The 57671-nt window shown below is 60.2% G+C and carries 48 protein-coding genes and 2 tRNA genes (1 of these 50 running past the window's edge); 14 read left to right on the top strand and 36 right to left on the bottom strand.

Annotated elements, in window-relative coordinates; translation table 11 throughout:
• On the bottom strand, positions 1–14 hold part of the coding region annotated (locus tag LJ737_RS15625; RefSeq protein WP_227767352.1) for a hypothetical protein (this coding region is incomplete at its 3' end). The annotated region extends 969 nt beyond the left edge of the window; 14 of 983 annotated nt are visible.
• Between the two features lie 783 nt (positions 15–797).
• Between LJ737_RS15625 and LJ737_RS15620 the strand changes: the two genes are divergently transcribed.
• The gene (locus LJ737_RS15620; protein ID WP_227767350.1) at positions 798–2942 is read left to right on the top strand and encodes a TonB-dependent receptor family protein; all 2145 of its coding nucleotides are present in this window, start codon (positions 798–800) and stop codon (positions 2940–2942) included.
• Between the two features lie 84 nt (positions 2943–3026).
• Here LJ737_RS15620 and LJ737_RS15615 read toward each other — a convergent pair whose 3' ends face one another.
• The 11 genes from LJ737_RS15615 to LJ737_RS15565 all read right to left on the bottom strand — a co-directional run bounded on the left by LJ737_RS15615 (position 3027) and on the right by LJ737_RS15565 (position 9912).
• Entirely contained in the window at positions 3027–3728 is a 702-nt protein-coding gene (locus LJ737_RS15615) for a hypothetical protein (protein ID WP_227767348.1), read from the bottom strand.
• Positions 3729–3958: 230 nt separating this feature from the next.
• Positions 3959–4762, bottom strand: coding sequence for a phosphatase PAP2 family protein (locus LJ737_RS15610; protein WP_227767347.1), 804 nt, complete (start codon positions 4760–4762; stop codon positions 3959–3961).
• A gap of 79 nt (positions 4763–4841) precedes the next feature.
• On the bottom strand, positions 4842–5657 hold the full coding sequence (locus LJ737_RS15605) for a universal stress protein (protein WP_227767345.1): 816 nt from the start codon (positions 5655–5657) through the stop codon (positions 4842–4844).
• Between the two features lie 76 nt (positions 5658–5733).
• Positions 5734–6474, bottom strand: coding sequence for an MIP/aquaporin family protein (locus LJ737_RS15600; RefSeq protein WP_227767343.1), 741 nt, complete (start codon positions 6472–6474; stop codon positions 5734–5736).
• Positions 6458–6991: a GNAT family N-acetyltransferase gene (locus tag LJ737_RS15595; protein WP_227767342.1), complete on the bottom strand. Its 534-nt coding sequence runs from the start codon at positions 6989–6991 to the stop codon at positions 6458–6460. Before LJ737_RS15595 ends, LJ737_RS15600 begins: the two co-directional genes overlap by 17 nt.
• Positions 6992–7085: 94 nt before the next feature.
• Positions 7086–7850: a metallophosphoesterase family protein gene (locus LJ737_RS15590; RefSeq protein WP_227767340.1), complete on the bottom strand. Its 765-nt coding sequence runs from the start codon at positions 7848–7850 to the stop codon at positions 7086–7088.
• Positions 7851–7924: 74 nt separating this feature from the next.
• Positions 7925–8497: an ArsI/CadI family heavy metal resistance metalloenzyme gene (locus tag LJ737_RS15585; RefSeq protein ID WP_227767338.1), complete on the bottom strand. Its 573-nt coding sequence runs from the start codon at positions 8495–8497 to the stop codon at positions 7925–7927.
• A 59-nt stretch (positions 8498–8556) separates the two neighbouring features.
• Entirely contained in the window at positions 8557–8901 is a 345-nt protein-coding gene (locus LJ737_RS15580; RefSeq protein WP_227767337.1) for an ArsR/SmtB family transcription factor, read from the bottom strand.
• 120 nt (positions 8902–9021) lie between these two features.
• Positions 9022–9318 (bottom strand): hypothetical protein, encoded by a 297-nt coding sequence (locus LJ737_RS15575; protein ID WP_227767333.1) that lies wholly within the window; start codon positions 9316–9318, stop codon positions 9022–9024.
• 132 nt (positions 9319–9450) lie between these two features.
• Positions 9451–9708, bottom strand: coding sequence for a hypothetical protein (locus LJ737_RS15570; RefSeq protein ID WP_227767332.1), 258 nt, complete (start codon positions 9706–9708; stop codon positions 9451–9453).
• A 12-nt stretch (positions 9709–9720) separates the two neighbouring features.
• On the bottom strand, positions 9721–9912 hold the full coding sequence (locus tag LJ737_RS15565; protein WP_227767330.1) for a hypothetical protein: 192 nt from the start codon (positions 9910–9912) through the stop codon (positions 9721–9723).
• Between the two features lie 159 nt (positions 9913–10071).
• On the opposite strand from LJ737_RS15565, the gene LJ737_RS15560 reads away from it, so the two are divergent.
• On the top strand, positions 10072–10353 hold the full coding sequence (locus tag LJ737_RS15560; protein WP_227767329.1) for a GNAT family N-acetyltransferase: 282 nt from the start codon (positions 10072–10074) through the stop codon (positions 10351–10353).
• Between the two features lie 85 nt (positions 10354–10438).
• On the opposite strand, the gene LJ737_RS15555 is transcribed toward LJ737_RS15560, so the two are convergent.
• The 4 genes from LJ737_RS15555 to LJ737_RS15535 form a co-directional block, all read right to left on the bottom strand.
• The gene (locus LJ737_RS15555; protein WP_227767327.1) at positions 10439–14095 is read right to left on the bottom strand and encodes an alpha-amylase family glycosyl hydrolase; all 3657 of its coding nucleotides are present in this window, start codon (positions 14093–14095) and stop codon (positions 10439–10441) included.
• A gap of 283 nt (positions 14096–14378) precedes the next feature.
• Complete coding sequence (locus tag LJ737_RS15545; protein WP_262907946.1) at positions 14379–16703, bottom strand: endonuclease; 2325 nt, start codon at positions 16701–16703, stop codon at positions 14379–14381.
• A gap of 143 nt (positions 16704–16846) precedes the next feature.
• Entirely contained in the window at positions 16847–17590 is a 744-nt protein-coding gene (locus LJ737_RS15540; protein WP_227767325.1) for a hypothetical protein, read from the bottom strand.
• A 160-nt stretch (positions 17591–17750) separates the two neighbouring features.
• The gene (locus LJ737_RS15535) at positions 17751–18248 is read right to left on the bottom strand and encodes a fasciclin domain-containing protein (protein WP_227767364.1); all 498 of its coding nucleotides are present in this window, start codon (positions 18246–18248) and stop codon (positions 17751–17753) included.
• A gap of 536 nt (positions 18249–18784) precedes the next feature.
• On the opposite strand from LJ737_RS15535, the gene LJ737_RS15530 reads away from it, so the two are divergent.
• From LJ737_RS15530 to LJ737_RS15510, 6 genes are all read left to right on the top strand, one after another.
• A complete protein-coding gene (locus LJ737_RS15530) occupies positions 18785–20008 on the top strand; it encodes a site-specific integrase (protein WP_227767323.1) in 1224 nt (407 codons plus the stop codon).
• A 173-nt stretch (positions 20009–20181) separates the two neighbouring features.
• Positions 20182–20373: a transposase-like zinc-binding domain-containing protein gene (locus LJ737_RS27310; protein ID WP_501993664.1), complete on the top strand. Its 192-nt coding sequence runs from the start codon at positions 20182–20184 to the stop codon at positions 20371–20373.
• A 230-nt stretch (positions 20374–20603) separates the two neighbouring features.
• Positions 20604–20864 carry an IS1 family transposase gene (locus LJ737_RS15525; RefSeq protein ID WP_227767320.1) on the top strand — a complete coding sequence of 87 codons (261 nt, stop codon included), beginning with the start codon at positions 20604–20606 and terminating at the stop codon, positions 20862–20864.
• Positions 20865–21249: 385 nt separating this feature from the next.
• Positions 21250–24645, top strand: coding sequence for a helicase-related protein (locus tag LJ737_RS15520; protein WP_227767319.1), 3396 nt, complete (start codon positions 21250–21252; stop codon positions 24643–24645).
• Between the two features lie 37 nt (positions 24646–24682).
• Positions 24683–28444: an Eco57I restriction-modification methylase domain-containing protein gene (locus LJ737_RS15515; RefSeq protein ID WP_227767317.1), complete on the top strand. Its 3762-nt coding sequence runs from the start codon at positions 24683–24685 to the stop codon at positions 28442–28444.
• 2 nt (positions 28445–28446) lie between these two features.
• On the top strand, positions 28447–30306 hold the full coding sequence (locus LJ737_RS15510) for an AAA family ATPase (protein ID WP_227767315.1): 1860 nt from the start codon (positions 28447–28449) through the stop codon (positions 30304–30306).
• Positions 30307–30370: 64 nt separating this feature from the next.
• Here the strand turns inward: LJ737_RS15510 and LJ737_RS15505 are convergent, their stop codons facing one another.
• The 9 genes from LJ737_RS15505 to LJ737_RS15460 all read right to left on the bottom strand — a co-directional run bounded on the left by LJ737_RS15505 (position 30371) and on the right by LJ737_RS15460 (position 38644).
• Positions 30371–31348, bottom strand: a complete 978-nt coding sequence (locus LJ737_RS15505; RefSeq protein WP_227767313.1) for a protein NO VEIN domain-containing protein — start codon at positions 31346–31348, stop codon at positions 30371–30373.
• A gap of 1 nt (position 31349) precedes the next feature.
• Entirely contained in the window at positions 31350–31823 is a 474-nt protein-coding gene (locus tag LJ737_RS15500) for a DUF6998 domain-containing protein (protein ID WP_227767311.1), read from the bottom strand.
• Positions 31824–31850: 27 nt separating this feature from the next.
• A complete protein-coding gene (locus tag LJ737_RS15495) occupies positions 31851–33146 on the bottom strand; it encodes an agmatine deiminase family protein (protein WP_227767309.1) in 1296 nt (431 codons plus the stop codon).
• Between the two features lie 268 nt (positions 33147–33414).
• Complete coding sequence (locus LJ737_RS15490) at positions 33415–34023, bottom strand: hypothetical protein (RefSeq protein ID WP_227767308.1); 609 nt, start codon at positions 34021–34023, stop codon at positions 33415–33417.
• Between the two features lie 171 nt (positions 34024–34194).
• Positions 34195–35571 carry a DUF3987 domain-containing protein gene (locus tag LJ737_RS15480; protein ID WP_262907945.1) on the bottom strand — a complete coding sequence of 459 codons (1377 nt, stop codon included), beginning with the start codon at positions 35569–35571 and terminating at the stop codon, positions 34195–34197.
• Positions 35572–35994: 423 nt separating this feature from the next.
• Positions 35995–36831 carry a BT4734/BF3469 family protein gene (locus LJ737_RS15475; protein WP_227767306.1) on the bottom strand — a complete coding sequence of 279 codons (837 nt, stop codon included), beginning with the start codon at positions 36829–36831 and terminating at the stop codon, positions 35995–35997.
• A 139-nt stretch (positions 36832–36970) separates the two neighbouring features.
• Positions 36971–37381, bottom strand: a complete 411-nt coding sequence (locus tag LJ737_RS15470) for a helix-turn-helix domain-containing protein (protein WP_227767302.1) — start codon at positions 37379–37381, stop codon at positions 36971–36973.
• A gap of 425 nt (positions 37382–37806) precedes the next feature.
• Positions 37807–38421, bottom strand: coding sequence for a DivIVA domain-containing protein (locus tag LJ737_RS15465; RefSeq protein WP_227767300.1), 615 nt, complete (start codon positions 38419–38421; stop codon positions 37807–37809).
• Between the two features lie 148 nt (positions 38422–38569).
• A tRNA-Arg gene (locus LJ737_RS15460) sits at positions 38570–38644 on the bottom strand.
• A 137-nt stretch (positions 38645–38781) separates the two neighbouring features.
• Between LJ737_RS15460 and LJ737_RS15455 the strand changes: the two genes are divergently transcribed.
• On the top strand, positions 38782–39264 hold the full coding sequence (locus LJ737_RS15455) for an Ohr family peroxiredoxin (RefSeq protein ID WP_227767298.1): 483 nt from the start codon (positions 38782–38784) through the stop codon (positions 39262–39264).
• A gap of 82 nt (positions 39265–39346) precedes the next feature.
• Here LJ737_RS15455 and LJ737_RS15450 read toward each other — a convergent pair whose 3' ends face one another.
• The 3 genes from LJ737_RS15450 to LJ737_RS15440 all read right to left on the bottom strand — a co-directional run bounded on the left by LJ737_RS15450 (position 39347) and on the right by LJ737_RS15440 (position 43016).
• Entirely contained in the window at positions 39347–40231 is an 885-nt protein-coding gene (locus LJ737_RS15450) for a transglutaminase-like domain-containing protein (protein WP_227767295.1), read from the bottom strand.
• Positions 40232–40537: 306 nt separating this feature from the next.
• Positions 40538–41746, bottom strand: coding sequence for an ADP-forming succinate--CoA ligase subunit beta (gene sucC, locus LJ737_RS15445; RefSeq protein WP_227767293.1), 1209 nt, complete (start codon positions 41744–41746; stop codon positions 40538–40540).
• 172 nt (positions 41747–41918) lie between these two features.
• The gene (locus LJ737_RS15440) at positions 41919–43016 is read right to left on the bottom strand and encodes a glycoside hydrolase family 113 (RefSeq protein WP_227767291.1); all 1098 of its coding nucleotides are present in this window, start codon (positions 43014–43016) and stop codon (positions 41919–41921) included.
• A gap of 88 nt (positions 43017–43104) precedes the next feature.
• Here LJ737_RS15440 and LJ737_RS15435 point away from each other — a divergent pair, with 88 nt between their 5' ends.
• From LJ737_RS15435 to LJ737_RS15425, 3 genes are all read left to right on the top strand, one after another.
• A complete protein-coding gene (locus LJ737_RS15435) occupies positions 43105–43758 on the top strand; it encodes an ABC transporter ATP-binding protein (RefSeq protein WP_227767289.1) in 654 nt (217 codons plus the stop codon).
• Positions 43759–44078: 320 nt separating this feature from the next.
• Entirely contained in the window at positions 44079–44870 is a 792-nt protein-coding gene (locus tag LJ737_RS15430) for a hypothetical protein (protein ID WP_227767288.1), read from the top strand.
• 213 nt (positions 44871–45083) lie between these two features.
• A complete protein-coding gene (locus LJ737_RS15425) occupies positions 45084–47009 on the top strand; it encodes a RecQ family ATP-dependent DNA helicase (RefSeq protein WP_227767286.1) in 1926 nt (641 codons plus the stop codon).
• Positions 47010–47083: 74 nt separating this feature from the next.
• Here the strand turns inward: LJ737_RS15425 and LJ737_RS15420 are convergent, their stop codons facing one another.
• From LJ737_RS15420 to LJ737_RS15400, 5 genes are all read right to left on the bottom strand, one after another.
• On the bottom strand, positions 47084–47383 hold the full coding sequence (locus tag LJ737_RS15420) for a rhodanese-like domain-containing protein (protein WP_227767284.1): 300 nt from the start codon (positions 47381–47383) through the stop codon (positions 47084–47086).
• Positions 47384–47481: 98 nt separating this feature from the next.
• Positions 47482–49380 carry a T9SS type A sorting domain-containing protein gene (locus LJ737_RS26940; RefSeq protein WP_262907944.1) on the bottom strand — a complete coding sequence of 633 codons (1899 nt, stop codon included), beginning with the start codon at positions 49378–49380 and terminating at the stop codon, positions 47482–47484.
• Between the two features lie 137 nt (positions 49381–49517).
• The gene (locus tag LJ737_RS15410) at positions 49518–50303 is read right to left on the bottom strand and encodes a PASTA domain-containing protein (protein ID WP_227767282.1); all 786 of its coding nucleotides are present in this window, start codon (positions 50301–50303) and stop codon (positions 49518–49520) included.
• 101 nt (positions 50304–50404) lie between these two features.
• Positions 50405–53098 carry a D-alanine--D-alanine ligase family protein gene (locus LJ737_RS15405; protein ID WP_227767280.1) on the bottom strand — a complete coding sequence of 898 codons (2694 nt, stop codon included), beginning with the start codon at positions 53096–53098 and terminating at the stop codon, positions 50405–50407.
• Positions 53099–53182: 84 nt separating this feature from the next.
• Positions 53183–53794 carry a porin family protein gene (locus tag LJ737_RS15400; RefSeq protein ID WP_227767278.1) on the bottom strand — a complete coding sequence of 204 codons (612 nt, stop codon included), beginning with the start codon at positions 53792–53794 and terminating at the stop codon, positions 53183–53185.
• Positions 53795–53985: 191 nt separating this feature from the next.
• On the opposite strand from LJ737_RS15400, the gene LJ737_RS15395 reads away from it, so the two are divergent.
• Positions 53986–55173, top strand: a complete 1188-nt coding sequence (locus LJ737_RS15395; RefSeq protein WP_227767275.1) for a phosphoglycerate kinase — start codon at positions 53986–53988, stop codon at positions 55171–55173.
• A 69-nt stretch (positions 55174–55242) separates the two neighbouring features.
• On the opposite strand, the gene LJ737_RS15390 is transcribed toward LJ737_RS15395, so the two are convergent.
• Genes LJ737_RS15390 through LJ737_RS15380 form a run of 3 tightly spaced genes read right to left on the bottom strand, consistent with a single transcriptional unit; the run spans position 55243 to position 57489 of the window.
• Positions 55243–55596 carry a hypothetical protein gene (locus tag LJ737_RS15390; RefSeq protein WP_227767272.1) on the bottom strand — a complete coding sequence of 118 codons (354 nt, stop codon included), beginning with the start codon at positions 55594–55596 and terminating at the stop codon, positions 55243–55245.
• Positions 55597–55634: 38 nt separating this feature from the next.
• Positions 55635–56849, bottom strand: a complete 1215-nt coding sequence (locus LJ737_RS15385) for a site-2 protease family protein (RefSeq protein WP_227767270.1) — start codon at positions 56847–56849, stop codon at positions 55635–55637.
• Positions 56824–57489, bottom strand: coding sequence for an HAD family hydrolase (locus tag LJ737_RS15380; RefSeq protein WP_227767268.1), 666 nt, complete (start codon positions 57487–57489; stop codon positions 56824–56826). The genes LJ737_RS15385 and LJ737_RS15380 overlap by 26 nt, the downstream gene beginning before the upstream one ends.
• Positions 57490–57577: 88 nt before the next feature.
• On the opposite strand from LJ737_RS15380, the gene LJ737_RS15375 reads away from it, so the two are divergent.
• Positions 57578–57651: transfer RNA gene (locus LJ737_RS15375), tRNA-Ile, on the top strand.
• Positions 57652–57671: the final 20 nt, after the last annotated feature.

Below are 57671 nucleotides of genomic sequence, written 5' to 3'. Positions count from 1 at the left end.
GTGTACGGGTGCATGATAGGTGCAGAAGTAGGAGGCAATAGGCGGAGCGAGCAAGTCAAAAAGGCTGGCACAAGGCAGCCTGCCAGGGCCCGCAGGCACGGGGCCGCGGGGCCTGGAGAGGAAGGAGTATCGTTGGGGTCCGGCACGAGGTGGCCGTGGCCGGTCCGCCGGGACCGGCAAAAGCAACGAGTAAAATGGCGTGGGCTGAACTGCCGCCGCGGGCAGCATTAGCGAGGCATGAGCTTGCGGAAGGCACAATGGAAACCAGGCCGGGCACCGCAGTGCTGAAACTGCCGTTACGGCAGGGCCGAAAAGACGGGACTACCAGCCCCCAAACGCTGAGTGGCCTGCGTACAGGCTTGGTTACTGCTACCCCCAATCAGTAGCATGCGTCGGCACAAATCCCAGTGCACACGTCGCGGCCAGCGGCTGCCTAAGCCCGGCGCCAGCGGCGTTGCATTCAATACCATGAATATACTGCGGCGTGCTGCGGATACCTAATTTATATGCAATTATTTTAATAAATATTTGTATATAATATATTAATTGACTCGTAAACTGTACGCAATTAAGGGAATGGCGCAGGCGAATCATGGTCAGTAGCAGTTGCATCACATGCCAAGCTCCGCGAAGACCCGGAGCTACCGAGCTCCTGGTGCGCGCAGAGGGTGCCACGCATGCCCCAGCTTGCCCAAACAACGGGCCCGGCGGCGGGTTGTACTGCTTCTGTCACCGGCGCCGGCCAACCCCGCGCGGCGCTTTCGCGTTGGCAACAACGCTTTTCCTGCCGCTACTGCATGCCCGACCGTTTTATTCCCGCCTGCTGCCTGGCGCTGCTACCCGTGGCGGGGCTGCATGCCCAATCCGTCCCCGACACGCTTCGCCCCCGCGTTCTGCCCGAAGCCACCGTCGTCGGGTACGGGCAGCGGCTGCCGCTGCGCCGCACCGCCGCGGCCGTGGGCGTGGTCGAGGCCGCCACCGTCGGGCGCTTCAGCGAGGCCAGCCTGGCGCAGGCCGTCAATACCCTGCCCGGGGTGCGGCTGGAGGAGCGGGCCACGGCCAGCTACCGGCTCAGCGTGCGCGGCAGCACGCTCCGCTCGCCCTTTGGAGTGCGCAACGTGAAAGTGTACTACCACGACATTCCCTTCACCGAGGCCAGCGGCAGCACCCCGCTCAACCTGCTCGATGCGGCCCAACTCGGCCGCATCGAAGTGATTAAGGGGCCGGCGGGCAGCGCCTACGGGGCGGGCACCGGCGGGGTGGCGCTGCTCAGCAACCGCCGCCCCGAGCCCGGCCAAACCCGTACCGGCGCGGGTTTCACCGCCGGCTCCTTCGGCCTGCGCCGCTACCAGGCCACGGCCGAAACGGCTACCGACCGCGGCTTCGTCCGCGTCCAGTACCTGCGGCAAGAGCTCAGCGGCTACCGCGAGCAAAGCGCCCAGCGCCGCGACGTGCTGGCCCTCGACGGCGAGCTGGCCGCCACCGACCGGCAGACGCTCGGCCTGCACCTGCTCTACTCCGATTTGCGCTACCAACTGCCCGGCGGCCTCACCCGCGCGCAGTTCGCGCAAGACCCGCGACAAGCCCGGCCCGGCACGGCCGCCGCACCCGGCACCGTGGCCCAGCGCACGTTTTACGCCTCGCGCACCGCCCTGCTCGGCATCACCCACGCATACCGCTTCGGCGAGCGGCTGACTAGCAAAACCACTGTTTACGGCTCGGGCAGCGTGATTCGCACGCCCTACTTGGTCGACTTCGAGCGGAACACGCCGCTGGGCACCGGCGGGCGTACCCGCTTCGACTACCGCACGCGGCTGGCCGGGCAGGTGCTGCGCCTCGCGGCCGGGGCCGAGCTGCAAACCTCCTTCGAAAGCAGCCGCAACTACCAGAACCTGGCCGGCACGCCCGGCCCGCTGCGCTACGACGACGAAATCGGCACGCTCACCGGCTTCGCGTTCGGGCAGGCCGACTGGGAGCTGCCCCGCGGCTGGCTGCTCACGGCCGGGGCCAGCTACAACCGCCTGCGCTACCGCCTGCGCCGCCTGCAGGATGCCTTGCACACGCCCGCGCAGACCTACAACGTAACGCGTACGTTTCGGCCCGAGGTGTCGCCGCGGCTGGCCGTGCTCAAGGAGCTGAGCCCGCTGATTTCGGCCTACGCCAGCGTCAGCACGGGCTTTTCGCCGCCGACGGAGGAGGAAATCCGCCCCTCCGACGGCTCGCTGAACCAAGCCCTGCAGGCCGAGCGCGGCACCAGCTACGAAGTGGGCACGCGCGGGGCCGTGCTACACCAGCGCCTGCGCTTCGACGTAGCGGCCTACGACTTCCGCCTGCGCAACACCATCGTCACGCGCTCGAACGCGCAGGGCACCCAGCTTTTCTACAACGCCGGCAATACCCGGCAGCGCGGCGTGGAAGTGGCCCTGAGCGGCTGGCTATGGCAGCAGCTGCGGGCGGGTTCCGAAAGCACGACGCGCGGACCAGCTAGCAGCGCCATGCCGGCCGTGACGCCGGCCGGGGGGCTACGCGCCTTCGTCAGCTACGCCTACAACCACTACCGCTTCGGCCGCTACGAGTCGGGCGGCAACGACTTCAGCGGCAACCGCCTCACCGGCACTGCCCCGCACACGCTCACCGCCGGGCTCGACGCGACGCAGCGCCTGGGTTTCTACCTCAGCCCGACCACCAGCCACCAGGCCCGCCTGCCGCTCAACGACGCCAACACCGACTACGCCGCCGGCTACTGGGTGTTCGGCGCCCGCGGCGGCTGGCGCCGCACCCTGCGGGGCCGGCTGGAAGCCGAGCTGTACGCCGGCGTCGACAACGCCACCAACCGCCGCTATTCCCTCGGCAACGACCTGAACGCCTTTGGGGGACGCTATTTTCAGCCCGCGCCGGGGCGCAACTACTACGGCGGAGCCGCCCTAGGTTGGCGCTGGTAGCCCAAGGCGGCCACCGGCGCCCGTCCAGGGCGGCTCCGGATTGTTGCAGCTTGCTTAGCAGGGCAGCTGGCGCAGGGTGCCCGGCTAGGGGCAGCGCAGGAAACCGTTATTAGCGGTGCCGTCCTCGAAGTTCTCGTTGATGGCCGTGGCCGCGTCGTTGAGCTGGGCCAGCGTAAACGTGACGGAGCGCCCGTCGATGCTCACGGAGCGGGCCGGGTCGCCGCCCACGGCGCGCTCCACCAGGGCCAGGAAACTGCCCACCGAGAGGCCCGCAAACGGCCCGCGGCTGATGGTCAGGTCGTAGAGGAGCGCGGCCGAGGTGCCGCTCTTCTCGGCGCTGTCGTAGTACACGTTGAGCTTCAGGGCTACCGCCTGCCCCAGCAGCACCGACTGCCGCATGGGCGTGAGAAACGGGTATTCGTAGTTGCCGGTCAGCGCCGCCGGGGTACCGCCCTGGGGCAGAAAATCCTCGATGGCGCCCGGCGTTTCGAAGCGCATGTAGTAGCGGCCCACCTGACCGGGCAGGCCCACCACCAAGCCGTTGACGTAGCCGTTCATCAGCACGGCCGCAAAGCGGGCGTCGCGGTAGGCGCCGGGGTTGTTGCCGCGGGCTTTGCTGCCCCAGCCGCCCTGCGAATACGTGCGGAACGAGCCGCAGGCCAGGCTGACCGTGGCGTCGGCGCTGGCCGCGGCACTCATGGAAGCAGAGGCAGCGGGCTCCACGGATTGCTTCTGGCAACCAGCCAGCGCGAGTAGCGCGGCCACGGGAAATACGAGCTGTTTCATCGGATAAGAGAGGTTGGTACAGCTCTAAGGAAATATATAATTATTTATTGTTTACGTTAAATATTTTTAATGGTGAAACTGCTCTTCTCAAAATGCAAACCGCCCCGGCTGCCCGCAGTCACACGGACGCAGGCAGCCGGGGCGGCGGAGACGTTTCCAGAGCTAAATGAATACGCAAACCCGGCGCGGTGCTACTACAGCGGGCCCACGCAGCCGAGCTAGCGGAGCCCCTATTGCGGCCGCCACACTACCGTGAGCCCGGTGGCGCCGGGGTACAGCAGCGGGCCGACGCCGTACTTGCCCGGCAGCGGCTTGCGGCCCCACCGGTTGCGGTGCGCGAGGTAGCCCAAGTGCGCCGACAGGATGCCAATGCCCGCACCGGCAAACACGTCGCTTTGCCAGTGGCGGTTGTTGAGCATGCGCAGCGCGCCCACGCCGGTGGCAATGGTGTAGGCCCCGATGCCGTACCACTGGCTTTTGTCGCGGAACTCGGTGTGCACGATGCTGGCCGCCAGAAAGGCCTGCGCCGTGTGGCCCGACGGAAACGAGTTGCGGGTGCTGCCGTCGGGGCGCAGCACCTTAGTGGTGTTCTTGATGATGTAGGTACTGGCCCCGAAAATGGCCTCCGACTTCAGAATAACCAGCAAGGTGTTGAGCCGGTCGTTGCGGCCTTCCACGCCGGCGAGTTCCACCAGGGCCAGCTCCGCGTAGGGCGCGAAGATGAGGTAGTTGTCGACGGTGGTGTGGAAGTTGGGAAACTGCCGCCGGATGTCGCGCCGCGCGTCGTAGCTGCTGTAGAAGCCGTGGTTGTTGATGGTGCTGGCCCCGTAGCCGATGAGCAGCACCGGAATGGCCGTGGCCCGCACGATTTTACTGCGGTACCAGGGCTGCTGCACCGGGGCGGGCACCCCGCCCGGGTTAGCGTATTTTTTGGTCGTGTCGGCCGGCGCGGCGCCGGTAGCTTGTGGAACTTGGGCGTGGGCGGTGCCGGCCGCGAGGCTCAAGGCAAGCAGTAGGGGAGAAACAATGCGCATAGCAGCCGGACTACGCCGGAAAAGGCCACCGCGTTTCTACGGCGGAGTTGATACGTAACTTTTCGGTAAAGCTAGCCAATCAATCGGCGTGCTCGGGCAGCACCAGCACCGGCACCGTGGCTTCGCGCACCACGGCCGCCGTCACGCTCTGGTGAAACAAGCGGCCAAGCAAGCTGCGCCGGCGGGCCACCAGCACCAGCAAGTCGGGCTGCACCAGCGCCGTAGCGTCGGCAATGCCGGCGGCCGGGGCGGTGGCGGCAAAGCCGCGCTCCTGCGTCGGCCCGAAGCCCCCCAGCAGCCCCGCCTGCTGGGCGTTGGCGAAGGCGCGGGCCGGATCGGCTGCCACCTCTTCGTCGGCCACGAAAGCCACCGTGAGGGCCGTGTGGCCCAGCAGGGGGTGCAGGCCGGCGGTGCCCGGCGTGCGCGGCAGCGGCTGGTCGTCGACGGCGAGCAGGGCGCGCCGGGGCGGCACGGTCGCAGCGGTGCGCAAGGGCACCACTAGCAGCGCGCAGGGCAAGTGGCGCAGCAGCCCCAGCGAGGTGGTGTGCACCAGCTCGTCGGGCACCGAGCCCAGCTCGGGCCGGCCCACCACCACTACGGCGGCTTCGCGTTGGCGCACGGCGGCGGCCACCTCGGCGCCCACTTCGCCACTGACCACGGCGGCGCTGGCGGGCAGCGTGGGGGGCAGCGTCAGTAGCCGTTGGCGCAGCAGGGCGTAGGCATCCTCCTCGGTTTCGGCTACGGAGCTAGTCGTCAAGGCGTTGGCGCTAAGCAGCGAGGGCCGCACGTGCAGCAGCACCAAGTGCGCCCCGCCCGGGGCAGCCAGCGCGGCGGCGTACTGCAGGGCATAATCGGCAGCTGGCGAAAAATCGGTGAGAACAAGCAGGGTCAGCATAGCAGGAGGGGTTCGGGGCCGCAGCGGCGGGGCCTTTCAGGCCGCAGTTTACGAGTTCCGCCGCAGTCCCGCGCCCCTAGCCGGGCTGATTTTCGACAGCTGGCCCGCCGCCGTTGCCGACTTCCGCCGCCGGGGCTAGAGGGGCTTCGGCAACGGGCTGTACGGCCCGGGCCAGCGGCACGGCCAGCAGGGCGCCCAGCGTGGGCGCCAGCAAGTACACCCACAGGTGCTGCAGCTGGCCACCCACCAGGGCCGGGGCCAGGGAGCGGGCCGGGTTCATCGAGGCGCCGCAAATCGGGCCGGCCACCAGGGCCTCCAGGGCCACCAAGCCGCCGACCACCAGCCCGGCCGTCAGGCCCTTTTCCTTCGCCCCGGTCGACACGCGCAGCACCACCAGCATGAGCAGCAGCGTCAGAATTACTTCCAGCCCGAACGACTGCCCCACCGGCCCGGCCGGCAAGGTGGGGCCCAGGGTGCGGACCGTGGGAAAGAGCAGGCGCAGCAGCCCGCTGCCCGCCAGCGCCCCGAGCGTTTGGGCCAGGACGTAGCCCGGCACCCGGCGCCACGGAAAGCGGCCGGCGGCGGCAAACGCCAACGTCACGGCCGGGTTCATGTGCGCCCCTGATACGTCGCCGAAGGTGTAAATCAGCACCGTCACCACCAGCCCGAAGGCCGCGGCCACGCCCCCGTGCCCGATGGCGCCGCCGGACAGTGCGTCGACGACCGGAGCGCCGGTGCCCAGAAACAGCAGAAACGCAGTGGCCAGAAACTCGGCTAGCAAAACCGCGCGCGGCGTGGGCTCAGTGGTAGCGCCCATCCGTCGCAGCCGAGGCGGTTTCGGGGTCGGCGCCGACCAGGGCGCTGCGGCGCTCCAGCAGCAGCGTGTCGCGCCAGCGGTTGCCCATGCGCCCGATTCGCTCCCGCCGGCCCACCAAACGGAAGCCGGCGGCCTCGTGCAGGCGCACGCTCGGCTCGTTTTCGGGGAAGATGCCCGCCTGCAGGGTCCACATGCCCTGCGCCTCCGATTCGGCAATCAAAGCCAGCAGCAGGGCCCGCCCCACGCCCTGCCCGCGCGCCGCGGCCGCCACGTACACGCTCACTTCGGCCACGCCCCCGTACACGCAGCGCCCCGAAACGGGCGACAGCGCCGCCCAGCCCAGCACCCGCCCGGCGTCGTCGAGGGCCACAAGGCGGCTGTGAGCCAGGTGGCCGCGGTGCCACTCGTCCCAGCTGGGGGCTTCGGTGGTAAAAGTGGCGTTGCCGGTGGCAATGCCGGCTTCGTAAATGGCGCGGACGTCGGGCCAGTGGGCCTCGGTGAGCGGCGAAATGGTCATGGTAGCGCGGAAATAAAGCCGAAACCAGGCGCCTAGGAGCGGACTGGCGCGGCAAGTTACGCGACGGTTCGGTTGGTGGGCCGCTCCAACCTGCTCAGTAGGCCCGGCGGAGCATGTCGGCGTATTCGTTGGGTAGGGGCGAGGCTTCCACGGCCCGGGCCGCCCGCTCCACGTCGTAGGGCACGCGCACCAGCTCCGCGCGCAGCCCAGCCGGCTCGGCGAGGGTGGTGTGCGCGTCGAGGTGCAGTAGCAGGTAGGCGGCCCGCGGGTCGCCGTCCTTGGGCTTGCCCACCGAGCCCACGTTCAGGGCGTGGCGGTAGCGAAGCGGCCCGGCCGGCAACGCCCGGTGAAAGGGCTTGTGGGTGTGGCCAAACAGCAGCACATCGGCCCCGGCGTCCTCCAGCACCCGCCGGAAGCTGGCCTCGGGGCGGTCCTCGAACAGGTACTCGTTGATGCGCCGCGGCGAGCCGTGCACCAGCAGCAGGTCGAGCGGGCAGGGCTCGTCTTGAAACGTGAGCCGCAGGTGCTTGGGCAAGTAACGCAGGTAGCGCCGTTCCGCCTCGCCCACCGCGGCGTTGGTGTAGGCAATGCTTTGGGCGCCGAGGACGCGGTCGAGGTCGGTTTTGTAGGCGCAGCCGCAGTTGTCGCTGCCCAGCCCGATGCCTTGGTCGTAGTTGCCGGCAATGGTGGCAATGCCGCGCCGGCGCACCGCGTCGATGACCTCGTTGGGCCAGGGCGCGTAGCCCACCAGGTCGCCCAGGCAATACACCGTGTCGGGCCGGCGGTGGTCTATGTCGGCCAGCACGGCCTCCAGGGCCGGCAGGTTGCCGTGCACGTCGGAAAAGAAAGCAAGCGTCATCGCAGTACGAAAGCCGTTTGGCGGCCGGCGCTCCGTTCCCAGCGTGAGGACGGGCCGCCGGCCGCCGTAACTGGTTAGCAGCAGCCGCTACCCGGGGCGCAGCAGGCTTCCGCCGCTGGTGCGGCCGCGGTGTCGAGCAGCGTAAAAGCCATGGGGGCGGTGGTCAGCACCTCAGCAGGCGCGGCCTGGGCGGCCGGCGCAATGCAGCACTGCGCGCTGCCGCCCTCAGTCTGGTACTCGTCGGCGTAGCGCGGGTCGTTGAACTCGGCGTCTTCGTGGAAGTAGTACACTTCCCATTCCGTGCCGTCCGGGTCGTTGACCCAGAACTTGTCCTGCTTGGCGTAGCAGCAGGCCGTCCCGATTTCCTCGCGCTGCACCAGTCCGGCCGCCTTGGCCGCCGCCAGCCGCTCGTGCAGCTGCGCCACGGTCTCGACCTGGAAGCCTAAGTGGCCAAAATTGCTGGCCACCCGCGCCGGGTTCTGCACGAAGGAGATGATCAGCGAGGGCGCGTCAAGCACGTATTTGGCGTAACCGGGCTTGATCTTGGCGGCCGGCTGCCCAAAAAAAGCGTCGTAGAAGCCGACGGTGGCGGCCAGGTCAGTCACGTACAGGCTGACGTGCATGCGGGGGAACGGGTTGGTGTTCATAGCGCAGAAAGGGTTGGAAAAGGTGAAAAACAAAGGCCCGGAAACGGGCAACGTGGGCGTTAGCAGGTGGCGCAGCCGGCCGGACCGTCGCAGCAGGTGGCTTGCTCGAAGAAGCCGGCAAACTGCCGCTGCACCCGGGCCAGCAACTCCGTATCGAGGCAGTAGCACACGGTCAGGCCGTCGATGTCGCCGCGGATGAGGCCGGCCGCCTTCAGCTCCTGCAGGTGCTGCGACACGGTGGTGCGCGAGAGCGGCAGCTCGGCCGCGATGTCGCCCGAAATGCAAGTTTTGCGCGCCGCCAGCAGCTCAATGATGGCCACCCGGGCCGGATGGCTCAGGGCTTTGGCCACCCGCGCCAGCTGCTGCTGGGCCTCGGTAAACTCGGTGAGCTTGGCGTAAGTCATGGTTGTTATTATGAAGTATGACGTAAACATACGTCATAGAATCGAAAAAGAAACCCGTCCAAGCAGCTTTATTTTCGATGAGCCGGATGCTGCCGGGGCGGGTTTCTGAAAATCAGGTGTTTAATGCGTGCGGTTCGTGGGGTCGAAGCCGGCGGTGTCGTCGCTGAGTGTGGGCGGGCGCGGGGTTTCGGTGTCGTCGCTGCCGTCGGAGTAAATGCGGTCCGGCGTATTGCGCGACATAATCTGCCCGTGGGTTTCGCGGTTGAGCATGGCGGTGCTGCCGCCTTCGGTGTTGTTATTTTCCTGAGCCGCGGTGGGGCGGTCCGAGGTGTCGCGCCGCTGCTGCTCCTGCTGCGCTTCGCGGCCCTGCCGGTCGTCGGCGTCGCTGCTCTGCGGCTGTTGGGAATTCGCTGCCATGGTTGTGGAAAGTAGTTGGGTGTAGTGGTCTGTACGCAGCGCGGGCCGGGGCGGACGAATCCGCCGCGTCGGCCCCCGGCCGCCGACCACAAAAAAGCCCCGGCGCGGGGCCGGGGCGGCAAGGGGCCGGGCTTAGTCGGCGCGCACGTTGCGGTTTTCCTCGCCCGGCACGCGCTCCTCGTTGCCGAGGTGCTGGGAGGCGGGTTGGTTCATAGCCGAGGTCAGGTCCGAGGTGTCCGCGTCGGGTGCGGGCTGGTCGAGGATCTGCCCGTAGGTTTCGCGGTCCAGCATGGACTGCGAGCTGCCTTCAGAGTCGGTTTGCGGCGCCGGGGCGCTGGCCGATTGCGGGCGTTGGGCGTCCGGGGCCGCTTGGGGCTTATCGTGGTTCATGGCGCGGGGCGGTTAGTCGACGGGATACAGGCTGTGGCTGGCCGGGTCGAGCTGCTCCCAGTAGCGCACGCGCCGGGTAGCGGGGCGGGCAGGGGCGGGAGCCGCCAGGGCCGGGGCCGAAACGGTGGTGGGCGCCGGGGAGGCGGGGCGCTGAGCTGTCAGGGGCAATTGCTCAGCGGGGGAGGGAGTAGTGGCTTGGCTCATAGTCGGTTAAAGAACAGTGCGCCGGCTGTGGGACGCCGGCGTAAGCCTTCTACGCAAAAGCCGGGCAAACGGTCGGGCCGCGGCCCGCGTAGAGCAGCTACCGGCGCCGCGGTACCCCCGCGGCACCGGGCAGCCATTCATTTCCGAACCCCCGCGGCTATGCACGTCGAGCACCAATCCGAAGACCAGACGTTTTACCTGACCTCCCACGGCTACGAGGGCGAGCTGGCCTACAGCCGCCCCAGCGCCGAGGTCGTGGACTTTCAGCACACCTACGTCGACGACAACCTGCGCGGGCAGGGGGCCGGCGAGGCCTTGGCCAAAGCCGCCCTCGACTGGGCCCGGCAGCAGCACCTGCGCGTGCGCGCCAGCTGCCCCTACGTGGCCAAGTTTGTCAAGCAGCACGCCGAGTATCAGGACCTACTGGAAGAGAGCAACTAGGGAGTGAGGTAAAGCGGGTGGGCGTTTAGGAGTTATCAGTCCGACAACTCCTAAACGCCCACCCGCTTCCACTTCTGAACTCGCCTTACTGCTTCACTACCTTCAGGTGCTGAGGCTGCCCGTCGATTACCACCGTGAGCACGTAGAGCCCGGGCGCGGCCTGGAGCAGCGCAGCGCTCAGGCGGGCCGCGGCGGCGCCCGGGGCCAGCAGCGGCGTGCTGAGTACGGCGCGGCCGGGAGCGGTGCGCAGCGTCAGTTGCAGCTGCGCGGAGGCGGGCAGCCCGTCGATGCGCACCTCGCCGGTGGTGGGGTTGGGGTAGAGCGTCAGTGCCGTGGCGGCCGAGGCGGCCACGTACTGCGGCGCGCTGTAGGTGGCCGTGCCGTTGGCATCGAGCTGGCGCAGGCGGTAGTAGGCCGCGCCGGCCGCATCGGCGTCGGCAAAGGCGTAGTGCTGGCGCTGGGTGCTGGTGCCGTGGCCCGCCACCCGCCCGAGGCGGCGGAACGCAGTGCCGTCGGCTGACTTTTCGACGTCGAAGCCGGCGTTGTCCTGTTCCTGAGCCGTGGCCCAGCGCAGCTGCACGGTGGCCGGCCCGAGGCGCTGGGCGCTGAAATCAAGCAGCGTGACGGGCAGCACCACCCCGCCCGTGCCGACGCTGAACGGGGAGAAGCTGCTCACCCCGGTGGCCGTGACGGTGTAGGGTCCCGCGCCGCTCACTGCCGAGGTCGAGTAAGAGCCCCAACTGCCGTTGCCGTTGTAGTGCAGGACGGCGGCGCGGCTGCGGTCGAAACCGGCGTTTTCATCCGCGGCATTCCACTGGAACGTGAGGGTGGCCGTCAGCGCCGCGCTGGGGCTCACGTCCCAGGTGCGGTCGACGAAGGCCGTGGCCTGGGCGTGGGCCGCGCCGCTGGTGCCGTTCTGCAGCACCCCGCCGAACACGCGCACCGGCACCGTAACCGCGCTGCCGCCGGTATTTTGCAGGCTGAGCGGGGTGTAGCTGGCGCTGGTGCCCACCGGGTAGAGCAGGGTGGCGCCGGCCGCGGCCGGGCGCACCAGCGCGCCGCCGCCGGCCGGGTCGTTTTTGGTGATGAGGTAGCGGCTGGCGTCGGCCCCGCTGATGGAGGCCGTGCTTGCCAAGGTCAGGTTCTGGTCACCGAGCACGAGGTGGCCGCTGCTGAGCGCGAGCGTGCCGCTGAGGCTGGCGGGGGCGAGCAGCTGCACGTCGGCGGGGTTGTTGACGGTCAAATTGGTGAAACTCAGCGCACCGCTGCCGCCCAGGGTTTGGGTGCCAGTGCCGACAAGCTCCACGGTGCCGCCCGCCGTCAGCGTGCCGTTGTTGGTTAGGTTACCGGTCAGGCGCAGGGTGCTGCCGGCAGCCAGTGTGAGCGAGGCGCCGGTTTCCACGGTAAGGCTGCGCGCCAGCAGGGTGCCGCTGCCGAGGGCGGGCATAAAGCTGCTGCCGGCCGGAACGAGTACGTCGGTGCTGGCCGAGGGCTGCAGACCGCCTTCCCAGTTGCGGCAGCTGGTGGCGTCCGTGCTGTTGTCGTTGCCGGTCCAGATGGCCACCGCGTTGGCGGCCAGAGCCGTGCGCGCGTCGAGCGTGGCCGGGGCGGTGTAGGTCACTTTCACGTAGCAGCGTTGGCCGGCGTAGGTGCTGCTGGTGTTGCGCAGCTTCAGCGCCAGCCAGCCGGTGTTGCTCGGGGTGTAGTTGCCTAGGATGGTGCCCGCGCCGGTGGCGGCCTGCAGGCGGTTGCCGCGCAGGTCGTAGAGGCCGAAAGTCAGGTCGCGGCCGGTGCCGGGCAGCTCGGGGTAGAGCTCATAGCTCACCGATTGGCCGGCCTGCACGTAGATTTTGCCCACCACGCGCTGGTTGGTGGAGTTGTCGGGCAGGCGGCCGCCCTGGCCCAGGCTCTGGCAGTTCCGGTCGCCGAGGTCATCGGCCAGCTCCCACTCCTGGGTGGTGGCGGCGGCGCGGGCCGGGCTGAACGAGCTGCCCTGGCCTTCGGGGGCCCACACCGAGTAACCGCGGCGCCCGCCCAGGGCCGATCCGTTGCAGGGCGGGGTGTTGATGCGCACGCGCTGGTCTTGGGGCACCACGTACACGTAGCTGCCGTTGGCGCCGGAGTAGTCGACGAGGCGGGTGCCGGGGGCGAAGTCCGAGTCGACGTAGGTTTCCTGCCAGGTGTCCCAGTTGTCGTTGATGCCGACGAGGGCCTTGGTGCTGCGCTCGATGACGAGGTGGTCGGCCGCCTGCCAGCGCACTTTGTAGGCCCCGTCCTTGAAGTGCAGGTTTTGGTGGCACCAGATCAGGTTCACTAGGTCGTCACGCACCGGCAAATCGGTCGAGGAAGTCGGCAGGTGCGAGTAACGCTTATTGGTGCCCCCGACGTTGAAAAGGTCCTCGAAGAAGATTTGCGGGTTGCCGTCGACGGCGAAGGCCACGGCATAGGCGGCCGAGAGGCGCGGGTCAAACGGGTCGATGTGCGGGGCCAGTTCGTCGCCGGTGTTCCAGCCGGTGTAGTTGCCGCTGCTGCTCACCTGCGGGCGGAAGGTGTCGTGGTTGTTGACGAAGGGCGCCGTGCGGTGCACGTACACCGCGCTGCTGCCCGCACCGTACTGGGCCACGCGCTGGCCCTGCTGGTAGCCCGGCAGCGTGCCGATGTCGAAGCCGCCGCCGTTGGACACCATCTGGTACAGCCCGTCGCGCAGGCCGAAGTCGAAGGTGCCCATCAGGAATTCCGAGCCGCCGTTCTGGCCCTTCACGCTGCTGACGTAGCCGTCGAGCGTGCTGCCGCCGCCCACAAACTCGCCCACGTTGTACATGGCCTCGCCGCCGTTGGCCCAGCCGGCCAAATACTTCAGGTTGTAGCTCCAGTCCTGCTGGGCGGCGTAGCTAAAGTGCTTCACCGCGTCCCAGCGGAAGCCGTCGACGCCGGTTTGCTTTTTAAGCCAGAGCAGCCAGCTGCGGGCCTGGTCGCGGGAATAGCCGGCGCTCTGGGGCGGGTTGTAGCTGCTGGTGGTGCTCGGGCCGTAGCCGTCGGAGCCGCCGTCGGGGGCGCTGTCGTCGGCGCCGTAGCAGAAATCGGGGCCGAAGTAGGGCGCGGCCATGTCCCCGGAAGTGGTGTTGTGGCCGAGGTGGGCGTGGAAGTTGGGGTAGTTCTTGGTCCAGCGGCCCTGGCGCACCAAGTACTCGGTGGCGGTTTCGCCGGCTTCGGGCAGCGGCGTGGCGTAGCAGGCGTAGCGGAAGGTCTTGTACCCGTTGTTGCTCGACATAGCGTAGCTGTTGGGGTCCTGCCCGCCGGCGCCGGTGCTGGTGCCCGCGCCGTCGGCGTGGTTGAGCACCACGTCCTGAATTACCTCGATGCCGTTGGCGTGCAGCACGGCCACGAGGCGCAGCAGCTCGTCCTTGGTGCCCACGCGGGTGCCGGTGCCGCCCTTCTGGTACTTGTCGCCCAGGTCGTAGTGGTCGAAGGGCGAGTAGCCCACGTCCGAAATAGCGTTTTTGTTCTTAGCCGTCGGTGGAATCCACACCGCGTCGATGCCCAGGCCCTTGAGGCGCGGGGCCAAGTCGGCCAGGTAGTTGGCCCAGCCGGCGGGGTAGTTGCTGTTCCAGTAGTCCCACCAGAAGGCCTGGAGCACTACTTTTTTGTGGGTTTGTTGGGCCCAGAGCGGCTGCCCCAGCAGCAGCAACAGGGCCAACAGCAGCGGCCAGCGCCGGCCGCGGCGAAAGTAAGCGTCACGCATACGCAGGGTGGGAAGTGGAATAGGGGCGGAGGCCCGGCGCCGGGTAGGCGACGCGAGGCCACGCAAGATACAATCAGCGCAGGGTCAATTGCAAAGCCGGTAGTTTGTTAATAGTCAAGCGGTAATGCGAGTGAATATTGCGTTGATTGTTCGTGAAAGGCCGGCTTCGGCCCAAACCGGCTCCGCGCCCGCTGCTGGCGCAGCCCGGTGCCGCACCCCACAAAAAAACGCCTCCCCGGCGGGGAAGGCGTTTTTCGTATAACGGCGACGTAGCAGCGCCGCACTAGCGTTGCACGGCGAGGCGGGCGGTGTACTGCTGCCCGGCCACCGTCACGCGCACCGAGTAAAGGCCAACCGGCAGCGCGGGCAGGGCCACGGAGGCTGCCTCGGCACCGTTGAGGGTGCGGGTGGTGCTCAGCACTTCGCGGCCCAGGGCATCGTAAAGGCCGATGCGGGCGGCTTGGCGGCCGCTCAGGCCCGGCAGGCGCAGCTGCACGGCGCTGGTAGCCGGGTTCGGGAACAGCTCCAGGCCCACGCCCAGCGCGTTGGGCTGCGCGGTGGCGGTGGTGGTGCAGGCGGTGCTGCTGTGGCTGCCCAGGCCCGAGAAGGCGTCGACGCCCACGGCCGTCCAGCCGGCGGCGGCGGTGCTCCACCGGGTGCTGCCGGCGCCCACGGTGGGCAGGCGGCGCAGGGTGTTGTCGAGGGTGGTGCCGCCCGAGACGGGCCAGTTCAGGCGCTGCCCGATGACGCCGATGATGTCCAGCGTGTCGGCGCCCTTGAACAGGGCCATGGCGTCGTCGCCGTTGAAGTCCACCACGTTGTTGGTCACGTTGGCCACGGCCGTTACGGCCGCCACCGAGGCCGTGGTAGCCACCACGTAGGTGCCGCCGGCGGCAATGGTGCCGCTCAGCGCGTAGGGCGCTTGCGGGGTCGTGCTGCCGTTGGCGTAGCGCAGCAGGCGGTAGCTGCTCAGGTTGATGGGGTTGGCCGTGGGGTTGTAGATTTCTACGGCCCGCGTCGCGCCGCTCGACTCCACGTATTCCGAGAAGAACAGGTCGGCGCAGTTGCCGGCGCCGCCCCCGCCGGGCAACGGAGCGTCGTCGTTGGTGATGGTCAGCACGTGGTTGATGGGGGCACTGGCGCTTACGCCGCCGCCGCTGGGCGTGCCCAGGCGCAGGCGCACCGTTTCATCGGCTTCCGACTGCGTGTCCCCGTTCACGGTCACCGTCACGGGCAGGGTAGTCACGCCGGCCGCGAAGCTCAGCGAGGTCGTGCTCAGGGTGTAGTCCGCAGCGTCGGCCGTGGTGCCGGCCGCGTCGACGGAGATGGGCAGGGTGAAGGCGCCGGTGGGCGTGGCACCGGTCAGCACCACGTTCACGGTGTAGGTGCTCGTGCCGGTATTGCCTTCCACGATGCTACCCGAGGCCGAGGCAAAGCTCACCAGCGGCGGCTGGCCGTCGTCGTTCGTAATGGTCAGGTCGTGCGCGTTCGGCGAGCCGACCGATACCCCCGTCGAGGTGGTGCCGAGCAACAGGCGCACGGTTTCGTTGGCTTCCGGCTGGGTGTCGCCGTTCACCGTCACGGTCACCGTCTGCGAAGTCTGGCCGGCGGCGAAGGTCACCGTCTGGCTCGTAAAGGTGTAGTCCGAAGGGCTAGTGGCGGTGGAGTTGGCCGCATCCACGCTCACCTGCACGGTTACCGGCGAGGTCTGGGCCTGGCTCAGCGTGAGCGCGGCGGTGTAGGTGCTCGTGCCCGAGTTGCCCTCCACGAGGCTGCCCGTGGCCGAAGCAAACGTCACCGTCGGGCCCACCACGAAGCCCCAGGCGCGGGCCACCAGCGAGGGGTCCACGATGTAGGGGTTGAAGTTGCCCTGGGACTTGGCGGCGCGGCGGTTTCGCTCCCGCTCGTGGGCATCGACCGGGTCGGCCAGGTGCCAGCGGTAGAGCGTCTGCAGGTCGGCCAGCGCCGTAATCACGTCCTTGCCCGAGTCAAAAGCCTCGTTGGCGTGCATGGTGTAGAAGTAGAACGCCGAGCGGGCCAGGTTGCCCTTGTGGTCTTCGCGGGGCTCAAACACCGAGCCCGCGTCCTCGCTCCACTCGTCGATGTTGCTCGTCGGAATGGTGCTCTGGCGGGTGGTGTTCCGCATCCAGATCTGGGTCTGCGAGTCGGGAATATCGGCAAACGGGTCGTTGCTGCGGATGTTGTTCCAGGTGTCGTAGGTGGGGTAGAGGTGGTGAATGTCGGAGCGCATGCGGCTCACCTCGTTAAACCACGACTGCGGAATGGTATGCTCGCAGTTGATCTGCCCCACGTTGCCGATAGTCGTCGTCACGGAGTCCAGGGTCACCGGCACGGAATAGCCCGAGTACACGCAGGTGAGCTGCCCGTTGTACACGTCCACGTAGTTGTACATCTTGGCGCGAGCCGTGCCGTAGCCCAGATCCACGCGCTTGCCGTCGTACCAATTTTGGCGCAGCCAGTCGCGCAGGGCGACGCCCTGCAGGTTAGTCGGCGGCGCCGGTGGCAAGACTTGGGCCGTAGCCGTGCCCAGCCCCAGGGCGGCCAGGGCCAGGGTAGCAAGGACGTGTTTCGCGGAGAAGTGCTTCATGCAATAAGAAGGGTGTGTTGGGAAATGGCAAGAATCTCAAAGGTCTTAAAATCATTCAGTGACTCGCCAACGAGGGCACAAAAAAAGCGGCGGGCCACGGTTAAGTTTCCGTGACCCGCCGCGCAGGCGTGGCGAAGCCGGGCTTACATGCCCGACTTCTCCTTCATTTTGTCTTTCTTCTCTTTCATTTTAGCCTCTTTTTCGGGCTTCATCCGGCGGCCCACGCGCATGTCATCGGCCGGGGCTGCCGGCGTGGTGACGCCGCCCACGGTGGTCGACGAGCCGCTCACCGGGCTGGTGTTGCCGGTCGGGTTCATGTCCGTACCGCTGTTGGTGCCGGTGTTGCCCGAGTTCATCGTGCCCGTGCCGGTCGTGTTCATCGTACCCGAGCCCGTCGTATTCATCGTGCCCGAGGTATTGGTGGTGTTGCTGCCGTTAGCCGGGGCCGTCGGCGTCGTAACGCCGCCGACGGTAGTCGACGAGCCGCTCACCGGGTTGGTGTTGCCGGTCGGGTTCATGTCCGAACCGCTGTTGGTCCCAGTGTTACCCGAGTTCATCGTGCCCGAGCCGGACGTGTTCGTCGTGCCCGACGAGCTGTTCATGCTCCCCGACGAGGACGAATTCATCATGGAGCCGTTGCTGCCGGTGCTCATCGTGGCGTCGGTGGTGCCGTTCATGGGCTTCACTTTGGCCTTCATCTTGTCGCCGGCGTCGGTTTTGCCTTTCAGTTTGGTGTTGCCGTTGTCGTCGTCCTTGGTCTTGGTTTTAGTGCCCATGTCCGAGGTTTTGGTCTTGGTGCCATCACTCGAGGTTTTGGTCGTTTGGGCTTCGGCGACGGTGCAAAGGGCCAGGCCCAGGGCGAGTACGGAAATGGTTTGCTTCAACATGACGGGGTCTTGGTTGGGAGGTTAGAGTAGGAACCTTGGTGCCCCTTATACGCAGCCGGGTGGTTCTGGATAATGCCAAGACCACTTGCACCCCCGCCGTACAGCCAAAAAGCCCTTTCTACGGCGCAGAAAGGGCTTTTTAGGCTGGTAAATTTGCCCCTTAGCGGGCCGGCATCAGCACCGTGTCCACCACGTGGGTCACGCCGTTGCTCGACACCACGTTCGGAATGGTCACCGTCGACATGCCGCCCTTGCTGTCGTGCAGCATCACCGAGTTGCCTTTTTTCATCACCGTCAGCGTTTCGCCTTCCACGGTGGTGAGCTTTTGCCCGTCTTTCAGGTCAGAAGCAAGGTAGCGGCCGGGCACTACGTGGTAGGTGAGCACCGTGGTCAGCTTGGCCTTGTTTTCGGGCTTCACCAGGGTTTCCACCGTGCCGGCGGGCAGCTTGTTGAAGGCTTCGTTGGTCGGGGCAAACACCGTGAACGGCCCCGCTCCCTGCAGCGTCGACACCAGGTCGGCGGCTTTCACGGCCGTCACCAGGGTAGTGTGGTCGGCCGAGCCCAGGGCGTTGGCCACGATGTCCTTGTCGGGCGTCATCATCGCGCCGCCCACCATCACGCCCGCCGACGAGCCGGCCATGCTGCCCGTGGCGCTCATGCTGCCGCCGGTGCTGCTGCCGTTCATAGCTTTGCGGTCCTTGGTTTTCATCTTCCCGTCCGTCGATTTGACTTTCTGGGCCACGGCCGTGGACGACAGACCGGTGCCGAGGGCCAGCAGCAGGGCAGTAGCGGCAAAAAAGTGCTTGATCATGGTGTTTGGGGTTTGGGTGTGGTTGGGTTAGACTATGCCCGACTTACGACGGCCGCTCCGCCCCCGGATTTGCGGCCGCTGAATTAGCCCCGTTCGGCCCGCTCCCCAATGGCCCAAAATGCCACCGCCCGGCTACCAGTGAAGGCGCCGGGCGGCTAGGACTGAGCAAGAATGTGTGGTCGCGACAAGAATCGAACCTAATTGCTTATTTTGGTTTGAACAATGCTAAAAAACCTCTTTATATAGGCTTAAACCGTGTTTTCGTCCAGATTTGGCTCTAGTGACATAGTGCGTAAACAAGATTAGAAACAAATATTTGTACCCCATGCTGTGCCCTGATATGGGTTCTGTGGCTACCTTTCTGAGGTCAAATCAGATCCACTATGGCAACCGTATCCTTTCACCTGAAAGACCCTAAGTCCGACAAGCCCACGGCTGTCTTCATCTGGTTCAATGCCGATGGCCGGCGAACCAAAATCTATACAGGATACAAGGTGGACCCTCAGCAATGGGATGCAGGGGAGCAGAAAGCAAAGACCCGTGGGCGTGGCTACTCTTCTACGAACGGCAGCACCAACGACGGCTTGAAGCTTATGGGCGAAACGCTGCAGGAGTATTATGCCGAGAAGCGTGCAAAGGGGCTTATCCCATCTGAAGAGGATTTGCGAAAAGCCATCGAGCCCCAGGAAGAGGTTAAGGTCGAAAAGCCAGAATTGCTTACCGACTTCGCTGCTTACATTGACCGACTGAATACTACACGGCGACCTGCTACGGCAAAATCGGCAAAGACCACGCTGAATCATCTGAAAGGCTATAGCACGCACAGCAAAACTCCACTCGATTACGAAGACCTAACTATGGTCTTCTTCGATGGCTTCACGAAGTATTTGCTGAACGTTCCGAAACTCACAGACAACAGCCTGAACAAACAGGTAACCATTCTCAAGCGCTTCCTGAATGATGCTGTGGTCCGTGGTCGTACCGAGCGGCAGGACTTTAAACGTTGGCATTGGAAGCGCCGGGAGCCGGATACGGTTGCTCTGACGCATGAAGAACTGGCGGCCATCGAGGAGCTGGAACTACCTGCCAAGCACTATCTGGACAATGTCCGCGGCCTATTCCTGCTCAGTTGCTACACAGCTCTCCGTTTCTCTGATGTGGAAGCTCTGCAGCCCTCTAACGACAAGGGTGACCGGCTGAAGGTCACCACGCAAAAGACCCGAGACAGCTTAACAATCCCGGTAAGTCCGAAAGCTCGCATCATCTTGGATCGAATGTGGGCCGGAGAAATTCACCCGATTTCCAATCAGAAGATGAATGCCTATTTAAAGGAATTGGCAAAGCGTGCTGGGGTGGACTCCGATACGGATCGACCAAAGTACCGAGCTGGAGAAAATATAGGAGCCGTTGCGCCCAAGTATCAGCTGATCAGTTCGCATACCGGCCGCAGAACCTTCGTGACATTAGCCATCAAGGACGGCGTACCGTGGGATGTTATCATGAAGGTGACAGGCCATAAGGACATAAAGTCGTTTATGAGATATGTAGGATCTACTGAAGAGCGACACATGGATGCGTTCTTCAGCTTGTGGAATAAAAAAGAATAAACCTTTGATTGGCGTATGTGGCGATACTTATCGAAGGGCTAATAGTGTTTGAGTTGCCTAACTGATCTGAGAGAAGCTGGCCGCAGACTGATGTGTTTGCATTAATGCCCGTTAGCTTTAATACTACCATCTAGGGTAGTGGCGCAACTGCGCTGACGTGCGTATAGCAGCAGATAGAAACCTGTCCTCACTGCGGCACTGCCGCGATGCGCAAGAATGGGCTGGCGCCGAACGGCAAGCAGCGCTACCACTGCCTAGCTGCGGGCGCACGCGTCGCACTTCACCCGGTCAAGGTGTGTATTCGAAAACGTGTAAGGCCGAAATCCTGCGCGCCTACCAGTAACGCACGAGTCTGCGAGGCTTGACGCGCATCTTCGGCGTGTCGCAGCAAACGGTTACGGCGTGGCTAAAAAAATGCCAACAGCTCCCACCGCGGCCGGTTGACGGGCTGGAACTGGATGAATTGTGCACGTTTGTGGGCCGCTATAGCCGCAAGGTATGGCTGTGATTAACGTTGTGCCGGCACACGCGCTAAGTTGTGGCCTACGCGCTGGACTGTCTGATCTGGAGCACGGCCCGCAACCTCTGCCACCACATGCCTGCCGCTGGACTACCGGCGCGCCTGGTGCTACACGGACATGCGGGAGGCCTACACCGGCGTCATCCCTGGCGTCAGCATCTGACGCCTACCTGCCGCGGCACGACCAACCACATCGAGCGGTTCAACGCCACGCTGCGCGCCCGCATCGGCCAGCTCGTGCGCAAGTCCCTGTACTTTTCCCGCTCGCTCAAGATTCTAAATGCCTACTTGCACCTGTTCTTGCACAATTACAATCTCACGCGTCAACCTACCTGAGCCACTACCCCATCCAAGATATATAGTAATCGATGTTAGGATGTGCCGTGATTGGCTTGCTTGGCTACTGCCCGACTTGTTGTCTACGAGTTCGGTAGCTGTACACCCTTATCGGGCTTGATAGTCCTCTACCGTGGTGGTGGCGGTTAAATAAGGATAAAGTTGCTAATTGAGCAAAGGTCTAATTTATAACAACTTGCCAAGGATGATTGAACATTCAAAAGTGCTGCAATAGGATTCACATTCAACACTTGCTGAAACCCTACAGCAGTTCCTGCTTCTGTTGCTGAGTACAGCCGAACGAATTTGTTAGCATAGTAAAATCTATGCTAATAAGTTTGCTGACTGCCGGCAAGTGGGGGCTGGTTTAGCACGCATCTTCAGAATGTCATTAACTCAAATTTTCACAAACCGAGCTGGGAATACTCTTATCAAGAAGCTTGAAGGGGTTTTTACGCACGTTCCGCAAATAGCTTGCTTCGACATACTGGTAGGGTACTTCCGAGCATCAGGGTATTTCCGGGTACGCCCACTTTTAAATAAGGTGCCTAAAGTGCGTATTCTGGTCGGCATCGATGTAGATCAGCTCACAAAGGCGTACCATGATCGAGGACAACAGTACATCAAGGATCCACAACAGACCAAGGATGAATTTGTGGCCAAGCTGGCACACGACATCCAGGGTGCAGCCTATGATCAAGAGACCGAAGAAGGACTAATACAATTTATTGATGATCTTCTCTTAGGAAAAATAGAGTTGCGCGCCCATCCTGATAAGACTATTCATGCAAAAGTATATATAGTTCGACCCGAGCCATTCAATGAGTACACTCCCTGTGAGTTCGTGACTGGTTCATCGAACTTGACGGCAGCCGGCCTAGGAATAAAGCAGGATTCGAATTATGAATTCAACATTAGTGTGCGGGAGTACGATCTGGTAAAGACAGCTACCGAAGAATTTGAGTTGTTGTGGGAGGAGTCAATACCAATTTTGAAAGCACAGGCTGAAGCGCTACGCAAAAAGACCTATCTGCGTGATGACTTTACCCCTTTCGAGTTGTACATCAAAATGTTATTGGAATTTTTTGGGCGGCGGGTAGATTTTGACCCTTATCATATTGAGCTACTGGTACCGTCTCATTATCGTCGGCTGAAGTATCAAACAGATGCAGCAAATCAGGGCTACGCCATCATGATGGTCCATCATGGCTTTATTCTGGCCGATGTGGTAGGATTAGGCAAGACCATCATTGCCTTGATGGTTATAAAGAAATTCATTTACGAGAATGGGACTCAGACTAAAGTATTGGTAGTATGCCCGCCCGCACTGGTACCTAACTGGCAGCGCACAGCCCGAGACTTTCAGGTAGAAAATCATTTCCGTTACATCACCAATGGCTCATTGCATAAGGTGTTGGATGAGGAAAACTATGATTATCCTAATGCAGATCAGTTTGACTTGGTAGTGGTCGATGAATCGCACAAGTTTCGGAACGATTACACAGGCATGTACCTGGAGCTACAGGAAATATGCAAACGGCCTCGGGTACGCCGAGGCGACAATGGAGATGATCGGAAGAAGGTAGTACTAGTATCGGCTACACCGTTGAACAACAGCCCAGCTGATATAGAAAACCAGCTTTACCTATTTCAAGATCGCCGAAACTCCACCCTAAGAGGGGTCCGTAACCTACAGGAGTATTTTAAGCCAATAAAGGAACGCTACAAAAAGCTATCAGCCGAGAAGCGGTTAAACCTGCCTAAGCTCAAGGCGTTGTTTGCGCAACTTCGCAATGATGTAATTGAACCGTTAGTAATTCGGCGCACTCGCAAAGACATTGAAAACAATCCGGAATATCTGACCGATTTGAAGGCGCAGGGCATCAAATTCCCAAAACAGCGCGAGCCTATAGCAGTAGAATACGTCCTAGATGCAAAGCTAGCACGACTGTTTGCCGACACGGTGGAATTAATAACGGGATTGGATGAACACGGAGAAGATGCACCTGGTCTGCAGTATTATCGGTACCGTGCCATTGAACACTTAGACGACGAAGAAGCGGCTCGTAAACTTTACGGGAACGTAACGAATATTTCAGACCGGCTTGCCAGTATCATGAGAACATTGCTCGTGAAGCGGCTAGAGAGTTCATTCTGTGCCTTCCGTGGCTCACTTACCCGATTACACAAGGCCATAGGCAACATGCTGGACATGTTTGACAATGACCGAATTTTTATTGCGCCTGACTTAGATGTTAACGAGCTGTTAGAAAAAGGCTACAGCTATGATGAAATAGAGGAAAAAATTAATGAGAAGGCCGGCAATAACCGAGCTTTTAAAGCGAAGGAATTTAAAAAGGACTTTGTTGAGTTACTTCGGGCAGAGCAAAAGCAAGTGGCCGCATTGTTAAAACGCTGGCAGCAAGTACACCGCGACCCCAAACTTGACGAATTTATTGGGCGGGTGAACAAAGAGTTCCTCAACCTCACCACCAATCCTAGCGGAAAGCTGGTTATTTTCACTGAGAGTACCGAAACGGCTGCAGACCTAGTGGCATGTTTGCAAGAGCATGATTATGACCGAGTGCTTAGTGTAAATGCCGCTAATCGTAAAGACCTGCAGCAGGTAATTCGTAACAACTTCGATGCTAATCTAGCAGAGGACAAGTGGGCTCACGATTACGATATCATCATTACAACGGAAGTACTGGCGGAAGGCGTCAACCTACACCGAGCAAGTGTACTAGTAAACTACGATGTGCCGTGGAATGCCACGCGCCTTATGCAGCGCATTGGCCGCGTAAACCGAATTGGTACGCGAGCTGAAGAAGTGCTGGTTTATAACTTCTACCCCTCAGCCGAAGGTGATGTGCAGATTACGCTAGTAAATAAAGCTTTACGCAAGCTGCAAGCCTTTCATACAGCATTTGGGGAGGATAATAAGATATTTTCGGTCCTTGAAGAAGTAGGGGATGGTAAGCTATTCGGCAGCAAGGTGCAGCAGGAAGAAAGCGAAACGGAAAAGTATCTAACATTCCTGCGGAAGTTTAAGCGAGAGAATCCGAAGCAGTTTCTTGAAATTGCTCGTCTGCCACACAAAGCCAGATGTGGTCGCGACGCCGCCCAAGTTCCTAAAAAGCGGCGCCCTATATATGATGTAGAAAGTCAAGCGACTCACCCACTAGAGGGAACATCCTTGGCATATTTTAAAGCGGAGAATCACCCAGGTACATTCTGCTTAGTGCCTGCCAGTCAGCAGCCAGTTGAACTGACATTTCTGGAGGCGGCCCGCATATTTGAGGCTATGCAAACGGAAAAAGCAGCACCTTTGCCAGACGCGCATCACCAGCAAACCCAACATGGGCTTGCCTTCTTTCTGTCTGACCAAGTTCAAGAGAAAATAAGCAAGTCGGTGGACCGCCGGCAACTCAACAATACAGAGAATACAGCGCTAAAGAATTTGAGTTTCTTACTCAAACACGCTCCTACGGAGCAAAAGCGTAAGGCCTTGCTTAGGTTTCGAAAAGCCTTAGAGTCTGGAATGTTTGCCGCTAAAGGCTTACCAAAAGAGATTAATGCTTTCTGTACCAAGCACGCCAAGCTGATGGCCAATCAGCCACAATTCCAAGAGAAGCTGTTCGAAGAAGTACTTGATCGATATGCTTTATCAGCTACGGATGACGATAGGCCATCGGAGCCTATGCACGCACCGCGTCCTATTATAAATCCTCGAATTGTGCTGACAATCAGCTTTGCCGCTCACCCGGTAATCGCGGACTAATGCTTCTTCCTTTCCTCTAGGTTTCTTGTCTTCATTCATGAGTAAGCTTGATTTTCGTACCGCGCTGGCACGTCCTTATGACCGGGTTAGCTTTGTACATGATGTGTTGCGACCGGTTTTTGGGGGAGTAGGACGGTTGCGCGTCTTCAGCCGTGACGAATCTGCTGGCACCTTAACAGCAGCCGATCAGCGCTTAGTGCAAACGGCGGTGCAATACGGAGAATTGACGCTTGATGATGGCACGGAAGTACGTTGCCTGGAAGTGCGGCTGCAGCATCAGGTGCGACCGGAGCAAAGCCGGATAGGTATTCAGCAACTAGTGCGTCGGCTGCTCACAGCTGGCCAGGCTGCACTGGTAAACTTCGTTCCGGCCGCCAATGAAGCAGGTACTCAGCCTTGGCGACTGACATTGGTAGCTAGGGATACAGTACTACGCGACGAACAGCTGCAAGAGCATACTACACATGCGCGGCGCTACACCTACCTGCTAGGGCCAGGGCAGGCTGTACGTACACCAAATACGCGCTTACAGCAGTTGGTAGCGGCTACCGACCTCTCACTAGAGACACTGGTGAAGGCTTTTGAGGTGGAAGTGCTCAGCAAAGAATTTTTCAAGGAATATAAGCAGCACTATGTACGGTTTAGCGAAGCACTAGCAAAAAGCAACTTCAAGAAATCCGTTTTCAACGGAGATGAGAAGGCCATCCGGGACTTTGCAAAGAAGCTATTAGGGCGGCTAGTATTTCTGTATTTCGTGCAGAAGAAAGGCTGGCTAGGAGCTAGTAGCACCGAGTATGCCGATGGAGACCCAGACTTTGTAATGCAACTGTTTATTGCGTCCGGGGCTAACGATACCTTTTATCCAGTTTGGTTGAGTAAGCTGTTTTTTGAAACACTGAACGAACGGCGTACAAATGACAAGTTTGTAATGCCTGATAAGCAAGAGGTACATGTGCCTTTTCTGAATGGGGGGCTATTTGACCGCAGTGCTTATGATGGGGCTACTCTAACATTGCCAGCTATACTATTTGCGCATCCAACCCACGGCGACGATCCTAATAAACGGGGCTACCTAGACTTTCTGAATTCCTACAACTTCACGATCTATGAAGACAGCCCAGACGACCAGACCGTAGCTGTGGATCCCGAGATGCTGGGGCATATTTTCGAGAATCTGCTGGAGGAAAACCGGGCGAAAGGTGCTATTTACACTCCCCGTGCAATTGTGCACTTTATGTGCCAGCAGAGCTTGGTGCGCTATCTGGAAAATGAGATAGGTATACAATACGGTGCACAAATACGGCAGCTGATTATTGACAAACGTGTGGAGCGACTGTCACCAGACCTGCTGCGAGATATTGATGAGGCATTGAGCCGAGTGAAAGTGTGCGACCCAGCTATTGGCTCGGGCGCTTTTCCAATGGGGCTGCTCCAGGAGATTTTTGCTGTCCAGGAGCTAATTCATTATGAGCAGGGCTTGAAGACCTGGTCGCCGGCAAGGGTAAAGGCACGAATTATTCAGCAGTCCATATATGGGGTGGATGTGGATGCTGGAGCGGTAGATATCGCCCGGCTGCGCTTCTGGCTTGCATTAGTGGTAGATGAAACACAGCCGCGAGAGTTACCTAACCTCGACTACAAAATCATGCAAGGCAATAGCCTTCTTGAAAGTTTCGAGGGTATTGCGCTGGATAACTTAACCGGCACAGCCGACGACGAGCCCAGCTTTGCCAAGAGCACACAGCTATTACTAGGGCAAGAGTTCAGCCATACTGCTCAGGGAACGCTGGTTTTCAGCGCAGCCAAGCAACAGGAGTTGGAGCAAATGATGCATGAATTTTATGAGGTAACGGATCCAGTTCAGAAGCGCAAAAAGCGTGACCAGATAAATACACTGATCGAAAAGCAACTCAAGGAATATCTAACCAAGAAAAAAACGTCTCTTGACAAGCGTATCAAAGCCGAAGAAACGGAACTCCGGGCTCACTTTGGACCTCAGTTTGCCACTGTGATCAAACCCAAGTCGGCTCAAGGCAAGAAATATGCGCTATTACAAGCCGAGCGAACAGCCTGGGAAGCCAAAATTGATCGATTATTGGCGTTTCAGAAAGGAACTGATCGTCCTTTTTTCCTATGGCACACTTATTTCCGAGAGGTATTCACTGGGCCCAACCCTGGCTTTGACATTGTGGTCGCGAACCCTCCTTATATCCGGGTTCAGGGCGTAAAAAGTACACAAGATCGGGAGAAAGAGCAGTATGAGGCTACTTATCGGGGTGTAGCCGAGGGAGCCTACGACTTAGCCAACCTGTTTGTGGTGCTGGCTTTACGTTTAGGGAACCAGCGCTGCACCAACTGTTTTATTTTCCCACATAAATTCTTCAATTCTGATGCAGGCACTGGCATTCGTGAATTGCTGCTGAATGGCAGCAATGAGTTGAAACTAGGTGGGCAGCACGTGCACAAAGTTGCGCACTTCGGAGCCAACCAGATATTCAACGAAGCTGATACCTATGTATGCATAGCACTATTTTCACCAGAGCCTGCCACACAGGGTTTTCGAATTCAAAAGTTCGCTCTTGGAGAAGACTATCATGCTCTAATGAATGACGAAAGCCGCTACCGTTTAGTGCCTTATGAGCGGCTGCAGCGGGCTTCCCGACTTTACGGTAGCAATCAGTGGATTTTCTTCAGAGAAGCTGAAGAGTACGACCTTTTTGAGGAAATTTACAGTAGCCGTAGACGGTTTGTAGACATTTTTGAGGACATTTTTCAAGGAATAGCTACCAGCAACGATAAGCTCTATATTCTGGAGGTGACGGAAGAAAACCATTTATATTACTGGGGAAAAAATGGGTTAAGCGACAGAATCTGGCAGGTAGAAAAAACTTTCTTCAAGCCGATGCTGAAAGGGCGTGATGTTCAACGGTATGAACCGCTGGCAACCCAAGCCTACGTCTTCTTTCCTTACATTGTGAAAAGTGATGAGCCAGAGGTAGTACCGTTGGCAGACATTAAAACTGCTTATCCCTATACGTATGAGTATGTGGTAAAGCAATCGGACATGTTCAAGGCTAGGGAAAGTGGTAAGGCCGGGAAAATGCCCCATTGGCACAGCTATATCTACCCTAAGAACATTGTCAAATTTGAGAGAAAACAGCGGCGCCTTTCTAACATGGAGATTTGCGCCACTCACCCGAATGTTACAATCAATGATGGAACATTCTACCATAACACAAAAGTGTATAGTTGGGTGAAAAAGGCCGATGTGGAGGAGAGCTATGAATACTTGCTAGCTCTCGCTAATTCACAGCTAATGTGGTGGTTCCTTAAAAATACTGGTGACACACTGCAGGGTGATGCCCGGACGTTGAAGACCAATTACCTATACCCCTTCCCGGTGCCGGTAGCGGCAGTCTCAGAGCGAGATGCACTAGCTACATTGGCCGTTTATTTGTTGTGGCTGGGTGATGCAAATAATCCCGCTGTAAGTAAGCTTGTTAGCAATGCAGCGGTAGCCCAGTACTTGCGCCAGGTGGTAGACGTAGCGGTGTGCGAGTTGTATTTCCAGGACCACATGAACACGCAGGAAATAGATGTGCTGCGCTTTTTGGAGAAAGAGGTGACATCGCTACCGAATGGGTCTGCACTAGAACAGGCCGCCACAATCGGAAAGGTATATGCTGCTTGGCAGGAGCCCAACAGTCCTGTTCGCAACCGTCTTAAAGTGGCCCGTTCCAATAGCCCCGATAAGCTTGCTTACATCCTACAACCCGCTCTACCTAAAACTGATTACTAAATATGAAGCGTATTAAAACTCTCGAGTTAAATAATTTTAAGGCATTTCGGCAGCAAATATTTGATTTCGAAGGCCGTCATGCCTTGGTGTTTGGTAATAATGGCAGTGGCAAGTCGTCGTTGTTCTGGGCTCTTTATTCCTTTCTGCAAAGCAGTCACAAGTCTACGAAAGAGGTACGTGAGTACTTCCGGCATTTTGACCCAGCTGACTCGCTCACGCAGCGCAGCTTGGTGAATGTTTATGCCCCTAGTACTGAAGAAGCCCGTATCCGATTGACCTGGGAAGACGAGTTAAAGGTGACTGGCAGCTATGAGATATCAGCTACGGTGGTTAACACTGACAATCCTGTAGTGAAGCGAGCCGACCTAGCCTCAGACTTCATCAACTATAAGTTGCTGCAAAATTTTTACAACGTCACGCATAAGGAAGGTATCAACCTGTGGGACGTATTTCGACGAGACATCTTTCCCTACTTTTTGGATCAGTATGACCGACCCTACCGTGAAGTAATAGAGAAGATAGGCCGTACTAAGGCTCGAGCGGCAGCCAGCAAAAACCAGTTTGATGCAGATCTAAAACAATTAAACTTAGATATAGAGGGCTTTATTGGAACTGTGGCCCGTAATGCTAATGATTTCTTAAAAACGCATTTTTTTGACGGCGAAGAGCGACTGCGGGTGGTTCTGGAGTTTGGCAAAGCGCAGTACCTCACCGCTGACTGGGTAAAGCAGCGCAACGAAGCCCAGAAAAAAGGCTGGGCATTGCCTGGCCGTGAAATCAGGATGTGGGTACAAGTGTATGATCGCATGGCAAATGTTTGGCGTGATCAGCACCGGCCCCATTCGTTTTTGAACGAGGCGCAACTGACTCGAGTAGCGTTAGCCGTACGCATCGGAGCACTGCAGACCCGAGTACAGAATAACGACTTCCAAGTGCTATGCCTAGACGACATGCTCATCAGCTTGGACATGTCGAACCGAATGCAGGTGCTGGATTGGCTGTTTAGTGAGGAGCAAGGGCTGCTACAGCGGTTTCAACTGATTATTATGACACACGATAAGCAGTTCTATCAAGTCGTGCGCCACTATATCGAAACCAAAAGCAACGCTAAAGACTGGTGGTTTCCCGAGCTGTATATGGATGCCTTTCATGGCCAACAGCAGCCTCGTCTCACTTCCACTAACAGCAGCTATCTAGAACTGGCTCAGAAGCATTTTGAAGAGTTTGAATTTCCTGCCTGTGCAAATTACCTGCGCAAAGAAGCCGAACGAGCACTGCGGGCGTTTCTGCCCCCTAACCGATGCTACACCGTTGCCGAGGATGGAGAAATGAAGCCCAAAATGCTAGATGCATTGCTTACAGAGCTGACCAGAGTATTTGACGAATGTGGAGGAAGGCAATTAGGGGTATTAGATAACCTACGCCTCTACAAGAATTTGCTACTGAATCCTCTTTCGCACGACAATATGGGGACAACCGTACATCAGAATGAACTAAACAAACTGTTGTACGAAGTAATGCCTGAACTACAGAAGCTGTCGAGTCGAGAGGTTATTTCATTACGGCCAAAAACACCGACTTATGTAAGACTCACAGTAGAGGACGCTGCTGGCGCATCTTGCGACTTTAAACTGCTGCTACTGGAAAACTTCCGAGAATACACTTTCGTCGACGGCAGCCGGGATGTTTCATCTCCGATGTGCCGAGGGTTAGAAAAGCATGTGGCTGGTCAGCCTGTAGTGGAACTGGGAAAATCCGGCGAGGCCAACCATTTACAAGACGCGTACCGTAAGATTCGACATTCGTTAGGTATAGCGACCCAGCCCCCATTTTATTTGCCTAATATCGTAAAGCTTTGGTAAGCCCACAGTAGTACTGAGTGTTTATCGACATACATTATTATGCGTGCACCCAGAAGTTGATGCTTCATTTGATGTGTACCCGAGCACTTACAATTTCTTCGAACGCAAGTTCGAATCCATCTGCATCAACCCACTGGTCAGTTTCCTGCAAATAGGTAAATACATGAAGCTGAGGAGCCGTTAAGGCTTTGGTTACGACGCATAGGCGGTATCTACCTGGATCGGCTTTCAGGTTCTTGTATTCGTTACGCGTTAGCTCTACCACTACATCTGGCCCGGAAAGTCCTTTCACTTCTAGCTTTAGTAGCGACTTGCCGGATACTGCCTCCAGGTCCCAGCCTACATTGTCCTTTTCTACCGAATCTACCGTGTACCCCAAGGAGGTGTAATGGTCTCGGACCATCTCTACGGCCTTTTGCTCTACCACTACGCGCTTAAGAACATCTAGCTGACGTGCCGCCTTTGTGCGCTTCGTCGGGGTAGGAGGTAGCCCAGTAGAATTATAGTGCTGGATGTAGTTCAGCACTTGCTTTACAAATTGAGGGTTGTCGTCAGCATACCACACGTTGCTTTGACCCATGCCGCCTTTGCCACGGGGAACAAGTAAAGTGCGCGCATCGGGTGTAAGCAGCCTCACAGTCTTTTGGCTAGCTGTGGCATGATAGCCAACTTCCCGTCCGTTCCAGTTCCAGGTGCTGGATCGGGTAAAGTCAAGTTCTTGGTATTCGCGATGAACAGTGGCCGAAGTATACCATCCCACCACATATGTTCCGCCATTTACAGGATGGCGTGCTGTCCATACCACCGTTACATCGGAGATAGTATCGTCATCCGTGGCAGCTCCTAGCCTAGTGATGTTGATGGTGTTGCCACGCACAGGTTGAACATAGCCATACATGGTATTGCGGTGAGGTTTGAAGTTGTACATCTCACCACCGCTCTCATTCTCCTCCACAAACCTGCCTCCGCCCTGGATGGTATCATTGTCAGGCCCTGCATAGCGGTTCATCCAGCCTGTATTGAAGAAGATTATGCCATGCATGTTAGTTAAGCCCCTCTGCAGATAATCTTAGTTCGGCTACAATTGCTTTGGCAGCGTCATTCGGCATCAGGCCGATTTTGCCTCCAAACTGAATTCTTCTCCGAGCCCACTTTTCTTCTCTGCGTCCCACCTTGTTTACAGGACCATTGTACAGGACCCTGTATTGGGGCTTTGAAGAGTATACCAGTAGGACAAGGAGGTCATCTGCTGCATTCTTATCATAAATGCGGAAGTCGGTGCTTATACCATAGTCTTTTACCCGCTCTTCCGACCATGCTTTGACTTGCACAGTGCGTTCTGTATTTTCTTTAACCCAGCGCCCATCGGCACCTTCTGCACCACGGCTAGCCTTCGTCATGCCGAAGTCTTCTTCCGCAATAATTTCAGCAGCCATGCCAATCACGTTGCTGTCGTATTCGCCTAACTCGACTGCTAGTTGTACAATCTTTAAAACTTTTGCTACTCGCTCGTTCATGGATGAAGTGTGGTTAAGACAGGGACTTTAGTTGCAGAAGCTAATGCAGTGGAGGATGCCACCATACCTGGCAAGCTCGCTGCAATCAATGCTGACGACAGTTGGAAAGTACTGCCGCAAAAGCTGAGCAAGTTCCTGTTCTCCTGGAAGACCATATGCGGGTATCAAACATGTGTCATTAAGAAGCAGCATGTTCAAATAAGTGCCCACAGCACTCTGCATACCCTTCTTGTCGGCTGAGCTATCAGGGTGTTCTAAAATGCGAATTACCTGCAGGCCTTCCGTGGTAGCGTGTCTGGCTAAAGCATCCACGCATTGTTGGTCTTCCGGGTGCTTTCTGCTCCAAGCTTCGGAGTAGGTACTCACGAGTACGACATTCTCCGAGATAAACGTCATATAGCCATCCGTGTGGGCAAGAGTGTCGTACTCCGGTAGCTGCACCCAAACAGGCTTTACCTGCAGTTCCGAGCTAATAATCTGCTCTATATCGGCTTTAGTCTTCTTGGGATTATGCTTCAGAAGCCTGTCGCTAATGAATGCACAACGTCCGTTGGTAACCAAATTGCCTCCGTCCCATACCAAGTCAAGAGGCTTCATATCTGTCCCCATTAGCGAATGCAGCAGCTTCATATTATCTCCAATTCGCTTGGGATAGAAGCTGGGCTTGGCCAGATGGGAGCCCATATTAAAGCCTGCATAATCACGGAGCCAGATGCTCTCAAGCTCGCTATGAACCACATATTGAACACGCTGGCGTAGACGGCGCCGGCTTAGCTCTAAGGCTAAGCGGCTAGACTTAACTAGCACCACTACTTCAATACTCTCCGGTACAGCACTGAGCAATCTGTCATAAAATGCAGCTAATGACGAGTAGTCCCAGGTGCCTTCTCTCACATCCGTAGGGTATACCAAAAACAACTGCTTTACCGGATCAAAATCTCGGCGTAAACGAGTCTGCGGTAACGAAGCGAGTTGAGCTTGTTCCTCCTGCCACTCCACAGGTACCTTGAACTCCTCCCACATGATGTCCTTGAACTGCTCAAAGACCTTATACCCCTCGGCTCTAATAAGTCGCCAGAGAGTGAAGTTATGGGTGTGATTGTAATGCTCCTTGCTTAAGTGCCAGTTGTTGTTGTAATCGTGCTCTTGCAGGCGAACCATGTTTAGCACGGCCTCTTGAGCTTGGATAAACTCCAGTCTGGCAAGTAATGCCCGCAGTCGAATAATACTACTTGATTCGAAGCCTGTGGTTAAATGCTTGATAGCATTTTCTGCATTCTGTGTTGCCGAATTTTCAAAATCAGCTTCTAGATTTTCCCGCATGTATGCCCTTGTAAGTAGCTAAACCTTTGCATTCCTCTATCTGAGCATTGTAGAGATAAACGTTCACATCGTGGAGGTTCTCTTTGATACTGTTGAGGTGCTATAGGTAAATGTAGAGTTAACTTTGAAACGAGCGTAGTTGCTCCGAAAACTAATGCCACTATCCAACGCTAAGTCCCCTGGTACGTGAAGCGCCAGGGGACTTAGCGTTGGATAGTGGCATTCTGGAGCTGGTTACCAGTAGACCCGCAAGGAAGCTAACCTTACATTAATCAGCAATCAGAAGCTCACGTAATGCTTTGCGCTTTTTGTCAGTTAGGAAATAGCGCTCGTGCTTGCTTTGCCAGATGCTTTTTTCGGAGATATGCTGAACTAGATCAAGCAAGGTGTCCTCGATGCTGTACAGCTCTTTCAAACGGCGCTTGGCTTGGTTGTCCGACTGTTTCAGGTAAGGATGTAAGCAGTAAGCCTTACAGAGTTCTTGTACCTCGACCAAGAATGGTTCGATAGCAGGTAATGATATAAGCTTGCCTTCTGCATCAAGGAAATCCCTGACTACATCGCTGAACTGATTGTGCAAGGATTCGGACAGAGCTCTTTCGGCATCAGCTTTCTGCTTTTGCTTCCGTTCTTGTTCTTCTCGTACGGTCCTTTGCCAATAGTCTTCTTTTGCTGCAGGTATAGGAGAAGAAGGTTGAACGGGTTGATGATCTGAAATTGGGTTCGGCTCCCATCTATTGGAAGGTGACTCAGATACAGTGGCTGGGCCTACTTCTCGAAAATGTCGGCCTTTGCAGTAGTCACTGCAGAAGATTTTGTTGGGGCGCCCTTCCACGGGCTCACCACAATATGGGCATACACGCCCCAAGTGTTTCATGGTGCTATATGCAAACGGTTACAAACTGTTTGAGAAAACGGTTTTAACGAGTGTAAAAACCGTTTTTGACCGGTGAAAAAGCAGAATTCCAGATTAACCATGCCTTTCTGATAACTGCCGGTCTGCATTATAAAAGCGGATCCGGCGAGCGGCCAGATATAGCACGAATAGTCAGCTTAAATGCCGTGACCTAAAACTTAAATGGTCGTTTATGAAACAGGTCGCTGCATTTCGTAGGGCTGAAGGGGAGTGTCCAAGGCGTCCACTGTCCAACTTTCTGGACAGTGGACGCCTGGACGCTACGGACTGGGCTTTGTCCGCCAACTGCCGATGGTCGATCTGGGCACGCCGGTTTCCGCCTCTATCTCCCGGTACGTCTTGCCTTGGTCCCACATAGCCAGTACCTGGGCTTGTAGGTCTGCTTTCTTGGAAAAAGGAGCTGCTTTTGCCTCGAACATAGGGGGCGGTAGGAAGGGTGGCTAATAGATACAATGCATGCGCACGACACACGTTTGTAATCTGAATAGCAGCCTCTACATCTTCGTCACTAGCTAAAATGACGGCGCGGGGCTCTAGCCCGTTCTCGAAGCAGCGGAGCAACGCCAATACTCCCGCAAGCCGGAAGGTAGTGAGTCCCAAACGAAATACCAGTCCCGCACCGTCCGAGCCCGATGCTTCCGCGGCCACCAAACCAGCATTCCCGGCTGCATTAATCATCGCCCACCCTCTTTCCGAAAGCTCTACAGTTGAATTTCCGCTAGCCGCCGTGGCTGCCATCATGCGGGTCACTGCTTTGCCCTGCTCGTCGAAGAACGCTCCCAGGTTGCCGCGGCCACCAGCCGGGCTGACGTCACGCCATACGGCTGGGCGCTCGAACGTATAGAATAGAAAACGGCTGAACAATCCGTCTTCGGCCGTGGGGATGAGGCGGCGAAGCTGGGCGGGGGTGCCGGTAAGCGCCAGTGAAATGGCCGGGGAGGTAATGTCAATCTGCTCCCTGTCCGTTTTGCGCATCAACGAAAGCGGCTCGTGGTGAAAGGCCTTTCGCAGCAAGTCTGAAAAGTTGCCAAAGTCCTGGCCTAAAGCGCCGCTGAGGGTATCGGCCTCGGTTTCGCAGATTATGCCGCGGCCGTCGTTGTCGGCCAGAGCATTCATCAACGCAGCGGCGGTATTGTTAGCCGGTATGTAGAGCTGGCGGAACGGAGGCGCTGGGGGAGGGGGAGCGGAGTTAGCGTGTTTACCTTTTCGGCTGGCTTTCCATTCTTGCAGCTGTACCAAGTACTCGTCATTTGCTTGTTTGCTGGCCGTGGCGAGCTGCTGGTGCCACGGCCACGCCAGCTTGCGCGCCCACGTCAGCGCTCCTTTCCCGCTCGCTGCGGGGGCTAAGACAAACGAGAACAGGTTGAGCCATACCGGCGCCCCGTCGTAGATGCCCTTAACAGTGGGAAAGCAGCCGGATAGCACCGTGAGGGTACCCAGTAGCATTACATCGCGCTCGGCTCCTTCGCTAAACTGCTCGCAGCATTTACGCAGCCAGATGGGAAGCATTTGGTAGGTTTCGGCTAGGATGCCACCTGGCATAGGCACAGGAGAGGAAGATGGGGCGCCTTGCATCCCTTGATTTAGGCGCCCCGTTGCTGCAGCCACGTACGGCTTCCGTGCGTGGTGTGCGGTCCCGGGTGTAGATGCCGTGAACCGTGCGCTGAATCTCCGCTGGCGTAAAATCATCCGCTGCCCAGTAAGTAGCATGCGCCTGCAAGTCGGCCTCGGCGACGCCGCGTTCGTTGCAGAACTTGGTGAAGGCAGCAAGCCATGCGTTGCGCCCCCCAGGCCCCGGCATCGGGCCGTGGCGGGCAACATGCTGGTCGTAGCACCACGCCAGGGCCCCGTCCGTGCGGGGGATGGTAGCGCGTGCAGACTGTGCGGAGCCTCTCTCCAACCAGGCTCCCGTGTCGAAAGTCTGAGGAGGCGTTACCATGGATGGACGATGGAAGCAGTATTGCTGTAGCGGGGGTGGAGCCATGCCAACGGATCGTGGCACGCAAAGCAGGCCCGGGCCACGTCCTTTCCGCTGGGGTCAGGCGTTAGGCCGTGTACGTCCTTCAAAAAGTTAGACACCCCGCGAAAGTTGTCCTCGTGCGTGTGCTTGGATGACACCCGCACAAACGCCTTGATACCGTCGCCCGACGGACTGGTAAACAGCAGATCAATGGGTAAGGTAGGGTCAGCGAGTAGGGTATCCTTCACGCGGCTTAAGTCGGCTACGTGGTCGAAATCCAGCACGAGTAAGCCGCTCGGAGTATTCAGCTGTCCGTTAACGCGTCTGGCAAACAGGCCAGCGGGAGTGACGAATGGCAGGCTTGCCTTTAAGTACTTCCGTCTGGAACTTCCAGCAGGCTGCGTACGCAGTTCTCGAGTAACCTTTTCCAGAGCCGAACTAGTCAGCAGCTGCCAGAGCTGAGCCGCGTCGATGGCCTTGCTCGGCTGGACATTGGTGATGGGACCATCGTAGTAGCTGAATAAGGGAAGCGCTGCCTCCTGGCCCAACGCGTGCTTGGCAGGGAGCCAACAACGCGAGCCGTAGCCAACGGTTTGGTCTGGGTAGACCTCAAGCCACCCGGCGGAGATAGCAGCGGCCAGCCACCCTGCAGGATCACTGCAGCCCACCGACGCCAGATGCCGCAAGGCTTGGGCGCGGGTATAGAGCTTGTCCGGATCCAGGGCGGCTTGGATGCGCGTTGCCAGTTGCGCGGTATTACCCGACGGTACAGGAACACCGTCGGGATAGTTTTTCGTAACCACCATCATCTAGCCAGCGGCAATAAAGGTTGCTGCTAGATTTGGCAGGAGGGTACGTGCTTGTTGAGCACGTACCTCAGCTTTTTCTTTACTTTCGACGCGGGTACCAACCTCGTCAAAAACTTTCAGCCCGTTCGTCTGCATAAGGCTAGCGGGCTTTTTGTTGGAACTGGCGACGAGCGTACTTGCGGCGGCCGTCAGGGAAGCTTTGGGCTTCTAGGGCTGCTACGACTTCAGAGCGTTTGAAGTACACGCGGTTGCCAAGCTTATAAGCTTGCAGAATGCCCCGTTTACGCCAGTCAAATACAGTTTGAGGCGTTACATCAAGAAAAGCAGCTGTTTTCTCAACGGTAAGCAGCTCCTGGCTTTCCTCAACCGGAGCTTTTGCTTTATCTGCCGCTATAAGCAAGCACTGCTCTTTAGCGGCTGCGCAGGCACGTGCCTCAATGAAAGCTATCAAGCTTTCTGCTGCCTCTACTAGGGTACCAGCAGTGGCATAAAGAGGATGAGGCTGTGGGAGCTGCTTGCCCACCGTCTCGGGAATGGGTAGTGTTTGCATGTGAAGCATTGGATTGTTTCTCCAATGCTACCCTCACATACCAGCTATTATCGGGTTGTTGGATTTACCGGTAAATTCCAAGGTAGCTTCAACGATGATTTGCTCCTTGGAAATGCCTCTGCAACAATGGGTAAGGCTTGCTCCACATCCCTTCTAAATTCATTATTTTGGTTCCTCTCTGAAATCAGATACTTCGCTGTTCCAACTGGAATGTCCACTTTGTAGCGTTGAGCGAAGAGTTTAGACCATATTGAGTTAGGCACCTTTAGCTTGCCTTGAGACTCTTGTGTGCCCCTGACTACTCCTATCATCTCCAGCAATCTGAAAACAGCAACGAAAGGGCGTCCGGGGTTCCTTAAGGTCTTTGGCTGAATGTTGATTAGCCCTTTGTTTCTGGTTTCGATAAAATTAAGCCTCTTAAATATTCAATCGACTTGTTTTGTAAGAGCTGGGGCTGTCCATAAATCATCAAAGGAAACGCCCGCAGCATTGTTCTGTGTCTCTACTCCAGTAGAGCCTTCAGAGGCGGAGGACGAAGAATTAAGGCGGAACTGACGATTCAGCTCCTCCTTTAGCTCTGTCCATGTCTCATGAGCACCACAGGTCATAACATGAAGGTTTGTGAGCCACTCCAACTCATTGCTCGTTAGGTTGTCGGCTTTACGCTGTAGCAGTGCTCTCATACTGCGCAGTGCAAAGTCCCTAGGCGGGCCATTTTCTGGTTTATGAGTTAGTGCTAGTAGCGCTTTCGCTCCACCCCTTTCAATGATGGCGTGAAAGTTTGGATGTTGGCTTAGAAACCGCTCTACCTCTTTTAGGTAAGCTAACCTTGTAGATTGGTCAGGTATACGATCAAGATTATTCTTTATCTCAAGGCGAACAGCTTGGTAAGACTTAATAACTCTGGCAGTAAAGGCATCTACCTCGTCTTGATCCGATAGGTAAGTAGCAAAGGATTTATAGTCCCGAGTAACGACAATATCACAGACATGAACTAGCATGTCATCGTAAAGCTCCAGAGCTGAGAAGTCAAAATTCATGTTGTCAAGTAGTGCTATCAAGCGGTTAAAGACAACAGTTTTGGCCTCAATAAGGTCGGAGCTTGGCAACAAGCAAAGCTCGTTCTGTACCCCATTCTGTGCCCTGAAAATGAAAAGACCCTCTCTGCATAACGCAGAGAGGGTCTTTTGGTGGTCGCGCCAGGAATCGAACCTGGATCAAGAGCTTCGGAGACTCCTATACTATCCGTTGTACTACGCGACCAGTAGGGGCCGGCAAAAGTAGGCAAAAATGCGGCGCGGCCAAACCGGCGGGGCGTTTTCCTGAAAATTCTACCCGTAACCTTCCGCCGCGGAACGCAGTTAAGCCTAACACCCAACCCAAACCCTAATTCTGTTTCTATGGCTTCGTCCGAAAAAAAAACCTTGTATACCGCTGAGGCGCAAGCCGTCGGCGGCCGCAGCGGCCACGTGCGCTCCACCACGGGCGTCATCGACCTGGATATGTCGGTGCCGGAAGGCCTGGGCGGCAAGCGCGGCGCCACTAATCCCGAAGAGCTATTTGCCGCCGGGTATTCTTCGTGCTTTCAGCAGGCCTTGCTCGTCATTGCCCAACGTGCCGGCGACCGGCTCGACCCCGAAACCACCGTCAACTGCTCCGTCACGCTGTTTCAGGAGGGCGAGGGCTACGGCCTGAGCGCCATCCTAGATGTGGACCTGAAGAAGTTCGACGAAGCCAAAACCATCGAGATAGTGCGCCAGGCCCACCGCATTTGCCCGTACTCGGTGGGCACCCGCGGCAACATGGAAGTGGAGCTGCGCGTGAAAGGCCAGCCCTTGCCCGTGCAGGCCGAAGAAAACGCCGGCGTGGCCCAAAACGGGTAGCCGCCGCTACCCCGCATAAGCAGCAGCGCCCGTCCGGAGGTTTCGGACGGGCGCTGCCGCGTAAGGAAGGGCCGAAGCCAGATTAATCGATGGAATTGGGGTGTTCCTGGGCCTGATGGGTTTCCAGCGGGTTCGGGTAGAACACGGCCGTGGAGGTGGTGTAGCGCATGCCGCTGAGCTTGGTGCTGCGCTGAAACGTGGTTAGCTTTTTGGCCCCAATGGGCATGAGCATCAGGCTGCCGTTGCCGGTGCGCACGCCGTAGCGGTTGTCCAGCGGCGTGTCGAAGTAGTAGAGGTAGGGCTGCAGCCAGCGGTAATAGAACTTGATTTTGGCGTCGGTCGACGTTTCGCCGGTCAGGCCTGCGCTTTTCTTGGCCAAGGCATGTTGCAACTCCACGGCGCTAACGGGCACGCCGTTCAGCGTCGGCAGCACGTCCCACTGGCTGTCGACCACGGCCCACTTCTGAAACTCCTCCAGCCAGACTTCCGTCAACACGTGGCCGCCGGCCGAGCCGCGCTTGTCCGCGTCGGCCGCTTTCAGAAACAAGGGCCGGGCGGGCATGCCCATGGCCGTAAGCACCGCCGCCATCACGCGCCCAAACTCTACGCACTGCACCGATTTGCCCACCAGCGCGTCGTCGAGGATTTCCATCGGGTCGGTTTTGGTGGAGGCAATGCGGCCGTCGTGCACCAAGCGGTTGTGCACCCACAAGCTGAGGGCTTTCACTTTGCCCAGCGTCGTGGACTCCTGCGCGGCTATGGCTTCCAGGCCGTACCGGTCGCGCAGGGTTTGCAGGTAAAAGTCTTCGGGCGTGCTGTAGCGGAAGCTGTACGCGGCAATGGTCGTTGGCGTCGTGCTAAAGGGCAGGGGCACCTCGAAAGAGGGCGCCGCCGACTGGGCCCACGCAGCGGGGGAGCCCAGTCCTAGCCCAAGCAAAATCAACAGTCCCGTAAATGTTTTATGCATGGAGGTGGATGGTTTACCGGGGTGGAGTGCCTCCAAACGCAGAAACCCGCGAGGGGGTTAGCTTTTGCAGGAAGCTGCCAGCCGGTGCGGCGCAGGGTAGCTCGGCTGTTAATTCTCTGACCAGCTGGCCAAAAGCCAACGATTACGGACAGAGTTCAAAAACGAACAAAGCAAATATAACTCGTCCAATTTACGATATGATAAAAAATATATGTGATTGTTTTTCCAGAATTTTTTTCACAAGAAGAAGCCCCGCCGAGGTTATCGGCGGGGCTTGCTCTAATCGGAATATGCGGGGCCCCTTGCTTAGGCTTGTTGCTCTTGCATGGCCAGCACTTCTTTCACCTTCTGGGCGGCGTCCTTCAGCAGCACGGCCGAGTACACCTTCAGGCCCGACTCGTCGATGATGCGGGCGCCTTCCTCGGCGTTGGTCCCTTGCAGGCGCACGATGATGGGCACGCGGATGTCGCCGATGTTCTTGTAGGCTTCCACCACGCCGTTGGCCACCCGGTCGCAGCGCACGATGCCCCCGAAGATGTTGATCAGGATGGCCTTCACGTTCGGGTCCTTCAGGATGATGCGGAAACCGGCTTCCACGGTCTGCGCGTTGGCTCCACCCCCTACGTCGAGGAAGTTAGCCGGCTCGCCGCCGCTCAGCTTGATGATGTCCATGGTGGCCATGGCCAGGCCGGCACCGTTCACCATGCAGCCCACGTTGCCGTCGAGCTTCACGTAGTTCAGGTTCGAAGCCGAGGCTTCCACTTCCAACGGGTCTTCCTCGTTGGTGTCGCGCAGGGCGGCGAAGTCCTTGTGGCGGTACAGCGCGTTTTCGTCCAGCGTCACCTTGGCGTCCACGGCCAGGATCTTGTTGTCCGAGGTCTTGAGCACCGGGTTGATTTCGAACATGGCCGAGTCGGTGTCGTCGTAGGCCTTGTAGAGGGCCGTTACGAACTTCACCATCTCCTTGTACGCCTCGCCCGACAGGCCCAGGTTGAAGGCAATCTTGCCGGCCTGGAAGGGGCGGAAGCCCACGCGCGGGTCCACGTACTCTTTCAGAATCTTGTCGGGATGCGCCTCAGCTACTTCCTCGATGTCCATCCCACCCTCGGTGGTGTAGATAATGACGTTTCGGCCGGAAGCGCGGTCCAGCAGCACCGACATGTAAAATTCCTGGGGCTGCGACTCGCCGGGGTAGTACACGTCTTGGGCCACCAGCACCTTGTGCACTTTGCGCCCTTCGGGGCCGGTTTGCTTGGTTACCAGCTGCATGCCGATGATCTGGCCGGCAATTTCACGTACCTGGTCAAGGTTTTTGGCCAGCTTCACGCCGCCGCCCTTGCCGCGGCCGCCCGCGTGGATCTGGGCCTTAATCACGTGCCAGCCGGTGCCGGTCTGCTCGGTGAGCTTTTTAGCGGCCTCTACCGCCTCCTCAGCCGTTTCGGCCACGATGCCTTCTTGCACGCGTACGCCATAACGCTTGAGGATGTCCTTGCCCTGATATTCGTGAATGTTCATACAGTGAACGAGAGTGGGTTTTCGGGTTCCGGAAATGTGCCCGCGAAAGTAGGCAATATTTTAGGTGACAGGTAATCTGTGATAAGTAACACGTAGGTAAGGTTTGATAATCAGCTGTATAGATAAGTTGCTGCCTCAGGGCGCAAACCTAGCCCGAATTCGATGTGCATCGTTACGGCTCGCCCAAGCCGTACCAGCGGGCCATGACTTGCTCAGCCGGGCGGTGCTGGGGCGTGTAATCGGTGCGGCGCCGGCCCTGGGCGTCGGGCGGCAGGCCGGGGTACCACTTCCAGATGAAGATGCCGGCCAGCCAGGGCTGCCGCCAGCAGCTGCGGAACAGGGCTTCGTAGCAGGCGGCCTGGGTGGCGTCGTCTTCGGGCGTGGGCTGGCGCGGGTCGGGCCACTCCCAGGGCGCGGCGGCCGCCGTGGGAATGGAGCGGTAGCCGGCTTCGGTGAAGAGCACCGGCTTGCCGTAGCGCTGCTGCACGCGGGCCAGGGCCAGCAAGTGCGGGAGCCAGGCCCGGCGCAACTCGGCGGTATCGGGCCGGGCGCGCGCGGTAAGGGGGAAGTAAGCTTGCACGCCGATAAAATCCAGCGCGTCCCAGAAGCGCACGTGCTCGTACTCCTCGTGCCAGTTGGCGGCGTAGGTGAGCTGCCCGTGGTATACTTGCCGGATGTCGCCGATGAGCCGGCGCCACTCGGCTTCGTGCTCCACGGCGGCGTGCTTGAGCTCCGTGCCAATGCAGAGTGCCTCCATGCGGTGCTGCTCGGCCAGCCGGGCGTAGTGCAGAATGAAGACAGCGTAGCTGCTAAACCAGTGCTGCCAATCGGCGGCGCTGCGCATCTGCACCTGCCCGGGCCATTGCCCGCGGCTGCGCAGCCAGAGGTGGGGCTTTAATAAGGTGCGGATGCCGTGGCGCCGGGCCAGCCGGGCCGTGTGCACCAGCCCGCTGTCGGCCTCGCCCCAGAACGCGCGCCGCTGCCGCCCGCCGCCGGTGTGAAGCACAACGTCCGGCGAGGCCGAATCGGCCTGCCAGCCGAAGGGCGTCTGGGCAATCCAGGTGACGTGGTTGCGCTGCAGCTCCCGGATTTCGTCTTCGGTGGTGGAGTCGGCGGCCACCCAGCTCACCCCGCGCAGGCGCGCGGCGGGCGGCACCAGCCCGGGGGACGTGGCTTGGGCGGGCGGCTCGCAGCGGCTGGCCAGCAGCAGGAAAAGCAGCGGGAGTAAGCCGCCAAGGCGGAGCTTGCGTATAAGCGGCCGGTTGCGCATACGGGCCAAGATACGGGACAACCCGCATCGGGCGGTTCTGCGTAGCTTTGCCCGTATTCGTCTTCCTTTCTCCTAATCCCCCGCCGGTTTGCTGCAGGCCGTCAACATCCGCAAACGCTACGGTTCGCTGGAAGTGCTCAAGGGCATCGACCTGACCATCGAAAAGTCCGAAATCGTGTCCATCGTCGGCTCCTCGGGCGCCGGCAAAAGCACCCTGCTGCACATCCTGGGCACGCTGGATACGCCCGACACCGGCGAGGTGCTCTTCGACGGCGAATCCGTCAGCACCCTGAAGCGCTCCGAACTGGCCAAGTTCCGCAACCGCCACATCGGTTTCGTGTTCCAGTTCCACAACCTGCTGCCCGAATTCACTGCCCTGGAAAACGTGTGCCTGCCCGCTTACTTGGCCGGTCGCTCCGAAAAAGAAACCCGCGTCCGGGCCCGCGAATTGCTGGGCATGCTGAATCTGGAGCGCCGCGCCGACCACAAGCCCTCGGAAATGTCGGGCGGAGAGCAGCAGCGGGTGTCGGTAGCCCGGGCCTTGATCAACTCGCCCGAAATCATCTTCGCCGACGAGCCTTCGGGCAACCTCGATTCGAAGAATGCGGCCGAGCTGCACCAGATTTTTTTCCTGCTGCGCAAGGAGCTGGGCCAGACATTCGTCATCGTCACCCACAACGACCAGCTCGCCGCCATGGCCGACCGCAAAATCACCATGCGCGACGGGCACATTCTGGAGTAAGCCGGAGCGCCGCCAGCGCCCCGAAACCATTGTAAAAAGAGCCGCCGCGTCTACCCAGACGCGGCGGCTTTTTTTGCGTATAGCTACTGCCAGCGGCCCCACCAGCCGGGTAAGGAAAAGCCAGTTGACGGGCACTTTGATGCTAAGGCAACTGTTGTGCTAAAGGCTTTAGCTTTTATATTTTTGAATACTGTATGTAAGTTGCTGATATTCAATGATAAAATTTGCTAAAAAATCTGCATTATTTTGCACCTTCGGGCAGGCCGATGCGTTATCTTTACGTAACACAGAACGTACTACAGGGACTAAAGGAAGAAGCCATGACTGAGGCACAAAAAGACAAAGCACAAGCACCGATTCGCAAGCCGAAAGCAGAGAGCTACGACATCTCGCGCTCGGACGAGACGTTGACCTTGGCCAAGGACTTGGCGAACTTCATCAAGGAAAACAAGCTCACGACTTCGGTGCAAGGCAAAGAGTTCGTGAACGTGGAAGGCTGGCAGTACGCCGGCTCGCGCCTGGGCATTGTGCCCATCGTCGACCACGTCATCAACATGAGCACCGACTCGGAGATTAAGTACCAAGCGAAGGTGACGCTGTTTGACTTGCGCAGCCAGCACACCGTCGGCGCCGGCTTCGCCATCTGCTCCAACAAGGAGCAAGGCAAGAAATTCTACCAGGAGTTTGCCATTGCCTCCATGGCGCAGACGCGTGCCATCGGCAAAGCTTACCGCAACATCCTGGCCTGGATTATCCGCGCTGCCGGCTATGAGCCCACCCCGGCCGAAGAAATGGAGTACGGTGGCAACATGCCCGAAGCCCGGCAGCAGTCGGCTTCCGCTGAGCCTGCTCCGATGAAGGCCGTGGTGACCGAACAGCCCGCCCCGGCTGTAGCCGAGCCCCTGGCCCCGGCCGCTGCCAACCCGGCCTACGCTACGGCGCAGCAGAAAGAGGAAATCATCCGCTTGCTCAACCACCCGGTGGTGACGCGGCAGGAGAAAACCAAAATGCTGCTGAACATCAACAAGCTGGACCAGGAGCGCGCCACCCAGGCTATTGCCAACCTGAAGAAGACCATCGACGACCGTGAAAACGGTCAGGCTGCGGCCTAACAAGCTTTAGTGTTGTATTGATAGATTGGGAAAGCCCGGCTTCGCGAGAGGCCGGGCTTTTTTGTGCGACAGTAACGTCCCGGTCATTGCGGGGAAGTAGGTAGCACCGGCGGCTACTGCAAAGCGGCCCTGACGGTCAGTCTGAGCCGCCAGCAATTGGCGACACTGCTGGAGGGGGCGTATCTTCGCCGTCCCCAAACGCCTTTATCCGCCGTGGCTGCTCCTACCGAAGACATTCTGTCCGTCCTGCGTGAACATTGGGGGCACCGGGCGTTCCGGCCGGGGCAGGAGGATATTATCCGCTCGGTGCTGGCCGGGCAGGACACGCTGGCGCTGCTGCCCACGGGCGGCGGTAAGAGCATTTGCTTTCAGGTGCCCACGTTGGCGCGGGAAGGGCTGTGCCTGGTCGTTTCGCCGCTGATTGCGCTGATGAAGGACCAGGTGGAAAACCTGCGCAAGCGCGGCATCAAAGCCGAAGCGGTGTACGCCGGCATGAGCCACCGCGACATCGACCAGACGCTGGACAACTGCGTGTACGGGCCGGTGAAGTTTCTCTACGTGTCGCCCGAGCGCCTGCTGACGGATATGTTCCGGGCCCGCGTGCCCAAGATGAAGGTGCAGCTCATTGCCGTCGACGAGGCGCACTGCCTCTCGCAGTGGGGCTACGACTTCCGCCCGCCTTACCTGCAAATCAGCGCCCTGCGCGAGTTGCTGCCCGGCGTGCCGGTGCTAGCCCTCACGGCCACGGCCACCGAGAACGTGCGCCGCGACATCCGCGAAAAGCTCCACTTCGGACCGACGGGGCAGACGTTTCAGCGCAGCTTCCAGCGGCCCAACCTCTCGTACTCGGTGCTCGAAACCGAAGACAAGCTGCAGCGGCTGCTGCAGGTGCTCAAGGGCGTGGGGCCCGGCAAAACGGCCGTGGTGTACGCGCGCACCCGCAAGCAAACCGAACTGGCCGCTGCCTGGCTGCAGCAGCACGGCCTGAGCGCCGCCGCCTACCACGCCGGCCTGCCCGCCGAGCAGCGCAGCCGCGTGCAGCAGGAGTGGACCAACGACAAAACGCGCATCGTGGTGGCCACCAACGCCTTCGGTATGGGCATCGACAAGCCCGACGTGCGCTGCGTGGTGCACCTCGACGCGCCCGACTCGCTCGAAGCCTACTACCAGGAAGCCGGCCGGGCCGGGCGCGACGAGCTGTACGCCTTTGCCGTGCTGCTCTGGGCCCCCAACGACGCCGACGAAATGCGCCGCCGCGTGCTGCAGAGCCACCCGCCGCTCGACGTGGTAAAGCGCGTGTACCAAGCCCTGGCCAACTACTCCGGCACGGCCGTGGGCGGGGGCGAGCTGGTGGCCTTCGATTTCGACCTCGGCGCTTTCGCCAGCACGTACCGGCTCAAGCCCCTGGACGTGCATAACTCCCTGCGCACCCTGGAAAAAGCTGGGTTGGTGCAGCTCAACGAAGCGGTGAACAACCCGGCCAAGGTGTTTATTCCCATCGACGCCCGCGACCTGTACCGCTTCCAGGTCGCCAACGTACGCCACGACCAGCTCATCAAGGCCATTTTGCGGCACTACGGGGGCGAGGTATTCAGCAGCTTCATCAGCGTGTCGGAGGGGCAACTGAGCCAGACGCTGCGCTGGAGCACCGTGGAAGTGCGCAAGACGCTCGAGTTTCTGCACAAGTCGGGCATTGTGCAGTACCAGCCGCGCCACGACTCGCCGCAGGCATTGTTCACCACCCCGCGCTTCGACGTGGGCCGCCTGCCGCTCGACGCCCGCAGCCTGGAAGCCGCCCGCGACCGGGACGTGCTCAAAACCGAGGCCGTTGTGCGGTACGCCGCCGGCACGCGCTGCCGGCAGCAGCAGCTGCTGGAGTACTTCGGCGAGGTGGACAGTGCGCGCTGTGGCATCTGCGACCATTGCCTGGCCGAAAAGCGCAGTCAGCAGAAGCCGGCCGTGGCGGCCGATCTGCGGGCCCAAGTGCTCAGCCAGCTCCGCAGCGCGCCGCAAACGCCGCGGGAGTTGCTGGCCGGCTTCGCGCCCGCCCAGGCCGAGGTGCTGACTGCCCTGCTGCGCGACTTGGTGGACACCGGACAGCTGCGCTACACCCCCGGCGGGCAACTGGCCGTGGCGTGAGGCCCTGGACGGCAGAAAAAAACGTCATTCCACGGCCAGCGCGGAATGACGTTCGGCATGTTGGGAGGCGAAGCTTAGCCGGCGTTGTAGGCCGAGATGCCGCCGAGCAGGTTGCGCACCTTGTCGAAGCCGTGCTGCTGCAGCAGGGCCTTGGCCGTGGCCGAGCGGCCCCCGCCTTTGCAGTGCACCACTATTTCCTGGTGCTTCAGCTCCTCCAGGTCTTCGATCTTGCCGGGCAGCTCGCCGAGCGGAATGTTCTGGCTGCCGTTGATGCGCGTTTCCTCGTATTCCCACGGCTCGCGCACGTCGATGATAACGGGAGTCTGGTTTTGCTGCTGACGCTCTTTCAGCTCGGCGGGGGTGATGTCGTTCATGGATGGAGAACAGGTAAAACGGGAAAACGGGTGGGCCCCGCCGAGGGAAGCGCCGGGGCCCACTAAACAAGCAAATTCGGGCGAAGTTACGCGCGCCGTTAGGGCTGTAGCACCAGGCGCTGGGTGCCCACCGAGCCGTTGGGCAGGGTGAGGCGCAGTAGGTATACGCCGGCCGGCAAGCGGCGTAGGTCCAGCTGCGCTTGGCCGGCCTGGGCCGCCGGCTGCTCCCACACGGTGCGGCCCAGCGCATCGAGGGCCACGGCGCGGGTGTAGCGGCCCTGCACCTGCACCACGCCCGAGCTGGGGTTGGGGAAGATCTGCACGGCGGCATCGGCAGCGGCGCTGTGGGCGCTGCTAACCACCCCCGACATGACGGGCCGCAGAATGGGCACAAACTTAGCTGCCGTGTCGAAGGGCGACCAAACGTTGTTCTCCCGGTCGTAGAACGTCAGGCGGGGTTGGTAACTGTTGAGGTCGGCGCCGAACAAGATGAACAGCGGAGTATTGGCCGGCTGGGTGTAGCCAATGAAAAACCGTCCGCTGACGGGCACCGGCTGGCTGAACGTCACCTCGCGGAAGCCGCCCGCGGCTACGCTGGTGGGCAGGCTTTCGGTGAAGGTGGCCTTGGGCGTGGCGGTGGGCTGGCCATCGGCGCCGGCATCCCACACGCCGAACGTGACGGGGGTGGTGGTGGGAATGGTGCCGCTGCCGGTGGCGCCGGCGTAGTAATAGCGAATTTTTAGCACCTGATCGGGCCGGTTCAGGTCGAAGCGCACGGCCCGGGAAGTGGGTAGGTTGGGGCTCTGCGCCAAGTGCGCGGTGCCTTCGGCCGACCCGTCGTCGTAGGCGTAGTAGTTGTTGAATTCGGTCACGCGGCGCACCGTGTCGTTGGGCGAGCCCGTCGCCGAAAGCAAGGAAAGGTTGATGCTGTGCTGCACCCGCGTGCCCACGGCCACCGTCAGCGGCACGCTGCGCACCGAGCCGTTAAGGCGCTTCTGCTTGGCCCCGGCTACACTGAAATCCGAACCGTTCAAGAACGGAATTTCGGGGCCCGCCGGCAGCACGCGCACCACGCCTTGGTAGGAGTAAGGCGTGCCCACCACCAGCGTGTCGTCGAGGTTGTTGAGGGTGGTAAACGTGCTGTCGTTCAGTTCCTGCGCGGGGCTGGCCGCGGCGTTGTATTGCCAGGCCGGCATGGCCGTGTAACGCTTCAGCAGCGACGAAAGAGGTGAACTCAGCACCAGGTCGGCGTAGGAAACGTTGGTGGTGTCGCGGTTGCGGTCGAGCCGCAGGTAATCCAGGTTCCAGGTGTCGAGGGTACCGTAGAGGCGGCCGTAGCTGCGGAAACGGAAGCGAAACCCCGCGTGAAAGTAACGGGCGTCGTTGACGGCAATAAAGCGCTGACGGAAGCGCGTCAACGTGTGGCTGTTGCCGTCCTGCTGGCTTGGGTTGTACCACACCTGCCGCCAGGCGCCGGTGTTGTCAAGGAATTCGAGCACCAAGCGCACGAGGCGGCTGCCCGTCTCGTAGTTGGGGCCGCCCGCGATGGAGCCCGTCTGCCAGTAAAAGCTCAGGTAGGTACGGTCGCCGGGGCGGCCGGCGCTCAGGTCGATGGCCTGCGAGGTGAGCACGTCGGTGTTGCCGTAAAGGGAGGCCGGCCCGTAGGAGCGCCCCAGCGAGTCGAGGCCGTCGAAGGTGGCCACGCCGCGGGAGGGCGGCGTCTGCGAAAACCGCTCGTTGACGAGCACGTTGCCGTCTTTCCAGCGCGTGCGGTTGGGCTTGCCTTCGGGCTGCCCGGCAAAGTCTTCGAAGAAGGGCAACGCCAGCGCGGCGGTACTGGCCGTGCCGCGGGCTGCCGCACCGGGAGCCACGGCCTGGGCGCGGGCAGGGTCGGCAGGCAGGGGCAGCAGTTGTTGGGCGCGCAGCGCCGTGGGCAGGCCGAAGCACGTCAGCAGACAGGCCCAAACAAACAGGGGTAGAGGTAGCCGATAGTTCATGAGCGGGGGTAAGTTACGCACCCCCAACGAGCCGGCGCGGGAAAAGATTTTGCCGATGGCGCACATTCTGCGCCGGGCGGGCACAAAAAAGCCGCCCGGAGTATTCCGGGCGGCTTCTGGAAAACGGGGCTTGCGTTCTACTTGACGGGCTTGAGCGGTTCTTCGCCGGCCACCCACAGGTCCACGAGCTGCCCGGAGCGGATGGTGGCGCCGCCGCTGGCTTCGGGGCGCTGCTTCACCACGGTGCCTTCGGTCTGGCCCGCTTCGGGGGCCTGGTAGAAGGTCTCGCCGATTTGCAAGCCTTGCCCGGCCAGGAGGGTGGTGGCTTCGTCGGCGGGCATGCCCACCACGCTCGGCACCGGGAATTCCTGGTTGCCCAGGCCGTCGCCCACGGTCAGGTCCACGCGGGTGCCTTTGGTAATCGGGTCCCCGGGCTTGATTTCCTTGCCGCCCACTTCTTGCTTGAGCACCGCGTTCTGGCGCAGGTCCGGCACCAGCGTGATTTTGCCCACCACCAGGTCGTAGCTGTTCAAAATCATCTGGGCGTTTTTCACGGAGCCGTCGGTCAGCTTGGGCATCTTGATGACCGGCGGGTTTTTCATGGCCACCGAGATGTAAATCTTGCGGCCCTCCTTCACCTTCTCGCCCGGCTTGGGCTCCTGGGTGAGCACCAGCCCGGGGCGCGAGGTGGCCGAGTAGCTGCTGTCGTCGACGAAGTAGGCCAAGTCGCGCTCATCGAGGTAGTCTTCCAAGTCGGCCAGCTGCATGCCGGTCACCTTCGGCACCACGATGGTTTCGCCGTGGTTGGTGGTGACGGGCAGGTACACGAAGAAGAATAGAAACAGCAGCAGCAGCGACACCAGCCCAATCACCACAAGGTGTTTGACGAGGTCCAGCCAGGTATCGGATTTGAGGAAAGCCATTTAGAGAGAAGATGTTGAGACGCAGAAGGGCGTCTTTACCAGGAGGAATTTGCTGGCAGCCCACACAATGTCAGCCACGACGGAGACGCAAATATGCGTCTCTACACCGACTGCGGCACGCGCGTTTTGCCGTACTCCAGAATCTGGTCGATGAAGTCGTAAGGGGTGTAGCCGGCCAGCGCCGTCTGGTGGAAGATGCAGGTGGCGGGCGTCATGCCGGGCAGGGAATTGACCTCGATGATAATGACTTCCACCGCGCCCGTCTCGCGCACCCGCACGAAGGCGTCGATGCGGGCGTAGCCTTCGATGTTGAGCACCTCGGCTACGCGCTTGAGCTCGGCCTTCACTTCGTCGGAAATGCGCTGCCGCTCAGCGGGGTCGGCGGCGTAGCGGGCGGGAGTGATATTCTGCCCTTCGCCGGCCAGGAATTTTTCCTCCAAACTCAGTACTTCGCCCGTAGCCAGGGCTTCGGAAGCTTCGAACACCTCGATGTCACGGCCCCCGTCGGCCCGCCGATGCGTGAGCAGGCCGCCGGTGACTTCCAGGAAGTGCCGGGCCCCGTCGCGCGAGATGAGCGTTTCCACCAGGAAGGCATCCTTGCGCGGGAATTCTTCCTTGAAGCCCAGGCTCAGGGTGCGGGCTGCGTCTTCGAGCAGGTCTTCCTGGTCGCGGAACATCAGGCGGCAGAAGGCCTCCAGCTCCTGGCGGTTCTTGATTTTCTTCACCGCCGAGGAGCAGCCGTCGTCGGCCGGTTTAGCAATGAAAGGGTAGTGAAACTGGCTTTCGAGGCTCTGGTAGAAGGCTTCCGCGTCGGCTTCCCACTCCAGGCGGGCGGCCATGCGGTGCTCGGCCACGCGCAGGCCCGCGTCGCGCAGGCGCTTGTTGGTTTCGAACTTGTTGATGGTGACGGAGCTCGACTCGGCGCCCGAGCCGTTGTAGGGCAGGCCCACGCGCTCCAGTTGCTGCTGCAGGGCGCCGTCTTCGCCGGGGCGGCCGTGCAGGGCAATGAACACCTCATCCACGCGCTGGGCCAGCTGCTCGAAGCTCAGCTTCTCGGGCGCGGCTACCGACTGCGCGGCGTAGGTATGCGTGATGTTGGTGGCAGCCTGCCGGATGCGCTCCAGGATGGGGTGCGCGCCGTGGCCGGCCTCGTAGTGCTTCACCTTGTCGCGGATGTCGTCGGCGTTGTCCTTGAGCATCACGTTGATGGGCAGCACGTACAGCTCGTAGCTGTCCGACGAGCCGGTCAAAAACACCGGCGCCGGCTCGTACTTGGCCGAGGAGGAGAGCTTCTCGAAGATATTTCGCCCGCTTTCCACCGAAATGTGCCGCTCCGAGGAATACCCGCCCATGATGACGGCCACTTTGGTGCGCGGCTTCTGCTCGTGCTGGCGGCTGGCCACGGCCGCGTCGAGGGCGCGCAGCTGCCGGCCCAGCTTCACCGGCTGCAGGCCCGAGCGGCGCCGCGCCGCCAGCGAAGTGCGGATGATGTAGGTGAGGAACTGCGAGGGGTTCAGCCCGATTTCGGCGGCCTGGTGGAAGAAGAACGAGGCCGGCAGCATCCCGGAGGTGGTGTTCGGGTCGTTCAGGAAAATCTCGCCCGCGTCGGTGATGAAGCCGTCGAGGCGGGCGTAGACCTGGAAGCCGAAGGTGCGGAACAACTGCTCGCACTGCTCCCGAATGCGCTGGATGTCGGCCTCTGGCAGCTCGATGGGCGTGACCTTGCGGGCCATGCCGGGCAGGTACTTCGAGCGGTAGTCGAATACCTCCGAGCCCTTCACGATTTCGGTGGGCGGCAGGGCCAGCGGCGAGCCGTCCACGTCTTCCACCACGATGCAAGAAAACTCACGGCCCTGCACAAAGGCTTCCAGCAGCACCTGCTGCTCGCCCTGGGTGTTGGTCAGGCGCACCGAATCCTGCAGGGTCAGCCGCTCGTCGAGGGCGCGCAGCAGGGCTTCGGGGTGGTAGATAACTTGGTCGTCGTCCGCATCGAGGATGACGGGCAGACCGATGCCCTCGCGGATGTCGGTGAGGTGCTGCGCCCAGGCCAGGCGGTCCTGCGCGCCGAGGCGCTGCCAGTCTTCGCGCGTGACGGTGCGGCGGAACAGGCTGCGCTCCACGGCGGCCACGAACTTGGCCACGTCGGCGTCGCGCACAATGCTCACGCCGATGCTGGAGCCTTGGCGCGGGGCTTTCACCACCAGCGGCAGGCCCAGCTCTTTCTGCACGTAGGCCAGCAAGGCTTCGGGCTGGGCCGCGTCGAATTCTTCGGCCGTGAGCACGCGGAAACCCGGGGAGGGCAAATTCAGCGCGTGCAGCAGGGTTTTCTGGGCAATCTTGTCGATGCCAAACGCGGAGGGCAGGATGCCGGAGCCGGAGTAGGGGATGCCGTACCACTCGAGCAAGCCCTGAATGGCGCCGTCTTCGCCCGCCGGCCCGTGCAGGGCCAGGAAGGCGAAGTCCATCAGCCCGGCTAGCTCGTCGGGGCGCAGGCGGCGGCCCACTTCCGCGATGATGCGGTCTTGCTCCTCGCGGCTCAGCTCGCCGAGGCTTTCCAGGTATACCTGCAACTTCAGCTCGGAGGGCGGCAGGGCCGACACGGGCGGGTAGAAGTCCCGAATGGTGCCCTTGTAGAGGTACTGCCAGTCGAGCAGGATGAAGTTACCGTGGCTGTCCACAAAGACCGGCACGGCCTGGAACAGCGACTTGTCGAGGTTATCGTAAACCGTCCGGCCGCCGGCAAAGGAAATTTCCCGCTCGCGCGACGGACCACCGAAGAAAATGCCAATTCTCATGCTGCTACAAAGGTAGGCGAAAAATAGAGCGGCCCGCCCCGGGGCGGGCCGCTGCGGCGCCTAACAAGCAAGTGGGCCGAATCGTTACTCCGCCTTGCCCAGCAGGTAGCCGAGCTGGGCCTGAAAAGCAGTGGAATGCACCGAGTCAAAGAACGGGCCCGACTTATAAATACTGGTGACGTCGGCGGCGTAGCGCACCGTGAGGCTGTAGCCGGCCGGCAACTCGTACCCCACGCCGACGGCGTAGCCCAGTTGCACAGGCCGCAGCCGGTCACGGGTGTCGATGCGGCCGCCATCCGTCTCGGAACTGGCCTTGAGCACATAGGAAAGCTGCGGACCGGCTTCGACGGTGAGGCCGCGGGCGTTGATTTTGGCTAAAACGGGCAGATCCAGGCAGTGGATTCGGTCGTGGTACAATTCAGCCGGGGCGCCCACGGGGCGCATGATGCCCCCCGAGCGCTGTCCTTTGCCCGAATACAGCAGCTCGGCTTGGAGGTTCCAAAAGCCATCGGAACTTAGGGCGTAGCGGCCTACCACGCCGGCGTTGAGGCCGAGCAGGCGCTTGAAACCGCCTACGTGACGAATATTGAGGTCGGCGTAATTCACCCCGGCTTTGGCGCCAAACCGGAGCTGCTGGGCCGTCGCGCCGTGGCCCACCAACAAGGCCGAAAAAGTCAGTACAAATGCTGTTTTCATGCAATAGCAAAGGAATATATGCCGCAAGGTAGCCCGGATAAACCGCTGGAAAGAAAGCGCCGCCGAATGGCATCTGCCAAACGAGCCCAGCCGGCCATAGCTTGCATACGGCGCGAAAAAGGCCGAACTACGCGCCGCCGCTGCGTATAAGGGCAGCGGTTTCCGTTCCCCAACCCTTTCCGTCAGCTTCCATGCAGACCATCGACCAGTACAACTTCGCCGGCAAGAAAGCCCTGGTGCGCGTCGACTTCAACGTGCCTCTCGACAAGGACTTCCGCATCACCGACGACACCCGCATCCGGGCCGCCACGCGCACCATCAACAAGATTCTCAGCGACGGGGGCAGCGTCATTCTGATGTCGCACCTGGGCCGGCCTAAGGGCGGACCGGAAGACAAATACTCCCTGCGCCACCTCGTGGGGCGGCTCAACCACGAGTACGGCCGCGAGGTAAAATTCGCCCCTGACGCCGTGGGCGCCGAGGCGGTGCAACTGGCCCAGTCGCTGCAGCCCGGCGAGATTCTGCTGCTCGAAAACCTGCGCTTCTACGCCGAGGAGGAGAAAGGCGACGCGGCCTTTGCCCAGCGCCTGGCCCGCCTCGGCGACGTGTACGTGAACGACGCCTTCGGCACGGCTCACCGCCGCCACGCCTCCACGGCCGTGGTAGCCGAGTCGTTCCCGCAGGCCCGCGTGGGCGGCTACCTGCTGCAGAGCGAAGTCGACAACGCCGAGCGCGTGCTCAACAACGCCGAACGGCCCTTCACCGCCATCATGGGCGGGGCCAAGATTTCCGACAAGATTCTCATCATCGAGCAGCTGCTCGACAAGGTCGACAACCTGCTCATCGGCGGCGGCATGGCCTTCACCTTCGCCAAGGCCGAGGGCGGCGAAATCGGCGACTCGCTGCTGGAAGCCGACAAGCTGGAGCTGGCACTGAGCCTGATTCAGAAGGCGAAAGAAAAGGGCGTGAATCTGGTGCTGCCCGTCGACAGCCTCATTGCCGACAAATTCGCCAACGACGCCAACGTGGACGTGGCCGCCAACCACCACATCCCGGCCGGCTGGATGGGCCTTGACATCGGCCCCGAGTCCCGCGAACTGTTCGCCGAAATCATCCGGGGCTCGAAAACCATCCTGTGGAACGGGCCGATGGGCGTGTTCGAAATGAGCAACTTCTCGCTCGGCACCGAGTACGTGGCCCGCGCCATTGCCGAAGCCACGGCCGAAGGCGCCTACTCCCTCATCGGCGGCGGCGACTCCGCGGCGGCCGTCAACCAGCTCGGCTTTGCCGACCAGGTGTCCTACATCAGCACCGGCGGCGGTGCCCTGCTGGAGTACATGGAAGGCAAGGAGCTGCCCGGCGTGGCCGCCCTGCGCTAAGCCGATTCGCTTAACGCCAAACGGCCCGCTGCACCTTGGTGCAGCGGGCCGTTTGTGTTGGAATTGGGCTCAGTGGGGGAGGATTTCTTCTTCTTCCGGGCGGCTGTAGAGGTTGATCCAGACGAGCTGGCGGAAGAAGTTAAACGTGTCGCAGCAGTTCGGGTCGTCTTCGTGGGGCTTGCTGCGGGCGTGGCGCACAAACAAGTCGCGGGCGTCGCCGTCGGGTAGCACCTGCAGGCCGCGCACGTAGGCCGCGTCGGCCTTGGGCAGCGCCCCGCGACTGATGACGTCGTCGGGCGTGGTGGCTTCGTTGACGTCGCGGTGGCTCAGGCCGGCCTCCAGCATCTGATCGGCAATGCGGGCGGCCAGCGTCCAGCGGTATTCGGGAGCGGTGCGGTCGGGAGCAGCAGCGGTAGTAGCCATACGCCGTGGTACGCGCCCGCCGCCCAGACGTTGCGCGCCTACACCTCCACGAAGGGTACCGGGCTGAAACAGAGAATAAACACGAGCACCATCAGCCAGCCCAGCACCCGGCGGCCGGGCGAGAGGGGCCGCTCGTCGGGCGCCGGCGGGTGGTAGATGCCCGTCAGGCGGCCCAGCAGTAGGCCGAAAAGCAGCCAGCCGGGGTTGCCGCTGATGCCCGGCACGGCCGTGGCCACCGCCAGCTGCGCCAGCCACACGCCCGCCGCCAGCAGCGCCACCCGCCGAAACCCCGGCAGCACCCGCCACAAGGCCGTGAGCAGGTACAGCGCGTACACGGGGCCGTAGTACAGCCAGGTTTGCCACCCGGAATCGAGGGTAAACAGGCCCAGGCCGGCGTAGAACATAAACGCCAGGAACAGCCCCGTCGAGAGGCGGTTGAAGCGCCGAAAGCCCAGCAGGCCGTAGAGGATGTGGCCGCCGTCGAGCTGGCCGATGGGCAGTAAGTTCAAGGCCGTGAAAAACAACGATAAGGAGCCGGCCAGCAGCACCGGGTAGTGCAGCAACTCGTGCGCGTCGGGCAGCAGGGCGGGGTCGGCTAGCCAGCGGGCAAGTAGTTGGTAAAGCAGGGGTTGGCTGAAGCTCAGGCCCGCCGGCCGGCCCTGGTACACGTACTGGGCGTAGGCGCCGCCGTAGGGGCGGTAGTCGGGATGGATCTGGAACAGGTACTCCAGCGGCGGCAGGTGGGTGAAGCCGTATACCAGCAGCGGCACGGCCACCACAAAACCCGCCAGCGGCCCGGCAATGCCCACGTCGAAAAACTCCCGCCGCGAGAAAATCTTCTCCCGGATGCGAATTACCGCCCCGAACGTGCCAATGCCGAAGGGCACCGGCAGAAAATACGGCAACGAAACCCGGATGCGGTAGCGCCGGGCCGTGAAATAGTGGCCGAATTCGTGCACGGCCAGCACGCCCAAAAACGGCGCGGCAAACTGCAGCCCGCGCAGCAGCTCCGCGGTGCGCTCGGCCGCCGGCAGCTGCAGCACGTCGAGGGGCAGCAAGTCAATGCCGCCGCGGGTGAGCATCACGCCGGCCAGTGTGGTGGTGCCGAGCGTGAGCAGAAACAGGCCCAGGTGCAGCAGCGCCGTGCGCCACAGCGGGGGCTCCGGCCGCTCGTAGCGGCGCCAGCGCAGCAAAAACGGCCGCAGCGGCGTCGGCCGCGGCTTGTCGTTAGGAAACAGGGTTGGGAAAGGCACGAAGAGCGGCGGGCAGGGCGTCGGTAAGAGTCAGGGGCGGAGTCAGAAACAGGGTGCGAATACCCAACTGCTCGGCCGTGCGAATGTGTTGGATACTATCCTCCACGAAAAGGGTTTCCTCGGCCCGCCAGTTCATTTCGCGCAGCACATGCTCGAAGATTTCCCGCCCCGGCTTGCGCTGGCCTACTTCCTGAGAATAAAACACGCGGTCCAGCACGTCGGCAATACCCTGCTGCAAGCCGTAGGCGCGCCGCAGCATCTCGTTGATGACGCCGATGTGGATGCTGTTGGTGTTGGAGAGCAGGGCCGTTTGGTAGCCTTCCCGACGCAGTTCGCGCAGGTACTCCAGCCGTTCCAGCGGCAGGTCGAGCAGCATGGCATTCCAAGCCGCGTCCAGCTCCGCGTCGGTGGCGTGCTGCAAGTCGTAATGCGTGCGCAGCCCTTGGCGGAAGGCGTCGGGCGTGATGCGGCCGGTTTCCAGGTCGTCGAACAGCGCCGATTGCGCCGCTTGGGTAAACTCAATCGTGGAGCCCACCCGGCTCAGCGCCCGCATGGCTTCCAGGGTGCGGTTGTAGTCGATGTTGATGATGACGCCGCCAAAATCAAACAGCAGATTCGGCAAACGATGCGCAGCGTTCATAGCAGGGTGGTTTGGTAATACCGCCGCGAAATTGGTAGATTGCGCCGCCGAAACCAACCTGTGGGCCTTCCCTGGATAGGTTTTAGCCGGGCCTATAGCTCAATCGGTTAGAGCAGCTGACTCATAATCAGCAGGTCGCTGGTTCGATTCCAGCTGGGCCCACAAAGTCCCCGTTTCCAACT

It is taken from the genome of Hymenobacter sp. 15J16-1T3B (assembly GCF_020711235.1).
Classification (GTDB): domain Bacteria; phylum Bacteroidota; class Bacteroidia; order Cytophagales; family Hymenobacteraceae; genus Solirubrum.
Note: the sequence above shows the minus strand (reverse complement) of the source record. Positions and strands in the feature narration are given on the sequence as shown.

Excerpts from the sequence above, each read along its gene's own strand:
- LJ737_RS15620 (WP_227767350.1), top strand. The coding sequence starts at position 798 with ATGCCCGACCGTTTTATTCCCGCCTGCTGCCTGGCGCTGCTACCCGTG.
- LJ737_RS15615 (WP_227767348.1), bottom strand. The coding sequence starts at position 3,728 with ATGAAACAGCTCGTATTTCCCGTGGCCGCGCTACTCGCGCTGGCTGGT.
- LJ737_RS15610 (WP_227767347.1), bottom strand. The coding sequence starts at position 4,762 with ATGCGCATTGTTTCTCCCCTACTGCTTGCCTTGAGCCTCGCGGCCGGC.
- LJ737_RS15605 (WP_227767345.1), bottom strand. The coding sequence starts at position 5,657 with ATGCTGACCCTGCTTGTTCTCACCGATTTTTCGCCAGCTGCCGATTAT.
- LJ737_RS15600 (WP_227767343.1), bottom strand. The coding sequence starts at position 6,474 with ATGGGCGCTACCACTGAGCCCACGCCGCGCGCGGTTTTGCTAGCCGAG.
- LJ737_RS15595 (WP_227767342.1), bottom strand. The coding sequence starts at position 6,991 with ATGACCATTTCGCCGCTCACCGAGGCCCACTGGCCCGACGTCCGCGCC.
- LJ737_RS15590 (WP_227767340.1), bottom strand. The coding sequence starts at position 7,850 with ATGACGCTTGCTTTCTTTTCCGACGTGCACGGCAACCTGCCGGCCCTG.
- LJ737_RS15585 (WP_227767338.1), bottom strand. The coding sequence starts at position 8,497 with ATGAACACCAACCCGTTCCCCCGCATGCACGTCAGCCTGTACGTGACT.
- LJ737_RS15580 (WP_227767337.1), bottom strand. The coding sequence starts at position 8,901 with ATGACTTACGCCAAGCTCACCGAGTTTACCGAGGCCCAGCAGCAGCTG.
- LJ737_RS15575 (WP_227767333.1), bottom strand. The coding sequence starts at position 9,318 with ATGGCAGCGAATTCCCAACAGCCGCAGAGCAGCGACGCCGACGACCGG.
- LJ737_RS15570 (WP_227767332.1), bottom strand. The coding sequence starts at position 9,708 with ATGAACCACGATAAGCCCCAAGCGGCCCCGGACGCCCAACGCCCGCAA.
- LJ737_RS15565 (WP_227767330.1), bottom strand. The coding sequence starts at position 9,912 with ATGAGCCAAGCCACTACTCCCTCCCCCGCTGAGCAATTGCCCCTGACA.
- LJ737_RS15560 (WP_227767329.1), top strand. The coding sequence starts at position 10,072 with ATGCACGTCGAGCACCAATCCGAAGACCAGACGTTTTACCTGACCTCC.
- LJ737_RS15555 (WP_227767327.1), bottom strand. The coding sequence starts at position 14,095 with ATGCGTGACGCTTACTTTCGCCGCGGCCGGCGCTGGCCGCTGCTGTTG.
- LJ737_RS15545 (WP_262907946.1), bottom strand. The coding sequence starts at position 16,703 with ATGAAGCACTTCTCCGCGAAACACGTCCTTGCTACCCTGGCCCTGGCC.
- LJ737_RS15540 (WP_227767325.1), bottom strand. The coding sequence starts at position 17,590 with ATGTTGAAGCAAACCATTTCCGTACTCGCCCTGGGCCTGGCCCTTTGC.
- LJ737_RS15535 (WP_227767364.1), bottom strand. The coding sequence starts at position 18,248 with ATGAGCGCCACGGGCAGCATGGCCGGCTCGTCGGCGGGCGTGATGGTG.
- LJ737_RS15530 (WP_227767323.1), top strand. The coding sequence starts at position 18,785 with ATGGCAACCGTATCCTTTCACCTGAAAGACCCTAAGTCCGACAAGCCC.
- LJ737_RS15525 (WP_227767320.1), top strand. The coding sequence starts at position 20,604 with ATGCCTGCCGCTGGACTACCGGCGCGCCTGGTGCTACACGGACATGCG.
- LJ737_RS15520 (WP_227767319.1), top strand. The coding sequence starts at position 21,250 with ATGTCATTAACTCAAATTTTCACAAACCGAGCTGGGAATACTCTTATC.
- LJ737_RS15515 (WP_227767317.1), top strand. The coding sequence starts at position 24,683 with ATGAGTAAGCTTGATTTTCGTACCGCGCTGGCACGTCCTTATGACCGG.
- LJ737_RS15510 (WP_227767315.1), top strand. The coding sequence starts at position 28,447 with ATGAAGCGTATTAAAACTCTCGAGTTAAATAATTTTAAGGCATTTCGG.
- LJ737_RS15505 (WP_227767313.1), bottom strand. The coding sequence starts at position 31,348 with ATGCATGGCATAATCTTCTTCAATACAGGCTGGATGAACCGCTATGCA.
- LJ737_RS15500 (WP_227767311.1), bottom strand. The coding sequence starts at position 31,823 with ATGAACGAGCGAGTAGCAAAAGTTTTAAAGATTGTACAACTAGCAGTC.
- LJ737_RS15495 (WP_227767309.1), bottom strand. The coding sequence starts at position 33,146 with ATGCGGGAAAATCTAGAAGCTGATTTTGAAAATTCGGCAACACAGAAT.
- LJ737_RS15490 (WP_227767308.1), bottom strand. The coding sequence starts at position 34,023 with ATGAAACACTTGGGGCGTGTATGCCCATATTGTGGTGAGCCCGTGGAA.
- LJ737_RS15480 (WP_262907945.1), bottom strand. The coding sequence starts at position 35,571 with ATGCTTCCCATCTGGCTGCGTAAATGCTGCGAGCAGTTTAGCGAAGGA.
- LJ737_RS15475 (WP_227767306.1), bottom strand. The coding sequence starts at position 36,831 with ATGATGGTGGTTACGAAAAACTATCCCGACGGTGTTCCTGTACCGTCG.
- LJ737_RS15470 (WP_227767302.1), bottom strand. The coding sequence starts at position 37,381 with ATGCAAACACTACCCATTCCCGAGACGGTGGGCAAGCAGCTCCCACAG.
- LJ737_RS15465 (WP_227767300.1), bottom strand. The coding sequence starts at position 38,421 with ATGAATTTTGACTTCTCAGCTCTGGAGCTTTACGATGACATGCTAGTT.
- LJ737_RS15455 (WP_227767298.1), top strand. The coding sequence starts at position 38,782 with ATGGCTTCGTCCGAAAAAAAAACCTTGTATACCGCTGAGGCGCAAGCC.
- LJ737_RS15450 (WP_227767295.1), bottom strand. The coding sequence starts at position 40,231 with ATGCATAAAACATTTACGGGACTGTTGATTTTGCTTGGGCTAGGACTG.
- sucC (WP_227767293.1), bottom strand. The coding sequence starts at position 41,746 with ATGAACATTCACGAATATCAGGGCAAGGACATCCTCAAGCGTTATGGC.
- LJ737_RS15440 (WP_227767291.1), bottom strand. The coding sequence starts at position 43,016 with ATGCGCAACCGGCCGCTTATACGCAAGCTCCGCCTTGGCGGCTTACTC.
- LJ737_RS15430 (WP_227767288.1), top strand. The coding sequence starts at position 44,079 with ATGACTGAGGCACAAAAAGACAAAGCACAAGCACCGATTCGCAAGCCG.
- LJ737_RS15420 (WP_227767284.1), bottom strand. The coding sequence starts at position 47,383 with ATGAACGACATCACCCCCGCCGAGCTGAAAGAGCGTCAGCAGCAAAAC.
- LJ737_RS26940 (WP_262907944.1), bottom strand. The coding sequence starts at position 49,380 with ATGAACTATCGGCTACCTCTACCCCTGTTTGTTTGGGCCTGTCTGCTG.
- LJ737_RS15410 (WP_227767282.1), bottom strand. The coding sequence starts at position 50,303 with ATGGCTTTCCTCAAATCCGATACCTGGCTGGACCTCGTCAAACACCTT.
- LJ737_RS15405 (WP_227767280.1), bottom strand. The coding sequence starts at position 53,098 with ATGAGAATTGGCATTTTCTTCGGTGGTCCGTCGCGCGAGCGGGAAATT.
- LJ737_RS15400 (WP_227767278.1), bottom strand. The coding sequence starts at position 53,794 with ATGAAAACAGCATTTGTACTGACTTTTTCGGCCTTGTTGGTGGGCCAC.
- LJ737_RS15395 (WP_227767275.1), top strand. The coding sequence starts at position 53,986 with ATGCAGACCATCGACCAGTACAACTTCGCCGGCAAGAAAGCCCTGGTG.
- LJ737_RS15390 (WP_227767272.1), bottom strand. The coding sequence starts at position 55,596 with ATGGCTACTACCGCTGCTGCTCCCGACCGCACCGCTCCCGAATACCGC.
- LJ737_RS15380 (WP_227767268.1), bottom strand. The coding sequence starts at position 57,489 with ATGAACGCTGCGCATCGTTTGCCGAATCTGCTGTTTGATTTTGGCGGC.